Below are 56,039 nucleotides of genomic sequence, written 5' to 3' on the forward strand. Positions count from 1 at the left end.
GAAAGTTTACGGGCCGGTATCAGTGTAACCTACTGGTGTACTTCGAAGCGTGGCCGGATGCGCCGCAGGCTATAGCTCGCGAAAAAGAAATTAAAGGCTGGAGCCGTGCGAAAAAGGAGCGGCTCACTACCTCCTTTAACCCGACTTGGGCACCGATTGATTTGCAAACTTGGGACGGTAAAGCCACCACAGAAAACTAAAGCGAGGTGCTGCATGTCGCACAGAGAAGCCGCCAAAGCATTGCGCGTGCTCACGCTGACGAACTATTCCTGACATCGGAGCTGTTCAGAAAACTGTGGAACGTCATGCCGAGCGCAGCGAAGCATCTCGCGTGCTGACGTTGAGTTACTATTGCAACGTCAGCACGCGAGATGCTTCGCTGCGCTCGGCATGACGTTCGATGCTACCCCGCGTACACAACCCTCAACCGGCCTTGTTTTACCCCGGAATAGTTATTCCGCGCTATATTCCGTATCATCTCTCCGAAGCCCGGAACCGGGCTGGATTACTTTACCTCGGGAAACCTCGTAGTAATACTAGTTTCCCACTTACTCAACCCCGCCGCCTGCGAAAACGACAACCACTGGCGGCTCCTTTTCTACATGAAAGAAAAAGACGAACCCGCCGCCCCCCGCGCCTCCCGCGCGAAGGCAGCCCGTGGCGATAAAGCCACCACTACGCCCACCGAAATCAGCCAGGATGTGGTGTTCCGCATCTTCCGCGACAACCCCGGCAAGGTGCTCTCCTACCGCCAGCTCTCCCGCCGCCTGGGCGTGACCACCAAGGAGCAGCGCGACGAAATTTTTGCCCACCTGAAAAGCCTGAAGCAGAAAGGCCTGCTCACGCTGCTCCAGAACGACGAGTACCGCCTCACGGAGGCCAACGCCGCTCAGGCCGCCACGGAGCCCGCCGGTGGCCGCAAAACCCGCCGCAACGAGCGGGAGCCGTTTGCCGCCACCAACCGCCGCGCCGGCCGGCCCGTGGAAACGGAGTTTGGCCAGGACCCCGTAGTGCACCGCCGCCGCGAGGCCGGCTTCGATTTTCCCAACGCCGACGACCCCACCATGCCCCACCGCCGCAACCGGCCCGAGGGCGGGGGCGAGGTGATTACCGGCACGGTGGCCCTGGCTACCTCTTCCTACGCCTTCGTGATTTCGGAGGAGAGCGAGCAGGACGTGCGCGTGTTTACTGACCGCCTCAAGTTTGCCATGCACGGCGACACGGTGCGCCTACGCCTGCGCGGCTCCCGTGACGGCAAGCCCGTGGGCGACGTGCTGGAAGTAACCAACCGGGTGCGCCCCGAGCTGGTGGGCCGCCTCCACATGCAGGGCGTCGTGGGCTTTGTGAAGTCCGACAACCGCAAGGTGTACTTTGAGGTGATGGTGCCTGAGGAGGAGCTGCACGGGGCCCAGCACGGCGACAAAGTGCTGGTGCAGATTACCGAGTTTCCGGACGGCGACACTGGCCACGTGCCGGTTGGCACGGTGAAGCGCAGCTTCGGCCAGGCTGGCCAGAACGAGGCCGAAATCAACGCCATCATGGCTGAGTTCGGGCTGCCGTTTGAGTTCCCGGCCGAGGTGGAGGAGGAGTCGGAAAACATTTCGCTGGAAATCCCGCAGGCCGAAATTGCCCGCCGCCGCGACTTCCGCCACATCACCACCTTCACCATCGACCCCGCCGACGCCAAGGACTTCGACGATGCCCTCAGCATCCAGCAGCTCGAAAACGGGCACTGGGAAATTGGCGTGCACATTGCCGACGTGACCCACTACGTGCGCCCCGGCATGGCTCTGGAAAAGGAGGCCCGCTACCGCGCCACCTCCGTGTACCTCGTGGACCGCGTGATTCCCATGCTGCCCGAGCGCCTCAGCAACGGCCTCTGCTCCCTGCGCCCCAACGAGGATAAGCTCACCTTCTCGGCCGTGTTTGAGCTGGATGAGCGGGGCAAGCTGTACAGCTCCTGGTTCGGTAAAACCATCATCCACTCCGACCGCCGCTTCGCCTACGAAGACGCTCAGGAGCGCATCGAAGGGCTAGACTCCGACTATACCGCCGAAATTCAGCTGATGAACTCCATTGCCAAAAAGCTCTGTGCGCAGCGCTTCAAGCAGGGCGCCATTAGCTTCGAAACCCAGGAGGTGAAGTTCAAGCTGGATGCCGAGGGCAAGCCGCTGGGCGTGTATGTGAAGGAGCGCAAGGATGCCCACAAGATGATTGAGGAGTTCATGCTGCTGGCCAACCGCAAGGTGGCCGAGTTCGTGTTCAAGCTCAAGCCCCGCAAGCCTCGCCTCACCATGGTGTACCGCGTGCACGATGCCCCCGACGAGGACCGCCTCCAGAACTTCGCCCTCTTCGCCCAGAAGTTCGGCCACCAGCTGGACCTCTCCAACCCCAAGAAGCTAAGCGCCGAGCTGAACGACTTGAGCAGCGAGGTAGTGGGCCGCCCGGAGCAGAACGTCATCCAGTCGCTGGCCATCCGGACCATGGCCAAAGCCACCTATACCACCGACCCGCGCGGGCACTTTGGCTTGGCCTTTGAGCACTACTCGCACTTCACCTCGCCCATCCGCCGCTACCCCGACATGATGGCCCACCGCCTGCTGGAACACTATCTGGAGGGTGGCAAGAACATGGAAGTGGAGCCCATTGAGGAAGAGTGCAAGCACTCCTCGGAGCGCGAAAAGCTGGCCGCCAACGCCGAGCGCGCCAGTATCAAATTCAAGCAGGTGGAGTTCCTGCAGAACCGCATCGGCGACCAGTTTACGGGCGTTGTATCGGGCCTCACGGAGCGGGGCCTCTACGTGGAGATTCAGGAAAACAAGTGCGAAGGCATGGTGCGCATTGCCGACATTCCCGGCGACTACTACGAGCTGGACAAGGACAACTACCGCCTGGTGGGCAAGAACTCCAAGCGCATCATCCAGTTCGGCGACGAGCTGCAGGTGGTGGTGAAATCGGCCAACCTGCTGGACCGCACCATCGACTTTGAGCTGGTGGATAACCGCCCCGACGCGGTGAAGCGCCGGGAGCAGGAAGAACGCGCCGCCGGCCGTGAGTCGCGCCGCGGCTACCGCCCCGAGCGGAGCAGCAAAGGCGGCCGCCCCGAGGGCGGCGGCAAGTCCGGCGGTGGTAAGCCGGGCGGCGGCAGTAAGCGCCGCCGGTAGCCGCCGGCATGGCAAGGCCGAAGAACACTCCGCGCATCAGGCGGCATCCATTCGTCCTTCCCCGCGCCCCTGACTCTGACCTACAAAAAAGCCCCCGATGCACTCAGCGTCGGGGGCTTTTTGCTGCTGCCTGCCGGGCTCAGAAAATCACCGGAACCGTGAGGGCCGTGGGAACCGGCTTGCCCTCCCGGCGGCCGGGCATGAACCGAGGCAGGCGGCGTACGCACTCTACCGCCGCCGCATCGTAGGCCGGGGAGAGGCCGTGGCCGGCCGCTACCCGCACCTCGGTTACTGCGCCCGTGGCGGCTACTACCAGGTTCACCAATACGCGGCCGTGCTGCCGGGGGGCGCGGGGGCGTTGCAGGTTCTGGCGGAGGAAGTTCAGCATATTCTCCTGCCCGCCGGGGAAGGCCGGCATCACTTCCACGTAGGTGTACTTGCCGGTCGTGAGGGGCAGCGAGTCGATGACCACTGTAATAGCGGAGGCAGGAGCAATGGGAGCTGGTTTGCGGGCCGGGCGCGGTAGAGGCGTCACGGGTGCGGGCGGCCGGGCATCCCACCAGTTGTAGGAGTTCTGGGCGGTGCCGGGGTGGGCGGCCAACAGCAGGGCCAGGAAAGCGGTTGTCCGGAGTAGGGGTAGCGGCATGGATAGGGTTCTTGCTGCCCGCTACAAACGCCTGAACTCTGCTTTCCCGTATAGAAGGTGATGGCGCTGCCCGGCCGGTTTCCCCGGCTTCCCGCAACCCGCCGTACCTTGCCGGCCTCAACCTTGACCCTGCCATTCGTGGACCTTTCTTACTTCACCGATAAACTCTCGGCCAGCCTTTCCGGCCTCTCCTACGGCGAGCAGCCCACCACCCTCTACGAGCCCATCCGCTACATCATGGCCCTGGGCGGAAAGCGCATCCGGCCCGTGCTTACCCTGCTCGGGGCCCACCTCTTCACCGATGAGCTGGACGCCGTAGTGAAGCCCGCGTTGGCCACCGAAGTCTTCCATAACTTCACCCTGCTCCACGACGACCTGATGGACCAGGCCCCCCTGCGCCGGGGCCAGGCCACCGTGCACGAAAAGTGGAATCCCAACGTGGCCATTCTGAGCGGTGATGTGATGCTGGTGCGGGCCTACGAGCTGCTGCTGGACGTGCCCCCGCACCTGCTGGCCCACGTGCTGCGCCGCTTCTCCCAGACCGCCGCCGAGGTGTGCGAGGGCCAGCAGTGGGACATGAACTTCGAGACGGAAACGGAGGTCAGCATCGACCAGTACCTGGACATGATCCGGCTGAAAACGGCCGTGCTGCTGGGCTTCGCCCTGGAGCTGGGCGCTCTGCTGGCCGGCGCTTCCCGGGAGGATGCAGACCACCTGCGCCAGTTCGGGGTGGGCATCGGGTTAGCCTTCCAGCTCCGCGACGACCTGCTGGACGTGTACGGCGACGCCGCCACCTTCGGCAAGCGCGTGGGCGGCGACATCGTGAGCGACAAGAAAACCTACCTGCTGCTCACGGCCCAGGCCCAGGCCAGCGAAGCTCAGCGCGCCACCCTGGCCCGCCACATCGGCCAGCCCGTACCCGATGCCGACGCCAAGGTGCGGGCCGTGCGCGCCATCTACGATGAGCTTGAAATCCGCCCCCAGACGGAAGAACTAATCAACCGCCACTTCCTGGATGCCTTGCAGCATCTGGAGCGCGTGGCGGCCCCCGAAACGCGCAAAAAGCCCCTCCACCAGCTGGCGTTGCAGCTGCTGGAGCGCGAGCAATAATTCCCGGTTACGCCGGGCCCCTCATCTACTTTTCTTCGCTTTAGCTTCATGGAACTCTCCCCAACCCTGGTGATGGTCGTCCTGACCGTCGGCATTTCCCTTTACGCCTGGTCCAACCAGAACCTATACGACAGCTGGGTGCTGGACCCCTACCGCGTCAAGCGCGACAACGACTGGTATCGGTTCGTTACCTCGGGCTTTCTGCACGCCGATTTCGGCCACCTGCTCTTCAACATGATTGCCCTGTACTCCTTCAGCCAGACGGTGGAGTACATCTTCCTGCAACTGTTCGGGCCTACTACCGGCATCCTGTACTTCCTGCTGCTGTACCTGGGCGGCATCGTGGTGTCGGATATTCCCACCTACCTGCGCCACCGCGACGACCCCAACTACCGCAGCCTCGGGGCTTCGGGCGGTGTGTCGTCGGTTATCTTCTCGGCCATCCTGTTCAACCCCCTGGGCAAGATGCTGGTGTTCCCGCTGCCCTTTGAGATACCCAGCTTCATCTTCGGCTTCCTCTACCTGGGCTATTCCTACTACATGGGCCGCCGCCGGGGCGACAACATCAACCACGACGCCCACTTTTACGGGGCGTTGTACGGGCTGGTGCTCACGTTTATCCTGGTACCTCGGGTGGGCAGCATCTTCTGGTCCCAGATTCAGGAATTTTTGTTTTAATATGCTGGTTATCAACAACTTAATATAAAATATATATGATACACCATATCCATTTCACATACGGGCCGTACATCGGTGGGAAATCTCTCCACCTAACACACCCTACACCATGAACAAGCTACTCAAGAACATCAGCTTCCCGCCGGCTACGCTGCTCGCGCTACCTCTTATGCTGGCCCTCTCCAGCTGCAGTAAATACGACCAATACGGCAACACGCGCTTCATCTGGATTATCATTCTGGTGCTGGACGTGCTGGCCATGTTCGACGTGTTCCGTCAGCCCTGGACGATTGGCAAGAAGATTCTGTGGCTGGCCATTATCTACTTCATGCCCTTCCTGGGTCTGATTATCTACTACATGTTCTCCGGCCGCGGTAAGTCCAACACCGGCATCGTATAAGGCCGCAACTGCCTTAGCGAGTAACAAAAAGCCCCGGCGCAGTCCTTGCGCCGGGGCTTCTTGCTTTCAGTGAGCACCGTACTACTGGCCCAGCAGATGCTGCTTTTCCATGCGGGCCACGTGCCGCAGAATCTCGCCGGTATTGGTGATTTCCGTGGCCTGCCAATGGTCGCCGCGGTCCTGCATCTTCACTTCCAGCACCACCGTAGTATCGTAGCGGGGCTGTGTAAACTCCAGCCCGATGAAGGCCTGCTCGCCCTCCTCCCGGGAGTATTTCACGCCTTTGAAGCTGCTGCCCTGGCCCACTACTTTGTCGGCCAGGCCCAGGATAGATACGTTTCCCAGCCGCTTCGGAGTGGCCTCGGTAGCGGCCGTGGCCGAGCCGGTTTCCACGTAGCGTTTCACTTCCTGCCGGGCGGCCTGTGCCAGTTGGGGCTTCAGCAGACGTAGCGCACCTTTCATGGCTATGCCGCCGGGGTTCAACAGGCCCAGGGCACTGCTCTGGCCGGCCACCTGATCTACCAGGCTGCCCGTCACGCTGGTCACGTCCACGTAGCGTTCAAAAGCGGCGGCATCGTGGTCGGTTACGGCTTTGTAGGCCTGCATAAGCGAGTATTCCGGGCCGGTGCTCAGCTTGCGGTAGTACCAGTAGCCGCCCACGGCCAGGGCCGCCAGAAGCAGAATGAGAATGGTTTTTTTCATGGGGATAAGCTGCTGAAAAGTTGCTGCACTGCGTATACGGCAGGCACAATTTGCCGTGAAATCTTTCCCCGAATTTCCCCGAATCGATGGCCGTACCCGAACCTGCTTCCCCGTTTCCTCAGATCCACGGGCACCGTGGCTGCCGGGGCCTGCTGCCCGAGAATACCCTGCCGGCCTTCTGCCGGGCGGTTGAGCTGGGCGTTGATGTGCTGGAGCTGGATATAGTGGTTTCAGCTGACCACCAGCTGGTGGTTTCGCATGAGCCCTGGATGTCCGCCACCATCTGCCGCACCCCGGAGGGCCGGCCAATTGAGCCCCATGAGCAGCTCGCGCATAACCTCTACGCCCTGCCCTACGCCCGCATCCGGGAGTACGACTGCGGCAGTATACGGCACCCGCTCTTCCCGGAGCAGCGGCCCGTCGCGGCCTGCAAGCCTTTGCTCCGGGAGGTGATCGAAACCGTAGATGCCCTCACTGCCCGCCTCCGGTTGCCGCCCGTGCAGTTCAGCATAGAAGTGAAAAGCAGCCCGGCCGGCGACGGTATCTGGCACCCGGCTCCGGCCGGGTTTCTGGCCCTGCTGTTCGCCCAGCTCCATAGCTTGCGGCTGTTCCCGCGCACCACTTTACTGTGCTTCGATAAGCGCATTCTGCAGCTTGCCCGGGAGCAGGAACCCGCGCTCCGGCTTTGCCTTCTGGTGGAAGACGACCGGCCGATTCAGGACCATTTGCAGGAGCTGGGCTTTCATCCCGAAGTGCTGGGTCCCGACTTCCGGCTCCTGACCAGCGAAGTGGTTACCGGGTTGCGGCAGCTCAACATTGCCCTTGTTCCCTGGACGGTGAATACTCCCGCTGATCTGGAAAACATCCGCTCGTTCCGCCCCTTGGGCATCACCACCGACTACCCTGACCGGCTACTGGCCATGCGGGCAAAAGAGCGTACCTGAGCACTGTCCAAGCCGCTATTCTGAACGCCTCACCGCTGCAAAGCGGTGGGGCGTTTACTTTACAGGCTTCGTTACACGGCGATGTTGCAGCTGTATACGTGATATGTATTTGTTACAGTGTAAAATCGTAAATCATAGAATCTGTAACGTTAAAATGCATTGTAAATTTGTATCAATACACGTTTACCTTGCTTGTAACGATGGTTTTGTGGTTAATACAAGTGTATATTTACATATTCCCCCAACTACTACACTGTTACACATGTCACACCAAGGCGAAATCCTGCAAGAAGCCATAAAAAACAGCGGTATTTCGATTACCCGCATTGTGGACGAACTAGGTATTACACGGCCTACTATATACCGTAAGTTCAAGGAAGAGACGCTGGATTACACCTTTGTAAAGAAGGTGGGTGATATTATATCGTACGATTTTTCGCAGGATTTTACATCGTTACAGCAGTCAGCTTTACCATTTCATGTTACACCTGTTGCACCAACTGTAAACAATGCAGCTGTAAAGCCTGTAACGAAGCTGGGGTTTACACCGTCTGTAACGGACACTGATCCGTCAAAACAGTTGATGGTTTTGCAGCAGAAGTACATTGCCCTGCTGGAAGCCTATAATGAGCTGTTGCTGAAAGTGTATGGCCCCCGGTAACAAAAGTGTTCCACGTGAAACATTTTCGTTCCGATACAGTAGCCCGCCCAGCCGTGCAACGGCTAGAGCCCGGGTACGAATCAGTAACGCAAACGGCCTTCTACTCCCCATACACGCCAAGTGTACAGTGATGGACGGTGCGTTACTGCCAGCCTGAAACCAGAACAGTCGTCCTCCTTCACCTGTAATACCAGTTCCTTCCATGTTGCTCTCCGCCCAGCTGCCTGCCTATCGTCCGGTGTCCTATTCCCGGGTAACGCTTACCGAGTTGATGATACCTTCCTATGCCAACTTCGGCGGCAAGATTCACGGCGGCATTCTGCTGTCGTTGATGGACAAGGTGGCCTACGCCGCCGCCTCCAAGCACGCCGGTAATTACTGCGTGACGGTAAGCGTAGACGGGGTGAATTTCCTGCAGCCGGTAGAAGTGGGGGAGCTGGTTTCGCTGCTGGCTTCCGTGAATTACGTGGGGCGCACTTCGCTGCTGGTCGGCATCAAAGTCATTGCCGAGGACGTGCGCAGCGGCACCGTGAAACACACCAACACCTGCTACTTCACCATGGTGGCCAAGGACGATGCCGGCAAGCCCACGCCGGTGCCGGGCCTGGAGCTGGAGACGGTGGAGGACACCCGCCGGTTTGTGGAAGCCATCAAGCGGCGCGAGTTCAAGGAGCAGTACAACCGGGAGTTCGACAACGTCCGCAACGCCCTTATAGTAGAGCACCAGCACTACGACCTGACCCAGGAGCGGTGCCGGATAGCCTACCCGGAAAACCAGTAGCAGCAGCTTCCGGTGGGAGTGCCCCGGCAATAGGCACGGAGCCGCCGGCCCGCCTCAGGAGAAGGCAGGGTAGGGGAGGCAGATAGAACAGAAAGGCTACAGGAATACGACTTCCTTAATCACGTTTTCGCCAACCTCCGCGTTGAGGTTCTCCAATACCTTGGTCTTCGCCATAACCAACTCGTGCTTGAGCGGGGCCGAGGAGAGGCGTACAAACAGCTTCTGATTACTGACGTAGATCTGCTGGGTTTTCAGGGCCACGGCCTTTCCCATTACCTTCTCCCAGCTAGCTACCACCGTCACTTCGTTAAGCTTGCCCTGTAAGCGGTAGACGCGTAGTAGCGCCGTGATACCATCCTTTAGCGGGACGATATCCGATTGACGGGATGTTTCGGAAGAGTAAGGTTTTTTGAAGGCCATTGCATTATTTAACGCGCGAGAAAATTGCGCGCACTAGTTAAGCAAAGGTACCAGCAGGTATAAGCAATACCTGCGCCACACAACAAGCAAAAATCCAGCTGCTCAAAATAGGAATTAGCGGCACTACAGCGGGTCAATGGTTCCGGCCTGCACCCGATACCGCCGGATGTCTTCCGAAAGGTTAGCTAGAACCCGGTCGGTGCGCTCCAGGTGGGTATCGGTCAGGAAAATCTGGCCGAAGGTGTGGTTGGCTACCAGCTGCATCAGGCGGGTGATGCGCTTCTCGTCCAGCCGGTCGAAAATATCGTCCAGCAGTAGCAGCGGCTTCTGCTGCTTGTGCTGGGCCAGGATTTCGAACTGCGCCAGCTTGAGGGCAATAGCGTACGACTTCTGCTGACCCTGGGAGCCGTAGGCCTTCACCGCCAGCTCATCCATCAGAAACGTGAAGTCATCTTTATGTGGGCCCACCGTGGTGCGCTGTAAGGTGAGGTCCTTGCGCTCCTGCAGGCGTAGCAACTTCAGGAAATCGGCTCCCGGCAACTCACTCTTATAAGTAAGCGTTACCTGCTCCCGTCCATCAGCCAGTTGCTCATAGTGGCGCTGAAACATAGGCTCGAACTCCAGCAGGAAGGCTTGGCGGCGCTGGGCCAATTGCTCACCCACCGGGGCCAACTGCTCATCCAGGGTAAGCAGGTAGTCCCGGTCGTAGCCGGCCTGGCGGTCGGCGGCCAATTTGAGCAGGGAGTTGCGTTGCTTGAGTAAGTGAGTATACTTGATTAGCTGGGTGAGGTACTGGTGGTCGAGCTGGGAGATAAGGCTGTCGAAATACTTACGCCGCTCCTCGCTGCCCTGCCGGATCAGGTCGGTGTCATACGGGGAGATGAGCACCACCGGGTAGCGGCCGATGTGGTCCGATACCCGCTCGTAAGCTTGCTTATCGTGGGTCACTGTTTTCTTCTGTCCCAGGCGCAGGCTGCACTGAATGGTTTCCGGCTTCCCCTCAGTTCCCGAGTTGAATCGGCCCTTCACCACGAAGAACTCCTCACCTTGCTTAATGCTGGTTGTATCGGAGGCAGTAAAGGCGCTCTTGGTTAGGGAGAGGTAATGAATAGCGTCCAGCAGGTTGGTCTTGCCACTGCCGTTGTCGCCAATAAAGCAGTTGATGTGCGGGGAGAAGCGTAAATGGGCGTCTTCGTAGTTTTTGAAGAACAGCAGATGCAGGCTTTCGAGGTTCATGCGGAAGGTTCGGAATTGCAATCCTTTTACGTACTTTCGCATCCCAAACGCGAACAACCGAAAGCAAGATGGCGGAGACGAAAGTAAAGGCTGCCCCCAAGGCTTCCAATTCGACGAAAAAAACGTCGACCCCAAAAGCGGCCCCCAAGGGCAAAGCGGCTGCAACAGTAAAGCAGCCTGATCCGGTATTGCCTCCCGCAAACGAAGAGGCCAAGGCCGCTACGGGTGCCCCGAAGGCAACTACGCCGGACACGCTGGAATTCTCGAAGGAAACCTACCTCACCTGGTACGAGCAGATGCAGCTCATGCGCAAGTTCGAGGAGAAGGCCGGTCAGTTGTACGGGCAACAGAAGATTAAAGGTTTCTGCCACCTCTACATCGGGCAGGAAGCCTGCGTAGCCGGTGCTGTGTCGGCCCTCACCAAGGACGATAAGTGGATTACCGCCTACCGTGACCACGCGCACCCGCTGGCTCTGGGTACCTCGCCCAACGCCATCATGGCTGAGCTGTTTGCCAAGGCCACGGGCTGCTCTAAAGGCAAAGGCGGCTCCATGCACATTTTCGATAAGGAAGTGAACTTCGTGGGTGGCCACGGCATCGTGGGAGCCCAGGTTCCGATGGGAGCCGGTATTGGCTTTGCTGAGAAGTACAACAAAACCGGCAACCTGTGCATCGCCTACATGGGTGATGGTGCCGTGCGCCAGGGTGCTTTGCATGAAGCCTTCAACATGGCTATGCTGTGGAAGCTGCCCGTCATCTTCGTGGTGGAGAACAACGGCTACGCCATGGGTACCTCGGTGCAGCGCACCTCCAACGTGACGGAGCTGTTCCACATCGGACGGGGCTACGATATGCCCTCCGAGCCGGTGAATGCCATGAACGTGGAAGACGTGCACAACGCCGTAGCCCGCGCCGCCGAGCGTGCCCGCGCCGGCGAAGGCCCCACCTTCTTGGAGTTCAAAACCTACCGCTACAAAGGTCACTCCATGAGTGACCCCGCCAAGTACCGTACCAAAGAAGAGCTGGAGGACTACCGCTCCCGCGACTCAATTGAAGCGGTGCGCCACACCATCCTCACGCACAACCTGGCCACGGAGGAAGACCTCACTGCCATTGATGAGAAGATCAAGGCGCAGGTGCTGGAGTCGGTGGAGTTTGCTGAAAACTCTCCATATCCCACGGCCGACGAGCTGTTCAAGGACGTGTACGTTCAACAGGACTACCCTTACATCCGCGACTAGCGGAAGCTAAACCGGCCGTATTCGGCGGCCTCCTTTCTGCATAATTCTCATGTCGAAAATTCCTTTCACGGGCAAAAGCCAGCAGGCCCGCCAGCAGCAACAGCAGCGCGTGGTGTCCTCCGACCCATTGCAGCCAGCGGAAGCCTACAACCCCGAGCATCCGTTACTGGAAGACCCGGACGCGCTGGCCGTGCGCTTGGCCGAGTCGGAGGACTTCGTGCGCCGCAACAAGAACATACTGCTGGGTCTGCTGGCCGTGGTAGTACTGGCTGTGGCCGGGGGCTTTGGCTACTACATGTGGCGCGGCTCCCAGGACACTAAAGCCCAGGCCAGCCTATTTCAGGCGGTGAATTACTGGGAAGCCGACTCGCTGAATAAAGCGCTGAAAGGTGACGGCCGGAATTTGGGTCTGGAAAAGGTAGCCTCGGAATACAGTGGCACAGATGCAGCTAACCTAGCTAACTTCTACGCTGGTGCAGCTTCGCTAAAGAAAGGAGAGTTCAAGAAGGCCATCGACTATCTGGAGGACTTCAGCTCCAATGACTACTTGGTGCAGGCCCGCGCCTATGCGCTGTTGGGTGATGCCCACCTGGAACTCAACCAAGCCAAGGAAGCCGCCGACTTCTACAACAAGGCGGCCAACCACAACGCCAACGAGTTCTTCTCGCCTGGCTACCTCATGAAGGAAGCCACGGCCCGCGAAGCGGCCAAGGATTACGCCGGGGCTATTACTGCCTACGACAAAATTCTAACCGACTACGCATCGGCCGCTGAGGTAACGGAGGCCAAAGAGTACAAAGCCCGGGCCGAAGCCCTGTCCGGTAAATAAGTATAGCCTGCTGAAACAGCAGAAAGCGGCGGCCTCCGGGTTGCCGCTTTTTTTGTGCCTGGCCCGAACTGCAAACGGCCCCCTATCTTTGCCAAACCAGCTTCGCGCTATACTATCCCTTCCACGGCAACCCTTTTCCCAGCATATGGCCACTTCCCTCAAAAACCTGAGCGACTATACCTCCGACCACTTCATTGATATCAGCGACAAGCGGTTTGGGCTGGTGGTGGCCGAGTGGAATCGAGAAATAACCGATACCCTGGCCCAGGGTGCCTACGATACCCTGCTTAAGCACGGGGCCAAGCCCGAGAACATCTTCCGCAATACAGTACCCGGTAGCTTTGAATTGACGCTAGGGGCTCAGCTGCTGGCCCAGCACGAGGAAATAGACGCGGTTATCTGCCTGGGTGTGGTTATTCAGGGCGAAACCAAGCACGACGACTACATCTGCCATGCGGTGGCCAGCGGCATCACCAACGTAGGGCTGAAGTTCAACAAGCCGGTCATCTTCGGGCTAGTGACTACCAACACGCTGGAGCAGGCCTGGGACCGGGCCGGTGGCAAGCACGGTAACAAAGGAGTAGAAGGCGCAGTAGCCGCTATTCACATGCTGGGTTTCTAGGGCAGAGGAAGGAACAACTCCTGAACAGAGCAGCATTCTGATAAGGAGCTACTGACGGGTATCGTGTTGATTAGCGGACAAAACCGTAGCTTTGCGGCCGGAAAACGTCTGACCACTGGCAACCAACGACTAGCTGGTGCGCCCCGGCTACTCCGCGCTACGCCCAACAAGATAAACTTATTGGCGTGGGTGGGTGTTGGGCGTAACTACTGGCTATCGGGCGGCTATGAAGTTGGCAGTTTAGCCAGTAATCAGTTTTACTTAACATCTTCCTGCAACGACATGAGTGAAGCACCCCTACGCTATTCAAGGGAAGAACTGGCCGAGTTTGAGCAAATTATTCAGGAAAAGCTCACGGCTGCCCGCAAGGAAGTAGCGTTCATCAAAGAAACCCTGAGCCGCAAAAACGACTCGGGTACCGACAATACAGCCTCTTCCTCGAAGGTGCTGGAAGACGGTGCCGATACGGCTGAAAAGGAAAGTATGAACCAGTTGGCCTCCCGCCAGATGAAGTTCATCCAGCAGCTGGAAAACGCCCTGGTTCGCATTAAAAATGGGACGTATGGTGTTTGCATTGGCACCGGTAAGCTGATTCAGAAGGAACGCCTGCGCGCCGTACCGCACACGCAGCATTCCATTGAAGCTAAAATGGCCCGCCGCGACTAACCTACGGCTGACTATCATGTACTGCCCGGGCTGACCGGCAGGCTCTGCCTATTGTGGAGCCCGCTAGTCAGTCCGGGCACTGTTTTCGGAGGCTGGGCGTTAGCCGATTTCCTCACATCTGATTATTCACTTCCCGTAGCGATACGGTACTCACGCTTCTACCACCATGGGTAAGAAACATTTTTCCGGTGACGCTTCCGGCCGTAAAGGCCGCCCCAGCGGCGCAGGCCGTCCTTCCGGCAACGGCGGGCGTCCCTCCAGCAACTCCGGCCGCCCTTCGGGCAGCCCGGACGGATTCCGCAAGTTTGTGCAGCCGGGCCAGGAACGCGCCGAGCGGGACTCTCGCCGCGACAACGACCGTTCTGACCGGCCATCCTTTGGCCGCTCGGGTGGCAACAGTTTTGGCGGCCCCAAGAAATTCGGTAACTCGGGTGGCTTCGGTGGCCCTAGAAAATTCGGCAACTCAACGGGCAGCTCCTTTAACCGCGGAACTCGTGGTACTGGTGATGGGGAAAATACCCGCCGTTCCGATTTTAACCGGGAGGAGCGCCCCGCCCGCAACTTTACGCCCCGCGAAACCTGGGATGGTCAGCCGTACCGCCAAGAGGGCCGGCCTACAGTACCACGGGGTACGCCCGGCGAGCGGAACCGGAAGTTCATCAAGCAGAACCCTAACCCAGCCGATGAACCCCGTGCGGAACGCCCGGAACGCGCAGAGGGCTACCGGCCGCGCCCCACAGAGGAGCGCCCTAGCCGCGGTGAATTTGGTGCTGACCGGGAAATACGGTCGGCTCGCCCATTTGACTTCCGCGGCCGCCCCACTGACTTAGATACGGAGCGTACGCCACGCCCGGAGCGCCCCGAACGTTTTGAGCGGACGGAACGCTCGGAGCGGCCCGTCCGCCGCTCGGAGGATACTGGTGCTGAGCGCCGCGACTTCGGCAGCCGCAAGCCCCAGGGTTTCGGTGCAGGTGCCTCGGGGGAGAAGCGTACCAGCCGCCCCGGCTCGTTTGGTGACAAGCGCGAGGGTCGTTCCTTTGACCGGGAAGACCGCAAGCCCTTTGGGGAAAAACGCAGCTTCGGAACGGACCGCCGTGCGGGCCGCCCCGCCGAGGAGCGCCCCCGTCGGGCCCACGATGAGTTTACCGGTAAAGGCGCCCAAACCCCTAGCTCTAACCAGGCAGGTAAGCGCAAATATGGGGAGGTAGTTGGGGAAGCTCCTGATTACAAAAACCTGAAGTTTTACGACGAGGATAAGTCCCGGGGCAACAAGCGTCGCCGCGAGGATGAGGAACTGGGTGCCGAGGAGGTACGCCTGAACCGTTACATTGCCAACGCCGGCATCTGCTCCCGCCGCGAAGCCGACACGCTGATTGCCTCCGGCGAAATCAAAGTGAACGGGGAGGTGGTGACTGAAATGGGCTACAAAGTGCAGCCCTCCGATACGGTGCAGTACGGTAAAACCAACCTCAACCGCGAGAAGCTGGTGTACGTGTTGCTCAACAAGCCCAAGGATTACCTCACCACCACCGAAGACCCCGAAGGCCGCCGCACCGTGATGGAGCTGATCAAGGGTGCCTCCAAGGAGCGCGTGTTCCCGGTAGGCCGCCTCGACCGGAATACCACCGGCTTGCTGCTGTTTACCAACGATGGGGAAGTAGCCCAGAAACTTTCGCACCCCTCGCACCGCAACAAGAAAATTTACCAGGTGGAGCTGGACAAGCCGCTGGAGCCCCAGCACCTGGCCCAGATTGCCGACGGCCTGACCCTGGAAGATGGCAAAGCCGAGGTGGATGACGTGGCCGTGGTGGCGGGCAACCCGCACTTTGTGGGCGTAGAGATTCACATTGGTCGTAACCGCATCGTACGCCGCATCTTTGAGCACCTGGGCTACGATGTAGTAACTCTGGACCGGGTGCAGTACGCCGGCCTCACCAAAAAGGACCTGCCCCGGGGCAAGTGGCGCTTCCTCTCCGAGAAAGAGGTTATCCGCCTGAAGTATTTCATGTAAGCACGCAACCGCTCACCCGCTGGGCGGCTCCTGATGGTGAAGTTGTGAAATGCGGATGTTGGGAGTGGTTGGTCTGTCTCAGATCCTACCCGCCCAACCTCTCCGGTTCCACGGCTTCACCATTTTTGCGCCCTTGCAAGTCAGTGCCCCAACACCTGGTTTCCTCACTTCCTTCTTTCCTAATTTCTCCACTTGCGTACGCTGGCTCTCGATATTGGCAATACGGCCGTGAAGTATGGCTACTTTGAAGCTGATGCGCTGGTAGAGTTGGCGGCGGGCCAGACGGCGGAGCAGGTGCGGGCGGCAGTGCAGCGGCTCCGACCAGACCACGCCGTGCTGGCTTCCGTGGCGGAGCCGACTACTGCTTGGGCTACGGAGTTGAAAGAGCTGGTGGCAGGGGAAGTGCTGGAATTCGTGCCAGCTACCACGCCGTTGCCCCTCGGCAATACCTACGCCACGCCCCATACCCTGGGGGCCGACCGGCTGGCGGCCGCCGTGGGTGCTGCTTGGTTGCTGCCCCAACGCCCGGTGGTGATTGTGGATGCAGGCACGGCTATCAAGTGCGACCTAGTGGCAGAGGGGGCATTTAAAGGCGGTAGTATTTCGCCGGGTTTGGCTATGCGGTTTCGGGCGCTGCACGCGTTTACCGGCCGGCTGCCGCTGGTAGAGAAACCGGCCGACGAATCAGCCGAAATACCCCTCACCGGTACCGATACGCAGGCCGCTTTAAGGAGTGGGGTGTTGAACGGAGCCGTGGCCGAAGTGCGCGGAATGCTGACCGAATATGAGGCCCGGTTTCCGGGCCTGGCCGTGGTACTGGCGGGCGGCGACGCGCCATTCTTCCGCACCCGGCTGAAACGACCTATCTTTGTTGTTCCGGAGCTCGTGCTACTTGGGCTCCACCGAATTTTAGTACACCATGTCTCAACCTAACTTCGCCGGCTTGGCCGGTGGTCTTTCGCTGCTGGGGTTGCTGGCAGCTTCGCCAGCCGTACTAGGCCAGGGCCTGGGCAACTCGCCGTATTCGCGCCTGGGGCTGGGCGATGCCAGCCTAAACGCGGGTGGCGTCCGGCAGATGGGCATGGGAGGCATTGGGGTAGCGGCGCCCAACAGCGTAAACGTGAACGAGCTGAACCCGGCGCTGCTGTACTACACCAACCGCACCACCTTTGAGGCGGGCTTTACGGGGCAGTTCAAAACCCTGCGTAACTCGGTAAGCAGCCAGCGCACGGGCTCCGGTAACCTGGGTTACCTGGCGTTGGCGGTGCCCATCAACCGCCGCTGGGCCGGGGCCATCGGCCTGAAGCCCTACAGCACGGTAGACTACGAGACGAGGACGCTGGATAACACCGTTCAGGGTGACCCCACCTCCCAGATAGAGAAGCGCTATGTGGGCTCAGGTGGGCTGGCTGAGGCGTACATGAGCCACGCCGTACGCTTGGCTAAGGGCCTGACCGTTGGGGCATCCGTTGGGTACGTATTCGGCAACATTCAGCAGGAGGCCAGCACCCGTATCAGCACTAGCACCCTGCCGCTGGCTCTCTCGAACCGGGATATCTATCAGGAGCAGGTGCACTACTCCGATTTTGCCTTTCGCATGGGGCTGCACTACCGGGGAGAAATTACCGATAAGCTGAACTACAACATCGGCGGCACGCACAGCTTCCGCTCCAACCTCAACGGGGAGCGGAACGTGGCCTTGGTTCGTCAGGACCCCAATGAAATTCAGATTGGCTCGACGATGCAGGAAGTAGAGGCCCCCGGCAGAGCCCAGGTGCCCTCCCTTACCCAAATCGGCTTCAGCCTGGATAATAACCGCAGCTGGAGCCTGAGCCTGGAAGGAGCCCGCCAGGAATGGTCGCAGTTTCGGGCCTTTGGCGAGCAGGGCGGCTCCTCCGGGATTCTACTCAGTGACACCTACCGGTTTGGGGCTGGTGGAGAAATAACCCCGGATGCTACCTCAGTAGAAAATTACTTTAAGCGGGTAACCTACCGGGCGGGCCTCAATGTGGCGCAACTGCCCTACCGCCCCGGCGGCAACGCCCTCTACGACCGGTCGGTGAGCTGGGGCTTTGGCTTTCCGCTGCCCACGGCTACAGCCCTGGATGCTACCACTATCAGTTTGGGCTTCACCTACGGGCAGCGCGGTAATACCGATGTGCTGCGCCTGACCGATGGCACCACCGAGCGGCTTGAGCGCAACGTGAAGGAAGATTACGTGCGCATGCAGTTGGGCGTGACCCTGAACAACCGGTGGTTTATTAAGCGCCGTATTGAGTAGCATGAAAGCCTGGCTGGTAGGTACGGTGCCCCTGGGGGCGTTGCTGATGGCCACCCTGCTGGTAAACTGCCAGAAAGCGGCCGACGAGGTACCGGTGAAGCAGGTGCTCTACAAAGGGCCCACCGTGGAAACCGAAAATGTGCTGATGCTCGTCAGTGACTCGGCCCGGCTGCGCATCCGCTTGACGGCCCCGCTGGAGCAGCAGTTCGAATCAGGGGACATGATCTACCCTAAGGGCGTGAAGCTGACGTTTCTGGATGACGAGGGCGTTACGGTGGTAAACACCATTACCGGCCGCTACGGCAAATTCGATAAGGCCAAAAACCTGTATACTATGCGCGGCGACGTGCGCGTGACCAACGTGCCCAAGCAGCAGCGCATGAATACGGAGGAGGCTTTCTACGACAAAACCAAGGCCTCCATCTACACCCAGGAGCAAACCGAAATCAGGGTAACCACGCCCACGGAGGTGCTCACCGGCCGCGGCCTTACGGCCAACCAGGATTTCTCCCTCTACCGCATCCTCAATCCCACCGGCGTGTTCACGCTCCAGAACGCGCCCACCGCGGCTCCCGCCACACCTACCCGTTAAGTATTTCTGTCAATGAAGCGTTTCTGGGACCCGGGCATTAGCCGTACCATCCTGTTTGTACTGGGGGTTTTCACCTTCGTAGTAGCCTGTTACCGCACGCTAGCTACCGGCAAAATGGATGGCCTCTATAACAATTACTGGCTGTTCATGCTGTCCTTCGGGCTGGTGATAGGGCTGCGTTACCTGCGCCAGCAGGACAAGATAAAAGCTGCCGAGGCTGAAGCCGCCCGTAAGGCAGCGCTGCCGGCTGCCGCCAAAAAACCGAAGAAGAAAAGGTAGGGGCAAGGGCCTGTACGGAAACCGATTACCAGTTTCGTGCTTAGCCCGAGTATGCGCTTTTCTGGTCCTGAGCCCCTGCCGCCACTATGGGCGGCAGGGGCTCATCATATTCAAGGGGTTCTGCCTTGGGCAGAGCCAATTACTGCGGCTTCGTCGTTCCCGGGCAGCTACTGAGCTAGGTATTACCTAATGACCATCTTTTTTGGTTATTTTGCGCCTCATTCACCTTTTCTTACTGCGCTTTTTTTCAAGTAAATGGCATTAATCAACACGATTCGAGAAAAATCGGGCTGGGCGGTCGGGGCCATCATCATCGGCCTGCTCCTCTTCATGCTCGGCGGTGACTTCCTGTACGGTCGGAGCAGCATCTTCGGCAAGAACGACACGTCGGTAGGCGAAGTAGCCGGCGAAAAGGTGGAATACGCAGATTTTGAAAACACGCTGGAGCAAGCCAAGCAGGCGTTCATTCAGCAGCAGCAGCGCCAGCCCGACGACCAAGCCCTGGCCTACATCCGGGAGCAGGCCTGGAACCAGACACTCTACCGCATTGCCTTCCAGAAGGAGTTCGACAAGCTGGGTCTGAAAGTGTCCGACGAGGAGCTAACCGACATGGTGCAGGGCGTGAACGTGCACCCCAGCATCCGCCAGGCCTTCACTGACCCTAAGACGGGCCAGTTTGACGTGATGAAGGTAAAAGAGTACCTGCGCAACCTCGACAAGATGGACCCGCAGGCCCAGGCCGCGTTTGCCAACTTTGAGGCCAACCTGCGCCCCGAGCGTTTGGGCAGCAAGTACAGCAACCTGCTCAAAATGAGCACCTACGTAACCTCGGCCGAAGCCAAGCGCTACAACGAGGCTCAGGCAGCTCAGGTAAATATGCGTTACCTGTTCGTGCCTTACTTCACGGTGTCGGACTCGAGCGTGAAAGTGAGCAACGAGCAGCTGCAGGCTTACATCGACAAAAACAAAGCCCGCTATAAGGTAGAGGACGGCCGCAGCGTGGAGTACGTGAGCATTCCAGTAACCGCCTCCGTAGAAGACAGCACCACTATCCGCAAGAACGTGGACGAGCTGGCCACCCGCTTTGCCTCGGCCCCCGTCGATTCGTCCTTCGTGCAGCTGAACTCTGATGCCCCAACTCGTCCCGCCTTCCTCTCGCCGGCCGATATGCCCGAGAAGCTGCGCGCCCAGTTGCCCCTGCAGGTAGGCAAAGTGTACGGCCCCTACGCCGAAAACGGCACTTACTCGCTCTACAAAGTAACCAGCGAAAAAGCCGGAGCCCAGCCCGCCGCCCGCGCCAGCCACATCCTCATTAAAGCCGACGGCACCACGCCGGAGGCCGATGCCGCTGCTAAAGCCAAGGCCACCGAAGTACTGAACAAAGCCAAAGCCGGCGCCAACTTCGCCGACCTGGCCCGCCAGTACGGCACCGACGGCACTACTGCCACCGGCGGCGACCTGGGCTGGTTCCAGCAGGGGCGCATGGTGCCCGAGTTTGAGAAGGCCGTATTCGGGGCTACTGCCACCGGCCTGCTGCCGAATCTGGTAAAAACTTCCTTCGGCTACCACATCGTTAAAATTACCGCTCCCAAAACCAGCCAGACCTATCAGGTAGCTACCGTGCAGAAGAGCATTCAGCCCACCGATGCTACCCGGGACGCCGCCTACAACAAAGCCCAGCAGCTGAAGGGTGAAGCTACCGACCTGGCCTCGTTCCGGGCCGCCGTGGCCAAGGATAAGAGCCTGCAGAAAGCAGAAGCCAAAGGCCTTGGCCGCGGCGACCAGGCCGTGAACAACCTGCAGGGTGCTCGTCGCCTGGTACGCTGGGCCTACGGCTCCGATAACGAAGCCCCCAACGCCAAAATCGGGGATGTGTCGCCGGTAATTGAAGTGGGTGACCAGTACGTAATTGCCGTGCTGACCGGGGAGCGGGAAAAAGGCACCGCCGACGTGGCCAGCGTGAAGCCTGAAGTAACTGCCTTGGTGCGCAATGAGCTGAAAGCCGAGCAAATCATCAGCAAGCTGAAGGCTGCGAAAGGCAGCACACTGGAGCAGCTTGCCCAAGCCTACGGCAGCAGCGCCCAGGTAAAAACCGCCGATAACGTAGTGCTGGGCCAGGGTCAGATTCCGGGCCTGGGTGCCGAGCCGGTGGCCGTGGGTAAAGCCTTCGGCCTGAAGCCCGGCCAGAAGTCGAAAGCCTTTGCCGGGGAGCAGGGTGTGTTGGTAGTGGAAGCCGTAAGCGCCACGCCGGCTCCCGCTACTGCCGACGTGAAAGCTGCCAAACAGCAGCTCACCGCCCAGCGCACCGCCCGCGCCGATGAGCTCATTTACAACGCCATCAAGCAGCAGGCCAATGTGAAGGACAACCGCACGAAGTTCTTCTAAGCTGCTTCAAACACAAAACTGCAAAAGGGCCGTACCTTAGGGTGCGGCCCTTTTTTTGTTTGGGAGGGTGTGAGGGTAGGAAGGTGTAAGTTGGTTATGCTGTCGGCATAGCGCTGCGCACGCCCCACGTTAACTCCTGCCCACTTACCCGCTTACCTTCCTAAACCATAACCGGGCACTCCGGGCCCGTCCTTTTCGTTATGCACGTATGAAAAAGTCGTTACGAGTGGTTTGGTTGGCGGGCGGGTTGGCCGGGACGTTGTGGAGTGTCCAGCCCACCTTGGCCCAGGGCAGTGAGGACAGTCAGGTGCAATTGGCCCGCGAGTATGAGCGCAAGGGGGAGCATGACAAAGCCGCTTTCCTGTTCAGCCGCCTGCGCAACGACGAACAAACGGCCCCCAACATCCTGCCCGATTACCTGGCGGCTTTGCAGGGCCTGAAGCAATACAAGGAAGCCGAGAAACTACTGAAGCGGGCCATCAAGCAGCGCCCCCGGGAGGTGGCGCTGGGCGTCACGCTGGGCCAGGTGTACGTTCAATCTGTTGATGAGCTGGCCGCACGAAAGCAGTGGGATAAGGTGCTCAGCCAACTTACGCTGGAGCAGGTACCGGCCGTGGCCGCAGAGTTTCAGCACCTGAACCTACCTGATTGGGCCACGCGTACCTACTTGCGCGGCCGGGAGCTGGCCCGCTCCGAAACTGAGTTCGGCCCCCAGCTTATCCAGCTCTACACCCAGCAGGGCCAGACGGATAAGCTGATGGTGGAAACCCTGCGGCTGGTGCAGGACGACGAGCGGCAGCTGCCCTTCGTGCGCAACATGCTCCAGAACAGCCTGCAGGAAGACAAGGACTTTGCGGCCCTGGAAAAGGAACTGCTGGGCCTGGTGCAGAAAAACCCCGAGCGGCCCGTGTACAGTGAGCTGCTGCTGTGGCTGCAGGTGCAGCGCCGCGACTTTACCGGCGCGCTGGTGCAAGCCAAAGCCCTCGACCGGCGCGGCCGTACCGAGGGCCAACGGGTGCTGGAAGTAGCTGAAATTGCCCGCCGCAACAAAGATTACGAAAGCGCCATTCAGGGCTATGACTATCTGATGCGGGAGTATCGCAGCAGCCCCTACTATGCCCTGGTGCGGCAGCGGCTGGTGCAAACCCGGGAGGAGCAGGTGCGCAATACCTACCCCGTAAACGTGGCCCAGCTCCGCAGCCTGCTGCAGGAGTACGAGCAGGTGCTGAAAGACCTGGGCCGCACCCCCGAAACCGCCCCGGTACTGCGCAGCATGGCTGCCCTGCTGGCTTTCCAGCTCGATGAGAAAGAGCCGGCCATCAAGCTCCTGAATGAGGTAATCAGCATGCCCCGCGCTGGCCTGGAGGTAGTAGATCAGGCCAAGATTGACCTGGCCGATATTTATGTGCTGCGGGCCGAGCCCTGGGAAGCTACGCTGCTCTACTCGCAGGTGGAGAAGTCGCACAAGGATACGCCCCTGGGCTATGATGCCAAGCTGCGCAACGCCCGCCTGAGCTACTTCGCCGGCGACTTCAAGCTGGCTCAGTCGCACCTGGATATTCTGAAGCAAGCCACCAGCCGCGAAATTGCCAACGACGCCATGCAGCTCAGCCTACTCATCACCGACAACACGGCCATGGACACCGCCGGCGTGGCCCTGCGCGACTACGCGGCCGTGGAGCAGCAGGTGTTTCAGAACAAGATTCCGGAAGCCATGCGCGGCCTGGATGCCTTGCTGACCAAATACCCCGGCCACGCCCTGCAGGATGAAGCCTGGTTTCTGAAAGCCCAGCTGCTGCGCCGCACCGGCGACTACCCCGGGGCCCTCACCACCCTGGAGCGCATCACGGCCAACCCCAAGTACGACGTGCTCAGCGACGACGCCCTGTTTCTGGCGGCCAGCATTCTGGAGGAAAACGTGCAGGATCGGGACAAAGCCCAGCAGCTCTACAACCAGGTTATCACCAAATATCCCGGCAGCATTTACGGGGCCGAAGCCCGCAAACGGTTCCGCAAGCTGCGTGGCGACGTGGTGAACTAAACGGTGGTTGTAGCCGGGCGTAACAGCTTGCAGGGCTACATGGTAAGTGAGAAAATAATGCGGCACCGGGCCGGAGCAGCAGGTGCCGCGGCCGTTGTCGGGAGCTTAGCCGGAGGCAGGCCGCGCTGTTCAATAGAAAACAGAGTAAATTTCTTCCCGGCTCAACCTGAGCCGGCTGTACCATAAGTGGCTTATGGAGTGCTGGCCTGCCTAACCGCTAAGCGGAAAACGACTCTATTCCGCACCCGGACTCACCAACAAAGCCGGCTCAATCCGTGCGTTTCTTTTCGTACTTTTGAAGATACCGCCCCGGTACTATCTGGCAGAAATATGGAAAAACGATGGATTCGCAAGCCCGCGCCCGACGCTGAGAAAGTCCGGCACCTGGCCGACGCGTTGCGCGTCAACGAGGCCATTGTCAGCCTGCTCTGCCAGCGCAACGTGTGCACTTTTGAAGAGGCCCGCGCCTACTTTCGCCCCGACCTCAGCCAGCTGCCCGACCCCCTGCTCATGCGCGACATGGACCTGGCCGTGGACCGCCTGCTCCGGGCCCTGCACCTGGGTGAGCGGGTGCTGGTATTTGGCGACTACGACGTAGACGGCACTACCTCCGTGGCGCTGGTGTACAGCTACCTGCGGCAGTTCTTCGGGGCGGAGCGCATTGATTACTACATTCCGGACCGCTACAAGGAAGGCTACGGCATCTCGGAAGCGGGTATCGACTTCGCCCACGACTTCGGCTATCAGCTCATCATTGCCCTCGACTGCGGGGTAAAGGCCGTGGAGAAAATTGCCTACGCCAACGAGCGGGGCGTGGATTTCATCATCTGTGACCACCACCTACCCGGTGTGGAGCTGCCCGCCGCTGTGGCCGTACTCGACCCCAAGCGCAAAGACTGCCCGTACCCGTTCAAGGAGCTGTCGGGCTGCGGCGTGGGCTTTAAGCTGATGCAGGCCTTCACCCAGCAACAGGGCCTGGCCGAGGAGGAGTTATATGAGCTGCTGGACCTGGTGGCCGTGAGCATTGCGGCCGATATCGTGCCCATCTACGGCGAAAACCGCACCCTGGCCTACCACGGCCTGCGCCTCATCAACGACCGGACCCGGCCCCAGCGCCCCGGCCTGGAGGCGCTGCGGGAGTTGGCCGGCCTGCAAACTGCCGAGCTGAACATCAGCAGCCTAGTGTTCGGGTTTGCGCCGCGCATCAATGCCGCCGGCCGCATGGGCGACGCCAAACGCTCGGTGGCCATGCTGCTGGCCGGCAGTACTGCCGAGGCCGTGGCCACCGCCGGCGTAGTGGATAAAACCAACCAGGAGCGCCGCGGCTTCGACACCAGCATTACCAAGGAGGCGCTGGAAATGATTGAGCAGAGCGACCTGCTGCGCGCTGCCCGCACCACCGTGCTGTTCAAGGAAGACTGGCACAAGGGCGTGGTGGGCATTGTGGCCTCGCGCTGCCTCGATAAATACTACCGGCCCACCATCATCCTCACCGAAAGCAACGGCAAGGCTACCGGCTCGGCCCGCTCGGTGGTAGGCTTTGATGTGCACCAGGCCATTGAGGAGTGCGCCGAGCTGCTGGACCAGTACGGCGGCCACATGTACGCCGCCGGCCTCACGCTGCCCGTCGAAAACGTGCCCGCCTTCCAGGAGAAGTTCGAGCGGATTGTGGCCGGCCGCATCCTGCCCGAGCAGCTGATTCCCCCCGTCGAAATTGACTGCACATTGCAGCTCAGCGACATTACGCCCTCCTTCTACCGCTTGCTGAGCCAGATGGAGCCCTTCGGCCCCGGCAACCCCAACCCGGTATTCGCTTCTGAGCGGGTGTACGCCGCCCCTGATTCGGCGCGCATTGTGGGTAACTCCCACCTCAAAATTGCCCTCACTCAGGACGGCCACCACAGCGTCGATGCCATTGGCTTCGGTCTGGGCGAGTACTACGAGCAAATTCGTCAGGGTCAGCCTTTTAGCGTGTGCTATACCGTAGAAATCAATGAGTACCGGGGCGTGAAAAACCTGCAGCTCCGCCTCAAAGATATCCGCTGGGAGTAAAAGCATATAGCAAGGGCCCTGCTACGGCATGTAGCAGGGCCCTTGCTGTTCTATACAAAGTTAGCTACCGGGTGAAGGCGGCAAGTGAAAGAGTTGGCAGCAGATACTGGCGGCCATTCCAATGCAGGTAGCCGCTACGCAGGTACAAGGCTTCGGAGGTGCTGACCGCCGAGCCGGAAGATTTGCCCGGGGCTGTGCGCACCCACAAATACTGAATGATGCCGTTGGTGCGCCGTTCCTGCAAAATTTTGTTGCCCTCCTGGTACACCGTGAATACCTCCATTATCGTGTTGTTGCGACGCGTAGTCATTTTTTTGCGCCACACGCTGTTACCTGAATAGCTGGCATCAAATCCCTTCGTCCGCTGATTACGTCTGCCCAAATGAGGAGCATTCGTTTCAACTTTATAAGATCTTGCCAATGCCTGTTGCCGGACAACATTGGCGGCTTGCATCAAAGAGTCGAGGGCGGCGCCAGTACGGGTGGCATCAGTAACTGTTTGGGCTTGAGCGCCGAGGGTAGCTAAAGCCAGAAGGGGTAGGAGAAGTAGAGCACGCTGCATAAAACTGGAAAGGATATACGAGTAGCCATCGGCCTGATGGGCGCAGGGCAGGTAGCAAAAACAGCGCCGTTTCAGCCCCCGCGGGCATTATGGCTTCGCAGTAGGGCGGGTGTGCTGCCAGGCCCAGGCAATAAGCACCAGCTGCAAGGGCAGCCGCAGCCAGAGCGCCCACAGCGGCACCGGCAGGCCCGCGCCGTGGCTTTGCAGCATGTAGAGGTTGGCCGGAAACACGGCCACCAGCAGCAAAACCAGCCCCCAGGCGGCCCAGCGCCGGGTGGCCGGCAGCAACAGGCCCAGGCCGCCGGCCACCTCGGCCGCCCCGCTCAGGTACACCAGCAGCAGCGGCTCCGGCAGGTAGGGCGGCACAATGCGCACGAAGGGCTGGGGCCGCAGGAAATGCGCCGCGCCGGCTACTAAGAATAACAAGGCCAGAGCCAGCCGGCTAACACGTTTGGTTGACATACACCTTGAGTAAGAGAACTTGCCTGCTATACGGTGGGGGAGGCCAGCCAGCCTGGCAGACGGTTGCCGGGCTGCCGAAAACCTGCCGGAGCTGCGTACCTTGGTCTAAGCGTTAGCGCCTTTATCCGCTTTTTATCCCGGTAGTTTCCCCATGAAGTTTTTCCCGTTGGCTCTTGCCCTGAGCCTCGCCACGGCCACCGCTAGCCTGGCCCAGCAGCCCGCCGGCTACCGCATCAACCTCAACTTGCAGCAAGTGGCCGCCGACCGGCTGAAGATAGTCGTCAACACGCCCATGCCCCGCGAAAATCAGGTTACCTACGTGATGCCCTCGGTTATTCCGGGCTCTTACTCCAAGAAGAATTACGGCCGGTTCGTGTCGGATTTCAAAGCCTTCGACCAGCAGGGCAAGCGCCTGAAAGTAAAGAACGATGGCCCCAATCTGTTTGTAATCGACGGAGCCCGGAAGCTGGCCCGCCTGGAATACCTAGTGGATGATACCTGGGACGTGAAGCAGGACGACGCGTTCATCTTCCAGCCCGGCGGCACCAACTTCGACGCGGGCCGCAACTTCACCCTCAACCACTACGGCCTCTACGGCTACCTGGAGGGCTACAAAATGCTGCCCTACGAGGTGCAGGTAACCAAGCCCGCCGACCTCTATGGCGCTACCGCCCTAGACGTGCGCCGCGCCTCGCCCACCCAGGACGTATTCACGGCCCCCAGCTACGTAACCCTGGCCGACGGCCCCATCCTCTACGCCCGCCCCGATACCACCAGCTTCAGCACCGGCGGGGCGCGCATTTCGGTGGCGGTACTGTCGGAGAGCGGGGTGGTGAAGGCCGCCGAGGTCAGCCAGATGCTGCGGCCCATGTCGGAGGCCCTGACCAAGTATTTCGGGCAGATGCCGGTGCCGCGCTACCAGTTTCTGTTCTACTTCCCGGCCAGCGGCTCCCCCCTCAGCAGCAAGGACGGGCGCTACGGGGCCATGGAGCACAGCTACTCCTCGGTGTACTTCCTACCCGAAATCAGTGACCCGGAGCGGCTGAAAAGCATGGTGGTGGAGGTAAGCTCCCACGAGTTTCTGCACATGCTGGCCCCGCTCAACATTCACTCCCGCGAAATCGGGGAGTTCGACTTCCGCAACCCGCAGATGTCGCAGCACCTGTGGCTGTACGAGGGCGTAACGGAGTACGTGGCCCAACTGGTGCAGCTGCAGGGTGGGCTGACCACCGAGGAGCAGTTCCGCCAGACCATGCGCGAGAAAATCCGGGATGCCGAAAAGTTTCCGGCCGGCGTATCCTTTACCGAAATGAGCCGCCGCATTCTGGAAAAGCCCTACGACGACATGTATGAAAACGTGTACAAGAAGGGTGCCCTCATCGGCCTGCTGCTCGATATCCGCATTCAGGAGCTGACCCAGGGCCGCCAGACCCTGCGCGACGTGCTGCTGGCGCTGCGCGCCAAGTATGGCCCCACCCGCTCCTTCGAGGACAAAGACCTGATTCCGGAAGTGGTGGCCCTCACGCACCCGCAAATCCAGCAGTTCTTCGACCAGTATGTGATTGGCCGGGAGCCGCTGCCGCTGGCCGAGTACCTGGGCAAAATCGGCTGGGACTACACCGACAAGGCCCGCGTGAAAATCCGGGCGTTTGGGCAGCTGGGTTTCCGTTACGATGAAAGCAAGCAGGAATTCCGCACCGCCGACGTGCAGGCCCAGACCAACGTGTTCGGTCTGCGCAACGACGACGTGATTCTGGCCGTGAATGGGCAGCCCCTCACCATGGCCAACGCCGAAAAGCTGCTCCGCCCGCTGGTAGATACTGAAACGGCCACGTCCGCGCCCGTAGAGCTTACCGTTCGGCGGGGCTCTGCCACCAGCACCGTAAAGGGCACTGCCCAGGAGTACGAGGTGGAAGCCAGCAACCTGCTCAAGCCCAGCCCCAGCGCCTCGCCCGCCCAAACTGCCCTGCGCCGCCAGGTACTTACGGCCCGGGGCTAGGCGTTAGGTGGCGGGGCCTGGGTTTCGGTAACCGCATCCGCCGCCAGGCCTCGCGCCAACCTTACGGCCAACCCCTACCTTTGCAGCAAGATGATACTACGAGCCGAACATCTGGTCAAGAAATACAAGTCGCGCACGGTGGTGAACGACATGAGCCTGCAAGTGGAGCAGGGCGAAATCGTGGGCTTGCTGGGCCCGAACGGAGCCGGCAAAACCACCTCGTTCTACATGACGGTGGGCATGGTGAAGCCCGATGCCGGCCGCGTGTTTCTGGATGAGCGGGAAATCACCAAGATGCCCATTTACCAGCGCGCCCGCCTGGGCGTGGGCTATCTGGCCCAGGAGGCCAGCGTATTCCGCGACCTGAGCGTGGAGGAGAATATTCTGGCCGTGCTGGAAATGACCGATATGCCCAAGCAGGCCCAGCGCGACAAAGTGGAGGAGCTGCTCAACGAGTTCAGTCTGACCCACGTGCGCAAAAACCTGGGCCGGGTGCTGAGCGGGGGGGAGCGGCGGCGTACCGAAATTGCCCGGGCCCTGGCCGTCGACCCCAAATTCGTGCTCCTGGATGAGCCCTTCGCCGGCGTCGACCCCATTGCCACCGAGGAAATTCAGAGCATCGTGGCCCGGCTCAAGCACAAAAACATCGGCATCCTCATCACCGACCACGACGTGAACTCCACCCTGGCCATTGTGGACCGGGCCTACCTGCTGTTCGAGGGCAAGCTGCTGAAAGCCGGCACCGCCGAGGAGCTAGCCGCCGACGAAATGGTGCGCCGCGTGTACTTGGGCAAGAACTTCGAACTGAAACGCAAGGTATAATCACAGATTCAGCAGATTACACGGATTGCACAGACAATAGCGCGCAGACCTGCCGGTAAGGAGTAGCTACGCTTTGCAGAATCAGGGTAGCCTGTTCGGGTAATTTTTATGTATGAAATAAGTATAATTTGCTGAATAGGTGATTGTTGTGGAATATAAGCACAAAGAACTAACGCACGCGGTTATTGGGTGTGCTATGCAGGTGCATCGAACGTTGGGGGCTGGATTTCCGGAGGTAGTGTACCAGCGTAGTCTGGCCCTTGAGTTGGAAGCAGCCGGTATTGCGTTTCAGCGCGAAATAGTCATGCCGCTGTTTTATCGGGAGCGGGAGGTGGGTTCCCGGCGCGCTGACTTTATGATAGAAGGCTGTGTGCTGGTAGAGTTAAAGGCAGTAAGCGAAATTACCCCGTTGCATCAGCAACAGATAATCAACTATCTGAAAGCCTACCAACTGGAGATTGGACTACTCCTGAATTTTGGAGAGGCCAGCTTGCAGTTCCGCCGTTTTATCCGGACGTCTGGCAATGCCTGAGACCCTGCTGTATAAGCTGGGTTTTAGTTTTGAGTGCTTGGTGCGTACTTACTGTGCGCGTGTTTCCGCTCTGACTACCTGAATCTGTGAAATTCATTCAATCTGCTCAATCTGCGATTCTCACCTGGGCCGTGCAGCGCCGCTTAGCCAGCATTGAGCACATTCGCCGCTACCCGCAGGACGCCCAGGCCCAGGTACTCACCAGCCTGCTGCACGCGGCCCGGCGCACGGAGTGGGGCCGCCGTTACGGTTTTGCCGATGCGCCTTCGGCTCGGGAGTTTGCCCGGCGCGTGCCTATCAGCAGCTACGAAGAGTTGTATCCGGAAATTGAGCGGGTGCTGCGGGGCGAAACGGACGTGCTCTGGCCCGGCAAGCCCGCGTGGTTTGCCAAGAGCAGCGGCACCACCAACGCCCGCAGCAAGTACATTCCCATCACCCGCGAATCTTTGCACGAGGGCCACTACCGCGCCGGCCGCGACATGACGGCCCTGGCTACGCTGTATTACCCCGAGGTTGATATTCTGGGCGGTAAAACCCTGTCACTGGGTGGCACCCACGGCCCCAACCCCTTCCGCCCCGATGATGCTGCCTCCCGCGTCGGTGACGTATCGGCGGTGATTATGCAGAATCTGCCCGCCTGGGCCGAGTTTGTGCGCACCCCGCCCCTGGAGCTGGCCCTGCTGGATGAGTGGGAAGAAAAGATTGAGCGCATTGCCCGCCACGTCCTCCAAGCCGATGTGCGCGTGCTGGCCGGCGTGCCTACCTGGATGATTGTGCTGCTGCGCCGAGTAGTAGAACTGGCCGGTGCGGAATCCATTGTGGACGTATGGCCTAATCTGGGGCTGTTTCTGCACGGAGCCGTGGCGTTCGGGCCGTATCGGGAGCTGTTCCGTCAGCTCATTCCCAGCCCCCACATGCACTACCTAGAGGTGTACAATGCCTCCGAGGGCTACCTGGCCCTCCAGGATGAGCCCGACTCCGAGGACCTGCTGCTGCTGCTGGACCACGGCATCTACTACGAGTTTCTGCCCCCCGACCAGTGGGAAGCCGCCCAGCCCCAGGCTATCGGGCTGGAGCAGGTGGAGCTGGGCAAGCAGTACGCCCTCATCATCAGCACCAACGCCGGCTTATGGCGCTACAAAATCGGGGATACGGTGCGCTTCACTTCCCTGGCGCCCTACCGCATCCGCATTTCGGGCCGCACCAAGCACTTTCTCAATGCATTTGGGGAAGAAGTGGTGGTGGAAAATGCCGATGCCGCCCTGGCCGCTGCCTGCCAGGCTACCGGCACCACTGTGCGCGACTACACTGCCGCCCCCATCTACTTCGCGGCCCACGACGGAGCCTCCCGGGGCGGCCACCAGTGGCTGATAGAATTCACCCACCCCGGGGTTGACTTGGCCCACTTCACCACCGTGCTGGACACCACGCTCCGCCAGCTCAACTCCGACTACGACGCCAAACGCCACCGCGACATTGCCCTAACACCGCCGGTGGTGACGGCCGTGCCCGCCGGCACCTTTGAGCAGTGGCTGGCCCGGCGGGGCAAGCTCGGTGGGCAGCATAAAGTACCGCGCCTGAGCAACTCCCGGGAAATACTGGACGAGTTACTTGAGCAACTAAATAATTAGTTGTAACTATCGAAAACAGTCGTATTCCTCGTTTTCGATGCGCTATTCTCATCACTCTACCTTGCTGGCTGCCTTGCTCGGGTTACTGGCCTCCTGCACCACTATCCGCCAGCACGGCCCCATCGGGTTCTGGTCGCGCAACCGGTTTCACCCTACTGATGACAAGCGGCACGGTCCCTGGCGGGAGTATTTTGACGCCGCCGGGCAGCACCGGGCCAATGCTGGGCGCTACTCGCATGGTCTGCCAGCGGGGCGGTGGCAGTATTTTGCCCCCTCCGGCGAGCTAGAGCGAGAAGAACGGTTTTCTCAGCGCCAGCCGGGGCTAGTAGCCATCCGCTACTATCACCCCAGCGGCACCGTCGCCAAGCAGGGACAAGCCCGCTACAACATATCCGATACCAACGTGCGCTTTTTCTGGTTTGGGGAGTGGAAGTGCTATGATACTGCAGGTCAGCCGTTACCCTCTGAGTTTTACCGGAACGGCCAAAAAACGGCCACCTTGGTTACCAACGCAGCCGGGGATTCTATTGCCTGGCCTACTCGCTAGGTGTGTATTGCACTGTGTAGGTATAGCTCTGGGCTGATTCTTCCTCTGAAAAAAACTGGCAACCAGAGTATATGTGCTGATTGGTGGGTAGTTAGTTCTACCGGGTAGAGATATGCGTTGGTCGAAGCCAACTATCAGAAAATAGGTTTTATTTGGGATGCTGCCTACATTTCTGGTATTGTTCAACTGCCTATATCCCACCTATGGCCGTTTCTACTTCCATTTCTACTTCTGGCTCTCGTCGCCGCCACCGCCGTCTTAAATCAGAGAAAACACCCATTGTCCGCAACCGCAAACTCGTGGTCGGTGTATTGGGCCTGCTGCTGTTTGCTCTGCTTGCCAGTTTGGGCGTAATAGCGGCCAACTTGAGCTAACAGCCAACTACCGCCCTTACCTAGTATAGCACCCACACAAAGGCCCGACTTGCCAATACAGGAAGGTCGGGCCTTTGCGCGGGTGCTTGGCATCGTTGTTATTCGTCCAGAATACCGCCTACCATTTTGCCCAGAATACTGCCGCTTTCCTTTTGGGCATTACCGCCATTCGGGGCCAGGGCCTGAATCAGCTTTTTCACGGGCATAGATTGGAGCCATACCCGGCCGGTACCGCGCAGCGTAGCCAGCAGCAGCCCTTCGCCCCCGAAAATCATTGACTTCAGCCCGCCAGCGCGCGTAATGCTGAAATCAATGCCCGGTTCAAAGGCCACTACGCACCCCGTATCTACCCGCAGCAGCTCGTTGTTCAGGTGCTTCTCAATGATAGTCCCGCCAGCGTGGACAAAGGCTCTGCCGTCGCCGGTAATTTTCTGCAAAATAAAGCCCTCTCCTCCAAAAAAGCCTGCGCCCAGCTTTTGGTTAAGGTGCAGGCTGATTTTGGTGCCTTTGGCGGCTGCCAAAAATCCGTCCTTTTGCACAATCAAGCCCTGGGGCAATTCCCGTAAGTTGAGCGGGATGATGGTGCCAGGATACGGAGCCGAAAACGCCACATGAGCTTTGCCGTAGCCGCCGCGGTGGGTAAAGTGCGTCATAAACAGCGACTCGCCGGTAATCAGGCGGGTGCCGGCCGAGAACAGCTTGCCCATAATGCTCTGGTTTGGCTCTGAGCCGTCGCCCATTTTCGTTTCAAAGGCAATGGCCTCGCTCATATACACCATGGCGCCGGCCTCGGCAACAACGGTTTCATTGGGGTCCAACTCTACTTCGAGTACCTGGATGTCATTACCCAGAATTTTGTAATCAACGTCGTGGGACTGCATACGCGCTAAGGAATGGGTGAATAATGCCCCAAGTATAGCGAAATGGCAATTTACGCGACCCTTCAAACCATTTGGTGTATATGAAAAACGGCTTACAAACGCCGCCAACGCCAGTTGAGTAGCGTTGGCGGCGTTTGTAAGCCGTGGTGCGGGCACTGATAACGTTATTCGTTGTCGGCTGCGGAGGACTCCGGGTCGTCTTCAGCGCTGGCTTTAGGGCCTTTCTTCTTGGCCTCCCGGCTGGTGCGGCGCATAAAATCCTCGTCCGACTCCTCGGGTTCCTGTACGCCGTCTTCCAGCAAGAAATCCTCTTCCTCCTTCTCGCCAAATTGCCCGTCGCGGTTCACCAGCTTTTTGTCGCGTACGTGGCGGTTCAAAAACAGGTTAATATCCTCAATGGAGTAGTTGGAGGTGATTTCACCCAGTGGGTTTACCTTGATTTCGAAGCCTTCCAACTCCTTATGCACCCGGGCTTTTTTCTCGGGGTCGGCGGCTTTTTTCTTTGGGTTAACGGGTTTTTTGGCCATGATACAAACGGCTAAAGAGTCAGTAGGAAAGCGGACCAGTAGGCCCCTTGCCCTTACGTACGCAAGCCCCCCGCCGAAAGATGTGCCGCCCAGTACCGGCCCAACAAGTGGCCCGAAAACCAACCGGCCCACCCAACGAGTGTTGGGCAGGCCGGTTGCAAGTCAATATATAGCAACTATAACCTAAGCAGGCAGCGCGGCTACGGCCGCCTGAATACGGGCAGCGGTTTCCTGAGGCCCCAGAATACTCATGATATGCATCAGATCGGGGCCGGCGGCGTTACCGGTTACGGCTACGCGCAGGGCTTGCAGCACCTGCCCAATTTTCAGGCCCTGAGCTTCCAGCACCTGCGTGAGCAACGCTTTGATGCCATCAGCCGAGGCATCGGCGGTAGCAGGCAACTGGGCAGCAAATCCGGCCAGCGCGGCGGATACCTGCGGGTTCCACTTCTTGCTGATCACCTGCTCGTCGTAGCTGGCGGGGCGCTGGAAGAACAGCTGCGCTTCCTTGGCCAGGTCGGCCGGGAAAGTTGCCCGCTCTTTTACCAAAGCGGCAATTTGTTCAGCCTGGTCGGCAGGTACTTCAACTCCTTGTTTGCTTAGCTCCTCGGTGAGGTACTGGGCTAGCTCGGCATCGGGTTTGGCGCGCAGGTACTGCTCATTGTACCAGCGCACTTTGTTTTGGTCGAAGCGGGCCGGCGACTTGCTCACGCGCTCAATCGAGAAGTTCTCAATCAGCTCGTCCATCGTAAATAGCTCCTGCTGGGTGCCGGGGTTCCAGCCCAGGAAGGCCAGGAAGTTGATGAACGCCTCGGGCAAATAGCCTGATTCCCGGTAGCCGCTGCTCACGGTGGGCTCACCGGTTTCGGCGTCCTTGCCGTGGAATTCCAGTGGGAACACCGGGAAGCCCAGCTTGTCACCGTCGCGCTTCGAGAGTTTGCCGGTGCCATCGGGCTTGAGTAGCAGGGGCAGGTGAGCAAACTGGGGCATAGTGCTTTCCCAACCTAAATAGCGGTACAGCAGCACGTGCAGGGGGGCCGAGGGCAGCCACTCTTCGCCCCGGATAACGTGAGTAATTTCCATCAGGTGGTCGTCCACGATATTGGCCAGATGGTAGGTCGGCATGCCGTCCGACTTCATCAGCACTTTATCGTCGATGCTGCTGGAGTGCACCACTACCCAGCCCCGGATGAGGTCGTTGAAGCGGATTTCCTCCTTGCGCGGCACCTTCAGGCGAATTACGTAGGGCGTGTTGTTGGCCAGCAGCTGCTCCACTTCCTCGGCCGGCAGGGTGAGGGAGTTGCGCATCTGAGCGCGGGTGATGCTGTTGTACTGGGGGTTGGGCACCTTGGCGGCCGTGAGGCGCGCACGCATGGCGTCCAGCTCCTCGGGCGTATCGAAGGCGTAGTAGGCGTGGCCGTCCCGGATGAGCTGGTCGGCGTACTGGCGGTACATGGGCTTCCGCTCACTCTGGCGATACGGCGCGTGGGGGCCACCTTGCTCAATTCCCTCATCAATTTCGATGCCGCACCAGCGCAGGGAGTCCATAATGTACTGCTCAGCGCCGGGCACGAAGCGGTTCTGGTCGGTGTCTTCGATGCGCAGCAGCATTTTGCCGCCCAGTTTGCGGGCCAGCAGGTAGTTATACAGCGCCGTGCGCACGCCGCCGATGTGCAGCGGCCCCGTGGGGCTGGGCGCAAAGCGCACCCGTACTTCTCTTTCCATAAGTCAGTCAGTTCACGGCGTTTTCGGGTGGGAAAACGCGCCGCAAAGGTACGAAAGGGGAAGTAGTGAAGAGGTGAAATTGTAAGCTGATGCGGGTGGCGTTCTGTCTGCATCATTAGGCCGGGCAAAACACTCCGCTTATCAGCCCATAATTTCACTATTCATTCCACTACCAACCCATATTTGCCCAGCAGGCCCGCCAAGCCCTGAACGGAAAAACGGGCCTGTTTTACCTCGTTCTGCTCCGGGTCAAGCACCACGTTCTGGGCCGTGCGGAAGTCGGCTCCAAATAGGCGGGTTTGGGCGAAAATGGCTCCGCGCAACTGGCACTCCTCGAACACCGCGTTGGTGAGGTCGGCGCGGGTAAAGTCGGTTTCCAGCAAAGAGCAGCTTGCAAATCGGGTGTTCGGCATCACCTTGCCCCAGAAAGACGCATAATCCAGCTGGCACCGGTCAAAATGCACATCAAACAGCATGTCGCGGCAGGAGGTAAACTGCAGCCCCAGCAGCTTACAGCCTTCGAAGGCCACATTTTGCAGACCGGTGTTAGCCAGGGTGGCTCCCGTCAGGTTGCAATTCTCGAACAGACACTCGCTGAAACGCCTGCCCGCCAAATTCGCCTGGCTTAAATCGAAACCGATGAAATGATACTGCTCGAATTCCTGCTGCCCTACCAGCTCTGGGGGGAGAATGCGCGTGAGCACGTTTTCGGGTGGAAAATAGGCCGGCTTTGCCAGGGCCTTGGCTGGTTTGCGGGAAGCCGGTCGGCGCATTACGTACGGTTTCTAGAGCCGAGCCACAGCACCAGACCCAGCAAAGTGATGCCCCCTTTAATGGCCCAGGCGACTGTTGCACCCCAGTTATTCATCCAATCCAGGAGTGGAAACCGAAAATTGGCGGGTAGCAGAAATGGGGCCAGCATGGCAATAAGGCCTGCGAAGAATAAGAAAATACCAAACTCGCGCATAAAGGTGAAATGGTGAAGTGGTGATTTAGTGAGTTTGACTTTCAGAAGAACCTAACGGCACAATCTGCACAATTCGCGCAAGCAGCGCAAACCGAACGTCAAACTCACCACTTTACCACTTCACCGCTACTGCACCGCTACGCAGGATATTTCAACCAGCACATCCTTTGGCAGACGGCTTACTTCCACCGTTTCGCGGGCGGGAGCATAATCCGCCTCAAAATAGTTGCCGTAGATTTCGTTAATAAGGCCGAAGTTGCCCAGATCCTTTACGAAAATGCTGCATTTCACTACGTCGCGCAGCGTAAGATTAGCCGCTGCCAGCACGGCCTGCAGGTTGCGCATTACCTGATGAGTTTGCTGGGCTACGTCGCCTTCACCTACCAACTGGCCAGTAGAATCAAGCGCAATTTGCCCGGAAACGTACACAGTATTGCCTGCCTGAATAGCCTGGCTATATGGCCCGATGGGAGCAGGAGCCTGGGGCGAAAAAATGATGGTGTGAGCCATGAGTACCGAAAGTGAGAAGGTGGGGTAGGGAAAATAGGCAGATGCCAAAGTACCAGAAAAATTGGGCTTCAGCAGGTTGTAAATGCTGACCGCCGCCCCGGATAACTCCAAGGCGGCGGTAGCTTGCTCTAACGAGTAATAACGGGCTTACTCTACCGTTACCGATTTGGCTAGGTTACGGGGCTGGTCGACGTTGCAGCCGCGCAGTACGGCAATGTGGTAGCTCAGCAGCTGTAGCGGCACCACCGAAACCAGAGGCATCAGTACTTCACTGGTAGCGGGCACTTCAATAGTGAATTCAGCCATAGCCGGAATTACGTCGTCGCCTTCCGTTACTACGGCAATGATGCGGCCTTTGCGGGCCTTCACTTCCTGAATGTTGCTAACCACTTTCTCGTATGAGCTGTCCTTGGTGGCAATTACCACCACGGGCATGTTCTCATCGATGAGGGCAATGGGGCCATGCTTCATTTCGGCGGCGGGGTAACCCTCGGCGTGGATGTAGCTGATTTCTTTCAGCTTCAATGCGCCTTCCAGGGCCACGGGGAAGTTGTAGCCCCGACCCAGGTACAGGAAGTTCGGCACGTCCTTGAACGTCTCGGCAATCTTTTCAATCTGGTCGTTGAGCTGCAACGCCTTCTCTACTTTCGCGGGAATGTTGTTCAACTCCACCATCAGCTCGCGCAGGCGGGTGTCGGTGAGGGTACCACGCTTGTGGCCCACAATCATGGCCAGCAGCGTGAGCACCGTTACCTGGGCCGTGAAGGCTTTGGTAGAAGCCACCCCGATTTCGGGGCCGGCGTGGGTGTACGCGCCAGCATCAGTAGCGCGGGCAATGCTGCTGCCTACCACGTTGCAGATACCGAAAATGGTAGCGCCGCGGCTTTTGGCCAGCTCAAGGGCCGCCAGCGTATCGGCCGTTTCGCCCGACTGTGAAATGGCAATTACAATGTCACGCTCCGTAATAACGGGGTTGCGGTAACGGAACTCCGAGGCGTATTCTACCTCTACCGGAATACGGGCCAAGTCTTCCAGCAGATACTCGGCTACGAGGCCGGCATGCCAGCTGGTGCCGCAGGCCACAATCAGGATGCGGTCGGCATTTACGAACTTCCGCTCGTACGCGCGCACGCCACCCATGTTCAGGTGACCGGCTTCCAACTCCAAACGGCCGCGCATGGAGTCGAGAATCGAGCGGGGCTGCTCAAAAATCTCCTTCAGCATGAAGTGCTCGTAACCGCCTTTCTCGATGCGGTCCAACTCTAGCTCTAGTGTCTGGATGTAGGGCGTCTGCACCACGTCTTCGCGGGAGCGGATTTCGAGCTTGCCATCTTTGATAACAGCCAGCTCATAGTCATTCACATACACCACTTCATTGGTGTACTCGATGATAGGCGTAGCATCAGAAGCCAAGAAAAACTCACCTTCACCCACGCCGATAACCAGCGGAGAGCCTTTGCGGGCTGCAATCAGTTGGCCGGGGTTGTCTTTGCTAAGTACTACAATGGCATAAGCACCCACTACCTCATGCAGGGCCAGGCGCACGGCTTCCTCCAGCGTGCAGCTATTTTGCTTCTGAATCTCCTCAATAAGGTTTACGAAAACTTCCGTATCCGTATCGGAATGGAATACGTGACCCTGCTGCTGCAAGTGCTGCTTCAGGGCCGCGTAGTTTTCAATAATACCGTTGTGGATGATGGCAATACGCTCCGAAGTAGAATAGTGCGGGTGCGCATTCACATCGTTCGGCTCGCCGTGGGTAGCCCAGCGGGTGTGGCCCATGCCGATGTGGGCGTGGGTGTCCTGCTCACCAATGTAGGCTTCGAGGTCAGCTACTTTGCCTTTCTTTTTGTAAACGGTGAGCTGCCCGTTTAGCAGAGCAACGCCGGCTGAATCGTAGCCCCGGTATTCCAGGCGACGCAGACCTTTGATGATGATAGGGCAAGCCTCACGGTGCCCAATGTAAGCTACAATTCCGCACATAGCAGTTGATTTATGACAGAGCAGATGGTTCTGAGAAAGAGAAAAAATCGGGCGGCAACGGCAAAAGCCGTGCCGCCCTTACTAACAGGTTTCCCTGGCAGAGTTGAACCTACCGTAACTTAGAGTAGTATACGCGCAGCTTAATATTGTTTGCGTCTAGTTGAGCCCGGTTCAGGTTTAGTACGGAACTGGAGCGCAACGTAGGTGACAGAACGAGGCCACTGGGCAATTCACCTTCCAGACGATTCTGCAGGTAGGCCTGCAGATATTCAGTCAAAGGTACCGAATACTGCTGCACCGGATCTTGGCCGGCAGGAACTGTAGCTACGGCTGGTGCAACTCCTGGCCCCGCCGAGGATGGGGTAAGACGAGCACCGCTAAGTGAATTAGTGCCTTCCGCCGGTACCAGTCGCTCGTAGGTGGTAGCGCCAACAGTCCGGGTCAGGACGGCGTTAGCGTTATTTACCTCATACAGGTACAAGCCGTTAGGGTAAGGAAACAGGGCGTTGCTGTTTTGCTTGATAGGCACTATCAACTCGGCCCGGTTGATGGCAATATCGGTACTGTTACGTAGGTTGTCTAAACCCTGAAACTCAATGCGAGTTCCCAGGCCAATACCGCCCTGGGCGTACGTGAAGCCGTTGGAGGCTACCGCCGGAACCTGGCTTTGTGCTGTGGTAAGTCCTGCCAGCGGAGTACCACTCAAGTCAGTGGCAATTTGTGTAAAATACTTGCCCGGCAAACCCGACAGACCGTTGGCCAGCAGAAGACGGTAGAGCCTTGACCGTACTTTGGTAACCGTACCCACCGTAGCGGTAGCGGTGTAATAGAAAGAAACGCTGGCGCCGGTATTTGAGGAGAATCCAACAATATTGCCCGAGTGATTGGCTGATGCCTCCAAGGCAATGCCCTTCCACACGGCATCCAACTTAGCCTGCGTCGGGGTACCGTCCTTCAGCGCGGTGAATACCGAGTTTGCCAGTGTAGCGGTATTGGCGTAGCGTAGCAGCCGTACCCGTACTACTTGGTCGGGCTCCGTGGTGGTGATGACCGTGGTGGTCGTGTCGGAGGACACACCGGAACCCACCCGTCGCTTTACAGTTCGCGTGCGGTTCAGTGGTGCTGATAAGCCAGCCAGCAGCGTGTTGCTAGTGGCCACCGAGGATGTAGAATTGTACACTGCCCGTTCATCCAGCGGCTGCGCTAACGCCTGCAAATCAAACCGCAAAGGCTGCGCGGCCGAGCCATAGACTTGGTTGAATGGGAGCGTAACCACCACTGAATCGAGTCGGTGAGCCGTGAAAGTCGACGGAATAGTGTCGCTGGTCACTACCTGCAAATTCAGGTAGCCCTTAGCCGTGGTAGTACCCACGAAGGAATCACGGAGACGTCCCACCAGCAGCTGATCCGCCTGTATAGTTTCAACCGGCTGCTGGCGTACCGTGTAGGCTGTCACCGGAAGGTCGAGGTAATTTGCCGTGATAGGAGAGGTGCCGGGCAATTCCAGGCCGAGGTCATTGGCTTCTTCACAGCCAGTAGTCAGGCCCAGTAAGGCAACTGCAACAAGGGAAACCGAAGCAAGTCGGCTGGCGCTAGTTGGCCAATTCATTATATAGTGCGTAGTAAGAAGTCAACAGGTTGTCGTCGGCGGCTACCTGCTCAATTTGTTTGTTGCCTGAGTACTCCGTGAATAGGGTATTCAAGTTTTCGCTGAAGTCTTCATCCGACTTCACTACGGCATCCGCGTACTCCATGCCTACTTTAATGAAACCGCCGAAGTCGGCCGTTTTCAGTGAAGCCAGCATTTCGTCTTCAATGTCGAGCATCTTGGCCTTCTCTACAATATCACCCTCAAACTTAAAGTCGAATTCGTTATTGTAGATGGTAAACACCGATTTGGCATCCTTAAAAATCGGGTCCTTTTTGTAGGTCGTTTTTAGGTACATCGGAATCAAGCCGGTCATCCAGTCATTGCAGTGTACAATGTCCGGTGACCAACCCAACTTTTTCACTGTTTCCAGTACACCTTTGCAGAAGAAAATGGCCCGCTCGTCATTATCAGAGTGGAACTTGTCATTCTTATCTACGAGTACCGACTTACGATGAAAGTAATCTTCGTTGTCGATGAAATAAACTTGCAACTTCGCATTCGGGATGGACGCCACTTTAATAATGAGCGGCTTTTCATCTTCGCCCACGGCAATATTAATTCCCGACAAACGCACTACTTCATGCAGGCGGTTTTTACGCTCGTTAATAATGCCGAATCGGGGTACAAAAATGCGGATTTCCATCCCCATTTCCTGCATTCCCTGCGGCAAACGCCGCAAAAACTCTGCTACCTTGGTGGTCTGCAAAAACGGGTTGATTTCCGTGGCAGCATAGAGTATTCTCAACTTAGACATAGAGAGTCAGTTGGGGTGATTGAGGAAGGGCAACACTTTGGGATGCACAAAATTAAACATTTTTGAGGGAAATTTCAATCATAGCCAGCCGGCGGCTCGCCGGGAGGCCTGTTTTACTCTATGGAGATACTGAATACTGCCGCTACGTTGCAAGCCTACACGGAAAAGGCGCGGCGTAATGGTCAGCGCGTTGGGCTGGTGCCCACTATGGGCGCGCTACACGAGGGGCACCTACAGTTGGTGCGGGCCGCCGCTCAGGAATGTGAGGTGGTGATTGTCAGCATTTTTGTGAACCCCACCCAGTTCAATAACCCCGACGACTTTCGCCTCTACCCCCGCCTGCCCGAGGCCGACGCGGCTTTGCTGGCTCCGGCCGGCTGCACAGCGTTGTTCCTGCCCTCGGTGGAGGAAATGTACCCCCAGCCAACAGTACTGCGCTTTGATTTTGGGGCCTTGGAAAGGGTAATGGAAGGGGAGCACCGGCCTGGGCATTTCAACGGAGTAGCTACGGTAGTGAGTAAGCTGTTTCATCTGAGCCGGCCACACCGGGCCTATTTTGGGCAGAAGGACCTGCAGCAAGTAGCCATCGTGCGCCAACTAATAGCCGATTTGTCGTTTGATCTGAACCTGATAGCCTTTCCCACCGTGCGCGAAGCGGATGGCCTGGCTATGTCGTCCCGTAACCGGCGCCTGCCGGCCGAGGCCCGCGCTGTAGCCCCACAGCTGTACCGGGCGTTGCAACTAGCTGAGCAGTTGGTGCAGGCCCGTCAGCAGAGCCCACTTGAAGTTCAGGCGGCGGTTGAAGATTATTTGCGGGCTGAGGCGGCTATTACACTGGAGTACTTTACGGTAGTAAACGCCCACACCCTGCAGCCACTGACACAATGGCCGCCCGACCAGCCGGTGGCTCTGTGCCTTGCTGCCCACCTTGGCGGAGTACGGCTGATTGATAATATAGTAGTGCAGTAGCGTAGCGAATTGGTGGTTAGGCTGGGCATTTGGTTGGTGCAAATAGCCAATACCGAACTGGCAACTCGCTACATCACCTTTCGTATCTTTGCGGGCCAAAAACCACCCGCTTTTCCTGGCCATGCATATTGAGGTTCTTAAGTCGAAAATTCACCGCGTAAAAGTCACGCAGGCGGAGCTGCACTACGTGGGTAGTATCACCATTGATGAGGACCTGCTGGATGCGGCCAATATGGTGGAAAATGAGAAGGTAACCATCGTGAATATTAACAATGGGGAGCGGTTCGAAACCTATACTATCAAGGGTGAGCGGGGCTCAGGAATGATTTGCCTGAATGGGCCGGCCGCGCGCCGCGTAGCCGTCGGCGACATTGTTATTATCATTTCTTACGCCCTCATCGACTTTGCCGAGGCCAAAGCCCACAAGCCCACGGTGATTTTCCCGGATCAACACAACCGCGTAGCCTAGCCCCTAGTGGAGGCTCTTACGGAAGGAAGGCTGGCTATTCTACCTCCAGAATAGCCAGCCTTTTTGCTGCAGGAAATACACAGACTTGTACCATCATATTTCTACATGAAACAACTGCTCAATATTATCAAGTATGTCCTGCTACTGGCCGTATCGGTGCTGCTGATGCGCTACGCCTTGCAGGGCCAAGACCTGAGCCGCGTGGGGCAGTACGTGCGCGAGGCCAACTATTCTTGGCTGCTCATTACCACGGTCCTATCGGCGCTGGGCTATTTCAGCCGGGCCTACCGCTGGAAGATGCAGATTGACCCCACCGGCCACAAGCCCCGCTACTGGGACGTGTACCACGCCATGATGGTGGGCTACCTGGCCAATATGGTGCTGCCGCGCATGGGAGAGGTTATCCGGTGCTCGGTGCTGCGGCGTACCAGCGGCGTGCCGGTGCAGGTGGCGCTGGGAACCGTGGTAACCGAGCGGGTAATTGATGTGCTGGTGCTGCTGGGCCTGCTGGGGGCCACGCTGCTGCTGGACTTCAACACCTTCTGGACGTTCGTGACCGATAACCTGCTGGCCGGCCGCTACGATGCCCTGGCCCGCAACCGCACGCCGCTGCTGCTGGCGCTGGGTATTGCCACGCTGCTGCTGCTCACGCTGGCTTACGCCGTGTTCCGTAACCTGGAGCGCCTGCGCCAGAACGCATTGTTCAACAAAGCCATGACCTTTGTGAAGGGCCTGCTGGCCGGGGTGTTCAGCGTGCTGAAGATGGAGCGCAAGGGCACTTTCCTGCTCCATACCCTTTTCACCTGGTTGGTGTACTTCCTCATGGATTACCTGGCCTTCTTCGCCTTCCCGGCTACCTACGACCTGGGTATGCGCGCCGGCTTGGCCGTTCTTACGTTCGGGGCTTTCGGTATGGCCGCTCCAGTGGCCGGTGGAGTAGGGCCATTTCACATTATGGTACAGGGTATTCTGCTGGTGTACGGCGTCAGCAAGGAGGCCGGTATTGCCTATGCGCTGGTGGTGCACGGCTCCCAGACCCTGCTGGTGGTGCTGATGGGTGGCGTCAGCTTCCTGATCAGCATGATGAAATCGGGCAAAAAAGCCGTGCTGTCCGAGGTGGCGGCCTAAGCCGGCAGCTTTACTGTAGTTTAGCCGCCTGGTTGCCCTGCAGCCGGGCTGCCCTTTTTTACGACCAATTTCCCTCTGTTCGACACGTTATGCAGTGGACTAAAGAAAAAATCATGAGCCGCGAGGCGTTGCTGCCGGTAGTAGCCGGGTGGCAGGCTACTGGTGAGAAAGTGGTGTTCACTAACGGGTGCTTTGATTTGCTGCACCTGGGCCACGTCGATTACTTGGAGCAGGCCCGCCACCTGGGCCAGCGGCTGGTAGTGGGCCTGAACACAGACGCCTCCGTGAGCTGCCTCAAGCCTGGTCGGCCTTTGCAGGACGAAGTGTCACGGGCGCGGGTGTTGGCCTCGCTTTTGTTTGTGGATGCAGTAGTGCTTTTCGATGAGCAAACTCCTTTGGCCCTGATTGAAGCTCTGCGCCCCAACATCCTGGTGAAGGGCGACGATTACCAGATCAGCGGAATTGTGGGCCATGAAGTAGTGTTACAGAACGGTGGCCAGGTACTTACCGTACCGCTGGTAGCCGGCTACAGCACCACGCGCATCGTTGAGCGGATTCTGCGCGGCGCTTAGTCACGGGAGCTTTCCAGGGAGGGAAGCCCCAGACGGTGCCGGGCGCCTTTTTCACGTAAACCCTCTTTCCCATGTACCACATTAGTCCGGCCTACATCATCGTGCTGCTCACCATGCTGGCCTCCTGGCTTATCCAGATGCGCCTGCGCAGCAAGTTTGAGAAGTACTCGCAGGTAGGCCTGCGCAACGGCCTCTCCGGCCGCCAGATTGCCGAGCTGATGCTTGCCGACCACGGCATCACCGATGTGCGCATCATCAGCACCGAAGGCCAACTCACCGACCACTACAACCCCACCGACAAAACGGTCAACCTCAGCGAGTCGGTGTACAACGACCGGAGCGCCGCCGCTGCGGCCGTGGCCGCTCACGAGTGTGGCCATGCTGTGCAGCATGCCACTGCTTACAGCGCCCTGCAGTTCCGCTCGGCTATGGTGCCGGCGCTGGGTGCGGTTTCCAAGTTCATGCCCATTTTGCTGTTCTTGGGCGTCATCATGCTACGTACTACGCCGTTGCCGCTTACCATCGGGGTAGTCTTCTTTGCGCTTACTACTCTTTTCAGCTTCGTTACCCTGCCTGTGGAGTTTGATGCCTCCAAACGGGCCCTGGCCTGGATGGACAAGCGCAACATCGTAACCGCTGAGGAGCATGTGATGGCCAAAGATGCTCTGTGGTGGGCCGCCATGACCTACGTGGTAGCTGCCCTGGGCTCCCTGGCTACGCTGTTCTATTACGCCACGCTGCTAATGGGCCGCCGCCGCTAATATTCTATCTGCTTACCGCACCAAAGCGGCTACTCCGGGCAACTGGGGTAGCCGCTTTACGTTGGGCAGTTGCCCTCATTATCGGAATCCTACAAACGCATCCGTATACCCAGTATAAAGGCAACGCGGCACCATTAGAGCGTGCAAGATGTTGTAGCAGCTATAAAACAAAATCCGGCTTCCGGTCTTATTTGGCAGGCGCACCGATAAAAAACTGTGGCTTCTGCTTAATCTGCAAAAACAACGGGTTAATTTTGACCTGCCAGCGAATTTACGCTTGTCCTTGATTAGCCCATTTTCCCACCCCACCCTTTTCTTTACCGATGGATTTTCAGCTCACCGAAGAACAACTAGCCGTACAGGCCGCCGCCCGCGACTTTGCCCAGAGTGAACTATGGGCCGGCGTAATTGAGCGTGATGAACACCAGAAGTTCCCCGCCGAGCAAATCAAGAAAATGGGTGAGCTGGGTTTTCTGGGCATGATGGTAAGCCCCGAATACGGCGGCGGCGGTATGGACACGGTGAGCTACGTGCTGGCCATGGAGGAAATCAGCAAGGTAGATGCCTCCTGCTCCGTTATCATGTCGGTGAACAACTCACTGGTGTGCTGGGGCCTGGAGAAATATGGCACCGAGGAGCAGAAGCAGAAGTACCTGACTAAGCTGACCACCGGCGAAATCATCGGCGCCTTTGCCCTGTCGGAGCCCGAAGCCGGTTCGGATGCTACCAGCCAAAGCACCACCGCCGAAGATAAGGGTGATCATTACCTGCTCAACGGTACCAAAAACTGGATTACCAACGGTTCTTCGGCCTCCGTGTACCTGGTTATTGCCCAAACTGACCCCGAGAAAAAGCACCGCGGTATCAACGCCCTTATTGTGGAGAAGGATATGCCCGGCTTTGTAGTAGGGCCCAAGGAAAACAAGCTGGGTATTCGTGGCTCCGATACGCACTCCCTCATGTTTACGGATGTGAAAGTGCCCAAGGAAAACCGTATTGGCGAGGATGGCTTTGGCTTCAAATTTGCCATGCAGGTACTAGCCGGCGGCCGTATTGGCATTGCCGCTCAAGCCTTGGGTATTGCCTCGGGCGCATACGAGCTGTCGTTAAAGTACTCCAAAGAGCGCAAAGCCTTTGGCGTGCCGATTTCCCAGCACCAGGCCATTCAGTTTAAATTGGCCGATATGGCTACCAACATTGACGCCGCCCGCCTGTTGTGCCTGCAGGCTGCCCACGATAAGGATGCTCACCAGGACTACGCCAAATCGGGGGCCATGGCCAAGCTGTTCGCCTCTAAAACGGCCATGGACACGGCTGTGGAAGCAGTGCAAGTCCACGGCGGCTATGGTTTCGTGAAGGAGTTCCACGTAGAGCGCCTGATGCGCGACGCTAAAATCACACAGATATATGAAGGAACCTCCGAGATTCAGAAAATTGTAATCTCGCGGGAAATTCTCAAGTAGCTTCTGAATTGCCTTAAAGTCAGGCTTATTGCACAAAACCCAGCTAAATATTAGCTGGGTTTTGTGTTTTTGTGAATTTTTATATGTTATTTTGCATTAGATAAGTCCGGGGTGCTATTTCCTGCCCATCCCGAGTCTCACCCAACCGCTCGATAAAGATGGAAGATTATAATAAAGTGATAGAGTCGCTGGGGGTTCGCTACATCAAGGCGAAAAACCTCGTACTGCAACAGCCCTTTACCGTCAAAAACTCCTACGATGTAGGCAATAACCTGATTCTGTTACACAAGGGCCGTCTTTCCTTCGGGGATGAGGAGCAGGTAGTGGAAGAAGGGGAGATGCTGTTCATTCCGGGTGGCCGCGCTACTAAGGTTACCTACGGTGAGACCTCAAGTAAGAGCATCACCAACGATGACCTCATCACGAACAAAGACAAATTCTTTCACTCCAACTCCGACCTCGACCTGATTGGGGACGCTGAGGAAAGCCACTCTTTCGTGAGCTTTGAGGCGAAGGTGTTTGACTCGGTGAACTTCTTTGCTTCCCTGGACGTGCCGGCCTTCCTGATTAGCGGCAACTCCAAGCTGGCCAACCTGGTCATCAAAGTAGTAGAGGAAAGCCTGCAGGAACTGCCGGGCCGGGAGCGGCTTATCACAATCTACACCGAGAATATTGTGGTGGAGATAGTGCGCTACATCCTGAAAAACAAGATGTTCGTGGAGCAGTTGGCCACCAACAGCACCTACTTTAAGGATCCCCGCCTCATCGACCTGTTCAACTATATCAAGGAGAACATCGGTGGCGACCTGTCGAACAAGGTATTGTCGGGCGTAGCCAACGTATCGGAAGATTACGTGGGGCAGTACTTCAAGATGCTCACCGGCATCAATCCCCAGGATTACATTGAGTACCAGCGCATGGAGCGGGCCGTATTCCTGCTACGCACCACCAAAAAGAGCATACGGGATATTGGCAAGGAAGTAGGCTACAAGGACACCGCCTATTTCTGCCGCCGCTTCAAGATGATGTTCGGTATTCCGGCTGGCAAAATGCGCCGCCGCGAGTCCGCCATGAACATCTAAGACCACTGATTTCACAGATTTTTCGACGGATTTCACGGATTTTGTAGACCAGCCAACTGCATTAACTCTGAGTTCCAACAAAAAAGGCCTGCTACACAGCAGGCCTTTTTTGTTGTGTGTACCGACAATTGCTGGCACCCACCGGCGTGTGTGCCGCCAGATAATCGGCTACAAAATCCGCGTAATCCGCGAAAAATCCGTGGAATCAGTGGGCTGGTTGAAATGGCGGATAGTGTGCGACATTTCGGCCAGAAAGCTAGGATCTTTCTCAATATGATTCCCAACCACGATAACGTCGGCACCGGCTTCTAAAGCAGCTTGGGCTTTTTCCTGGGTATTGATACCGCCTCCCACAATAAGCGGGGTATCAACGGCCTGCCGTACTGCCCGGATCATGGCCGGCGACACGGGGTACATGGCGCCGCTGCCACCATCTAGGTACATCAGCCGCAGGCCGAGCTGCTCGCCAGCCATGGCCGTGCAGGCCGCAATACTGGGCTTGTCGTAAGGCAGGGGCGTGGTGCCGCTAATATAACTGGCAGTAGTCTGGCGGCCAGTGTCAACCAGCATGTAGCCGGTGGGCAAAATTTGCAGGTTGCTGGCGCGCAATAGAGGAGCTGCTATAACGTGTTGCCCAATCAAAAAATCGGGGTTGCGGCCCGAAATCAAGGACAGCAGCAGAATGCCGTCGGCTTGAGCATCCAGATGCAAACTGTTGCTGGGGAACAGTAAAACCGGCACCGCTGAGCGGCTCTTGATAAAACGAATGAGGGCAGCCTGGTGTACACTGGTCACCAGACTGCCGCCCATAAAAAAGTAATCAACTGTGTGCTGCTCACTAAGCTCCAGGATGCGCTGGCAGCTTTCCTCGTCCAGGTTATCTGGGTCGAGCAAAACGGCCAATGACTTTTGGCCCTGCATCCGGCGTTTGCTCAGGGCATCATACAGGCTGGTGAGGCGCATCCGCGTCGTCGTGGTGATAAGTAAAATCGATATCCTTGGTTTCGGGCTCAGCATGAACCGAGCCGGAAGCTGCAAGGTCGGGATTTTTAAGCATTGGCAAATATTCCCCGGCTTTCTTTGCCACGTAGGCCATCAGCACTGCCGAAGCCTGAGCGACCAGCACTTTACCAGTATCTGACTGCAGAAATGATTTAATGGCCGAAGCAAAAATGGAAGACGCCTCTTGCTGATGGGGCGGGGGAGTGGCTGCCTGGTAGGCAGTAATTGGGTAGCGTACGGAAGTATTTACCGGCTGAAAAGGGTCGGCATCGGTGTGGTACACATCAGGCGCAATATCGGCACGCTTAGAGGCCGGGGTTGGCTGCGTACGGATTTTGGCGGGCTGATGATGGCCTGAGCCAAACCCTAGGTCATCGGTAACAGCAGTATCGGCAGTAGTGGAGGTTGGTACCCGGCGCGGACGAGGAGCACTTGGTTTCAGGTGGCGGTTGTACTCGTCTTGGTGGGGGCCTTTCAGCTTTTTGGGCGACTTGCGGCCCCCAAGGGCTTTGCTTAGCAGCCAGGCGCCGCCCAAAATGCCCGCACCAATGGCTACGTACTTGCCAACCTCCTGGGTTTTGGCTTTAATTTCCTCTACGTCGCCCAAAAGGGCACGCTCGTATTCCAGCTTCTGATGCTCCAGAAACTCCTTCTCGTCCTCGAACAGTGGGTTGTGCAGATCGGCCATTGGTGAATTAGGCTTGGCGTTTGTCGGATTTGTAAATAGTGTTGTTTAGCAGCTTATCGGCCAAGCCTTGGAACAGCTTTTTGTCGATGCCTACTACAAAAATGATGAGCAGCAGCAGATAGAAGCCCGCTACAATACCGAAGCCCCAGTACGGGCTGTCTAGCACATCATTGAGAAGCAAGGCCACAAACAGATTCAGGAATACAAAAAACAGCAAACCGATGAGCCCTAGCGTAACGCCGTGTACGGTGCCAACAAAAGCAGTTTTAACTTTTTCCTGCGCTTCAAGGCGTACCAAATCAATGCGCGTATCGAGGTAGCCCATCAGGTTGCCCATCAGGTTATCGGTGCGGGGCGTTTTGGAAGTGTCGTCTTCGGTGGAGAATAAGGCCATGGGGAGAAATTTTGCAGAAAACGATGTTACAGAGTAGCCGGCTGGAAAGCCGGATGCGTACCAGTTTCACAGTAGCAACCTCTTACGGAAAAGGCCACATCGTGTCTGAAAATTGCCGTACTTTTAGCGGTCTACCCAGTTGCCGTTGAGTCAGAATCATTACCAAGTATTAGGCGTATCGTCCTCCGCATCAGCGCCCGACATTAAGCGGGCCTACAAGCGGCTGGCAGTGCAGTACCACCCCGACAAGCACGGCGGCAGCACACTATACGAGGAGTTATTTAAGGCAGTGGCCACCGCTTACCATGTGCTCGGTGACCCTGGGCGGCGGGCCCAGTATGATTATCAGTTGCAAGTGGCCGCGCGCCGGGCCGAGGAAGCGCGGCGGCAGCAACAGTATCAGCAGCATAGTCAGCGGGTGTACGGTGTGCCCATGCCGCCCCCAGCCCCGTTGCGCACCCGCCCCCCGGCGGGTGCGCAGGAGCGGCACTACCGGCCAATTCCGCGGCAGAAAGTACAGTTTACTCGTCGTGACTATTGGGTAACGGCGCTGGCGGCCCTGGGCTTTCTGCTGTTCATTCTCTCGGTGAAAGTCACGATGGACCACGTATCGGGGGTACGTAATTACGAACGGGGCGTGGCCGCCTACGCCCAAGCCAACTTTGAAGGCGCCCACAGCTACTTCACCGATGCCCTGCACTTCAAGCCGGGGTATGAGCCTGCGCTACGCCGCCGGGGTGAGGTGGAGCAGCTGGCTCACCGCAACTACGCAGCGGCCCTGCGCGACTACCGAGCGGCCTTACCCGACGCTGAAGCGCCGTACCGCGCTAAACTCTGGCTCCGGATGGGGCAGTGCTGGGCCATTTTGCAGCAGCCTGATTCGGCCCAGTTTGCCTACCAGCAGGCCCTGCAGCTGGATAGTACTGTGGCCAGGGCCGGTTTGCTGCGGGGGGAGTTTCTGTTATTTGAGCGGCAGCAGTTTGCCCCCGCAGCCAAGCTGTTCAGCCAGGCCCTACGCCACGCTCCGGCCCAGTCGCGGCTGCAAGCCCGCTTGCTCACGTTTCGGGGTCTGGCTCAGTTCAAGCTTCGGCAGTTTGATGCCGCCCAGAGCGACTACTGGGATGTACTGACGATTACACCGCGCAGTGGGCAGGTATATTTCCTGCTGGGCCGGGTGGCGCAGCAGCAGCGCCGCTCAGAGCAGGCCTGCGACTATTTTCAGAAAGCCATCCTGCAGGGCTATGGCTTCGCCCGCGCCGCCCGCGACACTACCTGCGCACGCACTGGGCAGCCCGTGGGGCAGGTAGTGAAGGCGGAGCGCTAGGGGTTAGAAGTGCCAGCGTACAAAGGCCTCAATACCCTCGTACTCAGGTAGGCCCAGTTGGTCATAGAGGCGGGCGGTAGTGCGGTTTCGTTCTTCGGCTCGTTGCCAGAATTCGCGCTGGTCGGCCCCCGGAAACAGCGGCCGGTCTTTCTGGCTCTGGTGTTTGAAGATGGCCCGGCGCTTGCGCGTGAGCTCCTGGGGGGAGAGTGGCACCGCCATTTCAATCTGATCCACGTCCCACTCCTGCCAGGCCCCCCGGTACAGCCACACCCGGCACTCCGACAGCCACGCGGCCCCCGCTGCTTTCAGGCGGTGCATGGCTTCAAAAATAGCGGCCAAGCACACGCGGTGCGTGCCGTGCGGGTCTGATAGGTCGCCGGCGGCGTACACCTGCTGCGGTTGTATGTGGCTGAGCAGTTCCATGGTCAGCCGGATGTCCTCTTCCCCAATTGGCTTTTTGCGCACCCGGCCGGTTTCGTAAAAAGGTAGGTCCTGGAAGTGAATGTGCTCATCCGGAATTCCGGCGTAGCGGCAGGCACTCTTGGCTTCACCCCGCCGAATCAAGCCCTTGATCTGCTGTACTTCCTCGGAGTCGACCTGCCCGGGCTGCTTGTTGCGCAGAAACTCCGCCACGCGGTGGTAAAGGGTTTCGGCCGGCTGCTCATCTAGGCGGAACATGCTGTCGTACTCCGCTACAAATTCCGCAAACCGGATGGCCTCGTCATCAAACACGGCAATATTGCCCGATGTCTGGTAGGCTACATGCACCTCGTGGCCCTGGTCAACCAGCCGCAACAGTGTGCCACCCATGCTAATCACGTCGTCGTCGGGGTGGGGCGAGAAAATGAGCACTCGTTTGGGGAAGGGAGCGGCACGCTCGGGCCGGTCAGTATCATCGGCGTGGGGCTTGCCCCCGGGCCAGCCGGTAATAGTGCGCTGCAGTTGCCGAAACACCCGGATATTGATGTCATAAGCCAGCCCCGACTCGGCTAGCAGTTCTGAGAGGCCATTTTCATTGTAGTCTTCATCAGTGAGCTTGAGAATAGGCTTTTGCAGGGTGCGCGCCAGCCATGTCACCGCTTTGCGCACGGTGGGAGCGTGCTGCCAGTTGAGGTGGCGGCCTACCAGCCAAGGGGTTTTCAGGCGGGTGAGTTCTGCCCCGGCCGCTTCATCTAGCACCACTTGTACGCTAGGATGCTGCTGCAGGTAGGTGGCCGGCACCGAATCGGTCATTTCCCCCTCCACCATGCGCTTCACCACGGCCGCCTTGCCCTCGCCCCAGGCCAGCAGTACAATGTGTTGGGCCTCCAATATGGTGCCTACGCCCATGGTTATGGCCCGGCGCGGTACGTTTTCCTCCCCGTAAAAGTCAGATGCGGCGTCGGTGCGGGTAATATGGTCGAGGGTAATCAGGCGGGTGCGGGAGGCGGACCCGGAGCCCGGCTCATTAAAGCCAATATGGCCCGTGCGGCCAATACCCAACACCTGCAAATCAACCCCACCGGCTTCTCTGATCTGCTCCTCATAACGCCGGCAAAACTCGGCCACCTGCTCTTGGGGCAGGGTTCCGTCGGGAATGTGTACGTTCTCGGGCCGGATATCAATGTGCTCGAACAGGTATTCCTGCATAAAGCGCACATAACTCTGCAGAGAGCCGGGTGCCATAGGGAAGTACTCGTCCAGGTTAAACGTCACTACATTCTGAAAACTCAGGCCTTCCTCGCGGTGCAGGCGCACCAGTTCCTCATACAGCCGGGTAGGAGTAGAGCCCGTGGCGAGCCCCAGCACGCAGGGGCGGTGCTCAGCGGCGCGTTGCCGGATCAGGTTGGCAATTTGCTGAGCCACCGCCACAGAAGCCAGCTCTGAATCGGGATACACGGTGGTGGGCAGGCGCTCAGCGCGCAACTCGGGCGTGGTTTGCATAGGAGGCAGAAGTAAGTGCAACGGGTACGAACGACGAGGGAAGTACACGTTTCTGCACGAGAAACTCCAGAGATACCCAAATCTTTTTGGCCAACCAGCTGGCGTATGTCTTGGCACTACCTCAGCCCACTTTTCAAAGGAAGCGGCATGTCACAGGGGCCCAATACTTCAGCGGATAATATCATCCCAGGTTTAGGCAGGCGGGCCTGTAGCTGGCATTTACAGCTTATCTGCCTTCCTGCAACCAACATTAGGATGCATTCTGGCATGTCACAAGTGGGGCGTACCCTTCCTTTTCACTACCCGCTTCGTCGTGCACCTTGCAGAGTAGCGCACCTGACCTCTTCACTCTCTCCGCCCTAGCCCATGCTTTCTGCCACCAACAAAGATGCCGCCTTGCTGAAGCTGGGATTTACCCGGATTTCCCTGTATCGTTCCTGGGACTATCCCATTGGCACTGCGGAAGAAACCATTATTCCGGCCTCCGATGTGCGGTATCTGCACCAAACTGTCGCTACCGACGGCACCCGGCTGTATGCCTACTCTTGGGTAGAGGAACCGGGCCTGCTACTTACCACCGAGCGGCATGTTTCGGCCTTGCAGCAGGTCGTAGCCGAGTTGGAAACCAATGATTTGTCGCTGCTTGAATATCTGGTTGACACGTTCTTTCAGCAGCATGGTGGCCGTGGCTCGCACATCATATCCGCTCTGCATCGTTCGCACTCCGTGGCTTCGTAACCGTCAACCCAACGCCAATCCTAAGTGATAGAAAACAAAAAACCCTCTTAGCGAACTGCTAAGAGGGTTTCTGTGGTAATGATTGGAATCGAACCAACGACACCAGCATTTTCAGTGCTGTGCTCTACCAACTGAGCTACATTACCAGCTCGTTGTTCCCCGGGGCGTTGTAGCCATTAGGGAGCACAAAAGTAGTAAAGGATTTGCAACCTGCAAGAGTAACCACAACTTTTTTTCGTGCAGATAAACTAACAGCTGGAAAAGCTGTAATTTGTTATGCATAACGAGTATATTTCGGCCTAAACCCCAAACCTACCCAAATTCCCGTGCACTTCTCCATCCAAAACCTCCTCTTCCTGCTGGTGGCGGTAGCGGGCTTCGGCCTGTTTGCCTGGCAAGCGCGGAAGATTCGGGCCAATATCCTCGTCGGGCGCGACCGGGATATGAGCGGCCACGTTACTGAGCGCCTCTGGAATACGCTGCTGGTAGCCTTCGGGCAGCAGAAGATGTTTAAGCGCCTTACGCCAGCCATCCTGCACCTTATCGTCTACATCGGCTTCATTGTCATCAACATTGAGGTCATTGAAATCATGGTGGATGGCCTGTTCGGCACGCACCGGTTTCTGCAGTTTCTCGGTCCGCTGTACTCGGCTCTCACTGGTACCAACGAGGTACTGGGCGCGCTGGTGGTACTGGCCGTAGTAGCTTTCTGGTGGCGCCGCAACGTGGGCGTGGTGCGTCGTTTCACGGGCCCCGAGCTACGAGCCTGGCCCAAACTTGACGCTAATGTGATTCTGTATGTGGAGGTGATTCTGATGGTGGCGCTGTTCACCATGAACGCCGCCGACCTGAAGCTGCACCAGCTAGAGGGCAAGGATTTGCCTGGCGCATTCCCAGTTAGCAGTCTGCTCACCGGTTTATTCCCGGACAACCTCACTGCTCTTGTCGTACTGGAGCGCGTGGGCTGGTGGGCGCACATTGTGGGCATTCTACTGTTCCTGAACTACTTGCCCAGCAGCAAGCACTTCCACATCATCATGGCCTTCCCCAATGTGTTCTACTCCCGGCTGGTGCCGCAGGGGCAGTTCTCGAACGTGGAGAGCATCACCCACGAGGTGAAAGCCATGATGGACCCCAGCTACCAGGTACCCGCCCCAGCCACCAATCCCGATGGCTCGGCCGCCGCGCCCACTCCCTTCGGCGCCAAAGACGTGGACGATTTGGCTTGGACCAACTTGCTCAACGCCTACTCCTGCACCGAGTGTGGCCGCTGCACTTCGGTGTGCCCGGCCAACCTCACCGGCAAGCTTCTCTCGCCCCGCAAAATCATTATGGACACCCGGGATAGGGTGGAGGAGAAATACAACTCGCCGTTGATTTTTCACCCCAGCCTGTACGGGGCGGAGGCCAAGCATAACCCCCAAGAGCAGCTCGACAAGGAAAATCATACCCTGCTGCGCGGCTACGTAACGCCCGAAGAGCTATGGGCCTGCACCACCTGCAACGCCTGCGTGGAAGCCTGCCCCGTGAACATCAACCCCCTGGAAAGCATTATCGAGATGCGCCGCTTCCTGGTGCTAGAGGAGTCGGCTGCCCCCAACTCCCTGAACGTGATGTTCAGCAACATCGAAAATAACGGTGCCCCCTGGGCTTTCTCGCCTTCCGACCGTTTCAACTGGGCCGACGACTTGTTCGTGACGGAAAAATAAGGGAGTTGTCAGTTGCTGGTTGTCTGTTGTCAGAAAATGGACGACGACAAGCCCAACTGACGGCCCTGCCTGACAACTACTAACTGACAACTGTCAACCAACTATAATGGCTGAGCAAACTGCCAAACGCCCCGTATCTGTTCCGCTGA

57 protein-coding genes and 1 tRNA gene (2 of these 58 cut by a window edge) are annotated in these 56,039 nt (G+C 58.3%); 37 read left to right on the top strand and 21 right to left on the bottom strand.

Annotated features, from left to right (window positions below):
- Together ROI90_RS17360 and rnr are read left to right on the top strand one after the other, a co-directional pair.
- Positions 1–200, top strand: the 3' portion of a protein-coding gene (locus ROI90_RS17360) for a GIY-YIG nuclease family protein (protein ID WP_315999626.1). Its footprint begins 109 nt before the window's first position; 200 of the gene's 309 nt are visible here — the last part of the coding sequence; the start codon falls outside the window, past its left edge; it ends in the stop codon at positions 198–200.
- Positions 201–602: 402 nt separating this feature from the next.
- Positions 603–3,164 carry a ribonuclease R gene (gene rnr, locus ROI90_RS17365; protein WP_315999627.1) on the top strand — a complete coding sequence of 854 codons (2,562 nt, stop codon included), beginning with the start codon at positions 603–605 and terminating at the stop codon, positions 3,162–3,164.
- Between the two features lie 139 nt (positions 3,165–3,303).
- On the opposite strand, the gene ROI90_RS17370 is transcribed toward rnr, so the two are convergent.
- Positions 3,304–3,810 carry an energy transducer TonB gene (locus tag ROI90_RS17370; protein WP_315999628.1) on the bottom strand — a complete coding sequence of 169 codons (507 nt, stop codon included), beginning with the start codon at positions 3,808–3,810 and terminating at the stop codon, positions 3,304–3,306.
- Positions 3,811–3,948: 138 nt separating this feature from the next.
- Between ROI90_RS17370 and ROI90_RS17375 the strand changes: the two genes are divergently transcribed.
- The 3 genes from ROI90_RS17375 (at position 3,949) to ROI90_RS17385 (ending at position 5,998) form a co-directional block, all read left to right on the top strand.
- Positions 3,949–4,920, top strand: a complete 972-nt coding sequence (locus ROI90_RS17375; RefSeq protein WP_315999629.1) for a polyprenyl synthetase family protein — start codon at positions 3,949–3,951, stop codon at positions 4,918–4,920.
- A 48-nt stretch (positions 4,921–4,968) separates the two neighbouring features.
- Entirely contained in the window at positions 4,969–5,598 is a 630-nt protein-coding gene (locus ROI90_RS17380; RefSeq protein ID WP_315999630.1) for a rhomboid family intramembrane serine protease, read from the top strand.
- Between the two features lie 109 nt (positions 5,599–5,707).
- Entirely contained in the window at positions 5,708–5,998 is a 291-nt protein-coding gene (locus ROI90_RS17385; protein WP_315999631.1) for a PLD nuclease N-terminal domain-containing protein, read from the top strand.
- Positions 5,999–6,079: 81 nt separating this feature from the next.
- Here ROI90_RS17385 and ROI90_RS17390 read toward each other — a convergent pair whose 3' ends face one another.
- Entirely contained in the window at positions 6,080–6,700 is a 621-nt protein-coding gene (locus ROI90_RS17390; protein WP_315999632.1) for a hypothetical protein, read from the bottom strand.
- 86 nt (positions 6,701–6,786) lie between these two features.
- Here ROI90_RS17390 and ROI90_RS17395 point away from each other — a divergent pair, with 86 nt between their 5' ends.
- The 3 genes from ROI90_RS17395 (at position 6,787) to ROI90_RS17405 (ending at position 9,086) form a co-directional block, all read left to right on the top strand.
- The gene (locus ROI90_RS17395) at positions 6,787–7,644 is read left to right on the top strand and encodes a glycerophosphodiester phosphodiesterase family protein (RefSeq protein ID WP_315999633.1); all 858 of its coding nucleotides are present in this window, start codon (positions 6,787–6,789) and stop codon (positions 7,642–7,644) included.
- Positions 7,645–7,906: 262 nt separating this feature from the next.
- On the top strand, positions 7,907–8,305 hold the full coding sequence (locus ROI90_RS17400; RefSeq protein WP_315999634.1) for a helix-turn-helix domain-containing protein: 399 nt from the start codon (positions 7,907–7,909) through the stop codon (positions 8,303–8,305).
- A gap of 202 nt (positions 8,306–8,507) precedes the next feature.
- Entirely contained in the window at positions 8,508–9,086 is a 579-nt protein-coding gene (locus tag ROI90_RS17405) for an acyl-CoA thioesterase (protein WP_315999635.1), read from the top strand.
- A gap of 96 nt (positions 9,087–9,182) precedes the next feature.
- On the opposite strand, the gene ROI90_RS17410 is transcribed toward ROI90_RS17405, so the two are convergent.
- Entirely contained in the window at positions 9,183–9,506 is a 324-nt protein-coding gene (locus tag ROI90_RS17410) for a DUF721 domain-containing protein (protein WP_315999636.1), read from the bottom strand.
- A gap of 123 nt (positions 9,507–9,629) precedes the next feature.
- A complete protein-coding gene (recF, locus tag ROI90_RS17415; protein WP_315999637.1) occupies positions 9,630–10,742 on the bottom strand; it encodes a DNA replication/repair protein RecF in 1,113 nt (370 codons plus the stop codon).
- 68 nt (positions 10,743–10,810) lie between these two features.
- On the opposite strand from recF, the gene pdhA reads away from it, so the two are divergent.
- Positions 10,811–11,983: a pyruvate dehydrogenase (acetyl-transferring) E1 component subunit alpha gene (gene pdhA, locus ROI90_RS17420; protein WP_315999638.1), complete on the top strand. Its 1,173-nt coding sequence runs from the start codon at positions 10,811–10,813 to the stop codon at positions 11,981–11,983.
- Here pdhA and ROI90_RS21200 read toward each other — a convergent pair.
- The gene (locus tag ROI90_RS21200) at positions 11,937–12,083 is read right to left on the bottom strand and encodes a hypothetical protein (RefSeq protein WP_380230181.1); all 147 of its coding nucleotides are present in this window, start codon (positions 12,081–12,083) and stop codon (positions 11,937–11,939) included. The genes pdhA and ROI90_RS21200 overlap by 47 nt on opposite strands.
- Between ROI90_RS21200 and ROI90_RS17425 the strand changes: the two genes are divergently transcribed.
- The 11 genes from ROI90_RS17425 to recJ all read left to right on the top strand — a co-directional run bounded on the left by ROI90_RS17425 (position 12,033) and on the right by recJ (position 25,741).
- Positions 12,033–12,812 carry a tetratricopeptide repeat protein gene (locus tag ROI90_RS17425; protein ID WP_315999639.1) on the top strand — a complete coding sequence of 260 codons (780 nt, stop codon included), beginning with the start codon at positions 12,033–12,035 and terminating at the stop codon, positions 12,810–12,812. The genes ROI90_RS21200 and ROI90_RS17425 overlap by 51 nt on opposite strands.
- Positions 12,813–12,957: 145 nt before the next feature.
- Positions 12,958–13,434, top strand: a complete 477-nt coding sequence (gene ribH / locus ROI90_RS17430; protein WP_315999640.1) for a 6,7-dimethyl-8-ribityllumazine synthase — start codon at positions 12,958–12,960, stop codon at positions 13,432–13,434.
- A gap of 282 nt (positions 13,435–13,716) precedes the next feature.
- Entirely contained in the window at positions 13,717–14,100 is a 384-nt protein-coding gene (locus ROI90_RS17435; RefSeq protein ID WP_315999641.1) for a TraR/DksA family transcriptional regulator, read from the top strand.
- A 166-nt stretch (positions 14,101–14,266) separates the two neighbouring features.
- A complete protein-coding gene (locus ROI90_RS17440) occupies positions 14,267–16,111 on the top strand; it encodes a pseudouridine synthase (RefSeq protein WP_315999642.1) in 1,845 nt (614 codons plus the stop codon).
- A 192-nt stretch (positions 16,112–16,303) separates the two neighbouring features.
- Positions 16,304–17,044 carry a type III pantothenate kinase gene (locus ROI90_RS17445; RefSeq protein ID WP_315999643.1) on the top strand — a complete coding sequence of 247 codons (741 nt, stop codon included), beginning with the start codon at positions 16,304–16,306 and terminating at the stop codon, positions 17,042–17,044.
- On the top strand, positions 17,031–18,392 hold the full coding sequence (locus ROI90_RS17450) for a hypothetical protein (protein WP_315999644.1): 1,362 nt from the start codon (positions 17,031–17,033) through the stop codon (positions 18,390–18,392). The genes ROI90_RS17445 and ROI90_RS17450 overlap by 14 nt, the downstream gene beginning before the upstream one ends.
- A gap of 1 nt (position 18,393) precedes the next feature.
- The gene (gene lptC, locus ROI90_RS17455) at positions 18,394–18,984 is read left to right on the top strand and encodes an LPS export ABC transporter periplasmic protein LptC (protein WP_315999645.1); all 591 of its coding nucleotides are present in this window, start codon (positions 18,394–18,396) and stop codon (positions 18,982–18,984) included.
- Between the two features lie 12 nt (positions 18,985–18,996).
- Entirely contained in the window at positions 18,997–19,263 is a 267-nt protein-coding gene (locus ROI90_RS17460; protein ID WP_315999646.1) for a hypothetical protein, read from the top strand.
- Positions 19,264–19,518: 255 nt separating this feature from the next.
- Positions 19,519–21,648, top strand: a complete 2,130-nt coding sequence (locus tag ROI90_RS17465) for a peptidylprolyl isomerase (protein WP_315999647.1) — start codon at positions 19,519–19,521, stop codon at positions 21,646–21,648.
- A 208-nt stretch (positions 21,649–21,856) separates the two neighbouring features.
- Entirely contained in the window at positions 21,857–23,689 is a 1,833-nt protein-coding gene (locus ROI90_RS17470) for a tetratricopeptide repeat protein (protein ID WP_315999648.1), read from the top strand.
- A 330-nt stretch (positions 23,690–24,019) separates the two neighbouring features.
- On the top strand, positions 24,020–25,741 hold the full coding sequence (gene recJ / locus ROI90_RS17475) for a single-stranded-DNA-specific exonuclease RecJ (RefSeq protein ID WP_315999649.1): 1,722 nt from the start codon (positions 24,020–24,022) through the stop codon (positions 25,739–25,741).
- A gap of 64 nt (positions 25,742–25,805) precedes the next feature.
- Here recJ and ROI90_RS17480 read toward each other — a convergent pair whose 3' ends face one another.
- Together ROI90_RS17480 and ROI90_RS17485 are read right to left on the bottom strand one after the other, a co-directional pair.
- Positions 25,806–26,303 carry a hypothetical protein gene (locus ROI90_RS17480; RefSeq protein ID WP_315999650.1) on the bottom strand — a complete coding sequence of 166 codons (498 nt, stop codon included), beginning with the start codon at positions 26,301–26,303 and terminating at the stop codon, positions 25,806–25,808.
- Between the two features lie 87 nt (positions 26,304–26,390).
- A complete protein-coding gene (locus ROI90_RS17485) occupies positions 26,391–26,765 on the bottom strand; it encodes a DoxX family protein (RefSeq protein WP_315999651.1) in 375 nt (124 codons plus the stop codon).
- A gap of 151 nt (positions 26,766–26,916) precedes the next feature.
- Here ROI90_RS17485 and ROI90_RS17490 point away from each other — a divergent pair, with 151 nt between their 5' ends.
- From ROI90_RS17490 to ROI90_RS17515, 6 genes are all read left to right on the top strand, one after another.
- Entirely contained in the window at positions 26,917–28,764 is a 1,848-nt protein-coding gene (locus tag ROI90_RS17490; protein WP_315999652.1) for a M61 family metallopeptidase, read from the top strand.
- A 90-nt stretch (positions 28,765–28,854) separates the two neighbouring features.
- The gene (gene lptB, locus ROI90_RS17495; protein WP_315999653.1) at positions 28,855–29,586 is read left to right on the top strand and encodes an LPS export ABC transporter ATP-binding protein; all 732 of its coding nucleotides are present in this window, start codon (positions 28,855–28,857) and stop codon (positions 29,584–29,586) included.
- A 148-nt stretch (positions 29,587–29,734) separates the two neighbouring features.
- Positions 29,735–30,118: a GxxExxY protein gene (locus ROI90_RS17500; RefSeq protein WP_315999684.1), complete on the top strand. Its 384-nt coding sequence runs from the start codon at positions 29,735–29,737 to the stop codon at positions 30,116–30,118.
- A gap of 86 nt (positions 30,119–30,204) precedes the next feature.
- Positions 30,205–31,749, top strand: coding sequence for a GH3 auxin-responsive promoter family protein (locus ROI90_RS17505; protein WP_315999654.1), 1,545 nt, complete (start codon positions 30,205–30,207; stop codon positions 31,747–31,749).
- Between the two features lie 37 nt (positions 31,750–31,786).
- The gene (locus ROI90_RS17510) at positions 31,787–32,296 is read left to right on the top strand and encodes a toxin-antitoxin system YwqK family antitoxin (RefSeq protein WP_315999655.1); all 510 of its coding nucleotides are present in this window, start codon (positions 31,787–31,789) and stop codon (positions 32,294–32,296) included.
- Between the two features lie 203 nt (positions 32,297–32,499).
- Positions 32,500–32,670, top strand: a complete 171-nt coding sequence (locus ROI90_RS17515) for a hypothetical protein (RefSeq protein ID WP_315999656.1) — start codon at positions 32,500–32,502, stop codon at positions 32,668–32,670.
- Between the two features lie 98 nt (positions 32,671–32,768).
- Here ROI90_RS17515 and ROI90_RS17520 read toward each other — a convergent pair whose 3' ends face one another.
- From ROI90_RS17520 to ROI90_RS17560, 9 genes are all read right to left on the bottom strand, one after another.
- Positions 32,769–33,551 carry a TIGR00266 family protein gene (locus ROI90_RS17520; RefSeq protein ID WP_315999657.1) on the bottom strand — a complete coding sequence of 261 codons (783 nt, stop codon included), beginning with the start codon at positions 33,549–33,551 and terminating at the stop codon, positions 32,769–32,771.
- A 164-nt stretch (positions 33,552–33,715) separates the two neighbouring features.
- On the bottom strand, positions 33,716–34,078 hold the full coding sequence (locus ROI90_RS17525; protein ID WP_315999658.1) for a hypothetical protein: 363 nt from the start codon (positions 34,076–34,078) through the stop codon (positions 33,716–33,718).
- 183 nt (positions 34,079–34,261) lie between these two features.
- Positions 34,262–35,803: a glutamate--tRNA ligase gene (gltX, locus tag ROI90_RS17530; protein WP_315999659.1), complete on the bottom strand. Its 1,542-nt coding sequence runs from the start codon at positions 35,801–35,803 to the stop codon at positions 34,262–34,264.
- A gap of 161 nt (positions 35,804–35,964) precedes the next feature.
- Positions 35,965–36,576, bottom strand: a complete 612-nt coding sequence (locus tag ROI90_RS17535; RefSeq protein WP_315999660.1) for a pentapeptide repeat-containing protein — start codon at positions 36,574–36,576, stop codon at positions 35,965–35,967.
- Complete coding sequence (locus tag ROI90_RS17540; RefSeq protein WP_315999661.1) at positions 36,576–36,770, bottom strand: hypothetical protein; 195 nt, start codon at positions 36,768–36,770, stop codon at positions 36,576–36,578. The genes ROI90_RS17535 and ROI90_RS17540 overlap by 1 nt, the downstream gene beginning before the upstream one ends.
- Before the next feature lie 126 nt (positions 36,771–36,896).
- Positions 36,897–37,280, bottom strand: coding sequence for a RidA family protein (locus tag ROI90_RS17545; RefSeq protein ID WP_315999662.1), 384 nt, complete (start codon positions 37,278–37,280; stop codon positions 36,897–36,899).
- A 147-nt stretch (positions 37,281–37,427) separates the two neighbouring features.
- Positions 37,428–39,263 carry a glutamine--fructose-6-phosphate transaminase (isomerizing) gene (glmS, locus tag ROI90_RS17550; RefSeq protein ID WP_315999663.1) on the bottom strand — a complete coding sequence of 612 codons (1,836 nt, stop codon included), beginning with the start codon at positions 39,261–39,263 and terminating at the stop codon, positions 37,428–37,430.
- Between the two features lie 109 nt (positions 39,264–39,372).
- Entirely contained in the window at positions 39,373–40,872 is a 1,500-nt protein-coding gene (locus ROI90_RS17555) for a DUF4270 family protein (RefSeq protein ID WP_315999664.1), read from the bottom strand.
- The gene (locus tag ROI90_RS17560) at positions 40,856–41,668 is read right to left on the bottom strand and encodes a glycogen/starch synthase (RefSeq protein WP_315999665.1); all 813 of its coding nucleotides are present in this window, start codon (positions 41,666–41,668) and stop codon (positions 40,856–40,858) included. Before ROI90_RS17560 ends, ROI90_RS17555 begins: the two co-directional genes overlap by 17 nt.
- Before the next feature lie 120 nt (positions 41,669–41,788).
- On the opposite strand from ROI90_RS17560, the gene panC reads away from it, so the two are divergent.
- From panC to ROI90_RS17595, 7 genes are all read left to right on the top strand, one after another.
- Positions 41,789–42,637: a pantoate--beta-alanine ligase gene (gene panC / locus ROI90_RS17565; RefSeq protein WP_315999666.1), complete on the top strand. Its 849-nt coding sequence runs from the start codon at positions 41,789–41,791 to the stop codon at positions 42,635–42,637.
- Between the two features lie 121 nt (positions 42,638–42,758).
- Complete coding sequence (panD, locus tag ROI90_RS17570) at positions 42,759–43,106, top strand: aspartate 1-decarboxylase (protein WP_315999667.1); 348 nt, start codon at positions 42,759–42,761, stop codon at positions 43,104–43,106.
- A gap of 105 nt (positions 43,107–43,211) precedes the next feature.
- A complete protein-coding gene (locus ROI90_RS17575) occupies positions 43,212–44,234 on the top strand; it encodes a lysylphosphatidylglycerol synthase transmembrane domain-containing protein (RefSeq protein WP_315999668.1) in 1,023 nt (340 codons plus the stop codon).
- A gap of 89 nt (positions 44,235–44,323) precedes the next feature.
- On the top strand, positions 44,324–44,806 hold the full coding sequence (gene rfaE2, locus ROI90_RS17580; RefSeq protein ID WP_315999669.1) for a D-glycero-beta-D-manno-heptose 1-phosphate adenylyltransferase: 483 nt from the start codon (positions 44,324–44,326) through the stop codon (positions 44,804–44,806).
- A 71-nt stretch (positions 44,807–44,877) separates the two neighbouring features.
- Entirely contained in the window at positions 44,878–45,567 is a 690-nt protein-coding gene (locus ROI90_RS17585) for a zinc metallopeptidase (RefSeq protein ID WP_315999670.1), read from the top strand.
- A gap of 323 nt (positions 45,568–45,890) precedes the next feature.
- The gene (locus ROI90_RS17590) at positions 45,891–47,030 is read left to right on the top strand and encodes an acyl-CoA dehydrogenase (RefSeq protein WP_315999671.1); all 1,140 of its coding nucleotides are present in this window, start codon (positions 45,891–45,893) and stop codon (positions 47,028–47,030) included.
- Positions 47,031–47,188: 158 nt separating this feature from the next.
- The gene (locus ROI90_RS17595; protein ID WP_315999672.1) at positions 47,189–48,112 is read left to right on the top strand and encodes a helix-turn-helix domain-containing protein; all 924 of its coding nucleotides are present in this window, start codon (positions 47,189–47,191) and stop codon (positions 48,110–48,112) included.
- A gap of 168 nt (positions 48,113–48,280) precedes the next feature.
- Here the strand turns inward: ROI90_RS17595 and ROI90_RS17600 are convergent, their stop codons facing one another.
- The 3 genes from ROI90_RS17600 to ROI90_RS17610 are packed head-to-tail and all read right to left on the bottom strand — an operon-like array spanning position 48,281 to position 50,196.
- Positions 48,281–49,075, bottom strand: coding sequence for a phosphoglycerol geranylgeranyltransferase (locus tag ROI90_RS17600; protein WP_315999673.1), 795 nt, complete (start codon positions 49,073–49,075; stop codon positions 48,281–48,283).
- On the bottom strand, positions 49,053–49,802 hold the full coding sequence (locus ROI90_RS17605) for a hypothetical protein (RefSeq protein WP_315999674.1): 750 nt from the start codon (positions 49,800–49,802) through the stop codon (positions 49,053–49,055). Before ROI90_RS17605 ends, ROI90_RS17600 begins: the two co-directional genes overlap by 23 nt.
- Positions 49,803–49,809: 7 nt before the next feature.
- Complete coding sequence (locus ROI90_RS17610) at positions 49,810–50,196, bottom strand: phage holin family protein (protein WP_315999675.1); 387 nt, start codon at positions 50,194–50,196, stop codon at positions 49,810–49,812.
- Between the two features lie 145 nt (positions 50,197–50,341).
- On the opposite strand from ROI90_RS17610, the gene ROI90_RS17615 reads away from it, so the two are divergent.
- A complete protein-coding gene (locus ROI90_RS17615; RefSeq protein WP_315999676.1) occupies positions 50,342–51,520 on the top strand; it encodes a DnaJ domain-containing protein in 1,179 nt (392 codons plus the stop codon).
- A gap of 3 nt (positions 51,521–51,523) precedes the next feature.
- Here the strand turns inward: ROI90_RS17615 and nagB are convergent, their stop codons facing one another.
- Positions 51,524–53,443, bottom strand: a complete 1,920-nt coding sequence (gene nagB, locus ROI90_RS17620) for a glucosamine-6-phosphate deaminase (protein WP_315999677.1) — start codon at positions 53,441–53,443, stop codon at positions 51,524–51,526.
- Between the two features lie 366 nt (positions 53,444–53,809).
- On the opposite strand from nagB, the gene ROI90_RS17625 reads away from it, so the two are divergent.
- Positions 53,810–54,181 carry a hypothetical protein gene (locus ROI90_RS17625; protein WP_315999678.1) on the top strand — a complete coding sequence of 124 codons (372 nt, stop codon included), beginning with the start codon at positions 53,810–53,812 and terminating at the stop codon, positions 54,179–54,181.
- Between the two features lie 73 nt (positions 54,182–54,254).
- Here the strand turns inward: ROI90_RS17625 and ROI90_RS17630 are convergent.
- Positions 54,255–54,327 (bottom strand) — tRNA-Phe (locus ROI90_RS17630).
- Positions 54,328–54,507: 180 nt separating this feature from the next.
- Between ROI90_RS17630 and ROI90_RS17635 the strand changes: the two genes are divergently transcribed.
- Positions 54,508–55,890 carry a 4Fe-4S dicluster domain-containing protein gene (locus ROI90_RS17635; protein ID WP_315999679.1) on the top strand — a complete coding sequence of 461 codons (1,383 nt, stop codon included), beginning with the start codon at positions 54,508–54,510 and terminating at the stop codon, positions 55,888–55,890.
- A gap of 106 nt (positions 55,891–55,996) precedes the next feature.
- On the top strand, positions 55,997–56,039 hold the 5' end (the start) of the coding sequence (locus ROI90_RS17640) for a (Fe-S)-binding protein (protein WP_315999680.1). 854 nt of this gene lie beyond the right edge of the window; 43 of the gene's 897 nt are visible here — the first part of the coding sequence; the start codon lies at positions 55,997–55,999; its stop codon lies off the right edge, out of view.

The organism is Hymenobacter endophyticus, assembly GCF_032464715.1.
GTDB lineage: Bacteria > Bacteroidota > Bacteroidia > Cytophagales > Hymenobacteraceae > Hymenobacter > Hymenobacter endophyticus.

Bases quoted from the DNA above. Each gene is read 5' to 3' on its own strand.
- gltX (WP_315999659.1), bottom strand. From the start codon at position 35,803: ATGGAAAGAGAAGTACGGGTGCGCTTTGCGCCCAGCCCCACGGGGCCG.
- ROI90_RS17440 (WP_315999642.1), top strand. From the start codon at position 14,267: ATGGGTAAGAAACATTTTTCCGGTGACGCTTCCGGCCGTAAAGGCCGC.
- ROI90_RS17385 (WP_315999631.1), top strand. From the start codon at position 5,708: ATGAACAAGCTACTCAAGAACATCAGCTTCCCGCCGGCTACGCTGCTC.
- ROI90_RS17395 (WP_315999633.1), top strand. From the start codon at position 6,787: ATGGCCGTACCCGAACCTGCTTCCCCGTTTCCTCAGATCCACGGGCAC.
- ROI90_RS17585 (WP_315999670.1), top strand. From the start codon at position 44,878: ATGTACCACATTAGTCCGGCCTACATCATCGTGCTGCTCACCATGCTG.
- ROI90_RS17605 (WP_315999674.1), bottom strand. From the start codon at position 49,802: ATGGCCGATCTGCACAACCCACTGTTCGAGGACGAGAAGGAGTTTCTG.
- ROI90_RS17590 (WP_315999671.1), top strand. From the start codon at position 45,891: ATGGATTTTCAGCTCACCGAAGAACAACTAGCCGTACAGGCCGCCGCC.
- ROI90_RS17535 (WP_315999660.1), bottom strand. From the start codon at position 36,576: ATGCGCCGACCGGCTTCCCGCAAACCAGCCAAGGCCCTGGCAAAGCCG.
- rnr (WP_315999627.1), top strand. From the start codon at position 603: ATGAAAGAAAAAGACGAACCCGCCGCCCCCCGCGCCTCCCGCGCGAAG.
- ROI90_RS17625 (WP_315999678.1), top strand. From the start codon at position 53,810: ATGCTTTCTGCCACCAACAAAGATGCCGCCTTGCTGAAGCTGGGATTT.
- lptB (WP_315999653.1), top strand. From the start codon at position 28,855: ATGATACTACGAGCCGAACATCTGGTCAAGAAATACAAGTCGCGCACG.
- ROI90_RS17560 (WP_315999665.1), bottom strand. From the start codon at position 41,668: ATGTCTAAGTTGAGAATACTCTATGCTGCCACGGAAATCAACCCGTTT.
- ROI90_RS17600 (WP_315999673.1), bottom strand. From the start codon at position 49,075: ATGCGCCTCACCAGCCTGTATGATGCCCTGAGCAAACGCCGGATGCAG.
- ROI90_RS17450 (WP_315999644.1), top strand. From the start codon at position 17,031: ATGTCTCAACCTAACTTCGCCGGCTTGGCCGGTGGTCTTTCGCTGCTG.
- ROI90_RS17525 (WP_315999658.1), bottom strand. From the start codon at position 34,078: ATGGCCAAAAAACCCGTTAACCCAAAGAAAAAAGCCGCCGACCCCGAG.
- ribH (WP_315999640.1), top strand. From the start codon at position 12,958: ATGGCCACTTCCCTCAAAAACCTGAGCGACTATACCTCCGACCACTTC.
- ROI90_RS17575 (WP_315999668.1), top strand. From the start codon at position 43,212: ATGAAACAACTGCTCAATATTATCAAGTATGTCCTGCTACTGGCCGTA.
- ROI90_RS17520 (WP_315999657.1), bottom strand. From the start codon at position 33,551: ATGCAGTCCCACGACGTTGATTACAAAATTCTGGGTAATGACATCCAG.
- ROI90_RS17555 (WP_315999664.1), bottom strand. From the start codon at position 40,872: ATGAATTGGCCAACTAGCGCCAGCCGACTTGCTTCGGTTTCCCTTGTT.
- panC (WP_315999666.1), top strand. From the start codon at position 41,789: ATGGAGATACTGAATACTGCCGCTACGTTGCAAGCCTACACGGAAAAG.
- ROI90_RS17610 (WP_315999675.1), bottom strand. From the start codon at position 50,196: ATGGCCTTATTCTCCACCGAAGACGACACTTCCAAAACGCCCCGCACC.
- ROI90_RS17540 (WP_315999661.1), bottom strand. From the start codon at position 36,770: ATGCGCGAGTTTGGTATTTTCTTATTCTTCGCAGGCCTTATTGCCATG.
- ROI90_RS17470 (WP_315999648.1), top strand. From the start codon at position 21,857: ATGAAAAAGTCGTTACGAGTGGTTTGGTTGGCGGGCGGGTTGGCCGGG.
- ROI90_RS17480 (WP_315999650.1), bottom strand. From the start codon at position 26,303: ATGCAGCGTGCTCTACTTCTCCTACCCCTTCTGGCTTTAGCTACCCTC.
- recJ (WP_315999649.1), top strand. From the start codon at position 24,020: ATGGAAAAACGATGGATTCGCAAGCCCGCGCCCGACGCTGAGAAAGTC.
- panD (WP_315999667.1), top strand. From the start codon at position 42,759: ATGCATATTGAGGTTCTTAAGTCGAAAATTCACCGCGTAAAAGTCACG.
- recF (WP_315999637.1), bottom strand. From the start codon at position 10,742: ATGAACCTCGAAAGCCTGCATCTGCTGTTCTTCAAAAACTACGAAGAC.
- ROI90_RS17595 (WP_315999672.1), top strand. From the start codon at position 47,189: ATGGAAGATTATAATAAAGTGATAGAGTCGCTGGGGGTTCGCTACATC.
- glmS (WP_315999663.1), bottom strand. From the start codon at position 39,263: ATGTGCGGAATTGTAGCTTACATTGGGCACCGTGAGGCTTGCCCTATC.
- ROI90_RS17510 (WP_315999655.1), top strand. From the start codon at position 31,787: ATGCGCTATTCTCATCACTCTACCTTGCTGGCTGCCTTGCTCGGGTTA.
- ROI90_RS17410 (WP_315999636.1), bottom strand. From the start codon at position 9,506: ATGGCCTTCAAAAAACCTTACTCTTCCGAAACATCCCGTCAATCGGAT.
- rfaE2 (WP_315999669.1), top strand. From the start codon at position 44,324: ATGCAGTGGACTAAAGAAAAAATCATGAGCCGCGAGGCGTTGCTGCCG.
- ROI90_RS17435 (WP_315999641.1), top strand. From the start codon at position 13,717: ATGAGTGAAGCACCCCTACGCTATTCAAGGGAAGAACTGGCCGAGTTT.
- ROI90_RS17490 (WP_315999652.1), top strand. From the start codon at position 26,917: ATGAAGTTTTTCCCGTTGGCTCTTGCCCTGAGCCTCGCCACGGCCACC.
- ROI90_RS17485 (WP_315999651.1), bottom strand. From the start codon at position 26,765: ATGTCAACCAAACGTGTTAGCCGGCTGGCTCTGGCCTTGTTATTCTTA.
- ROI90_RS17425 (WP_315999639.1), top strand. From the start codon at position 12,033: ATGTCGAAAATTCCTTTCACGGGCAAAAGCCAGCAGGCCCGCCAGCAG.
- ROI90_RS17405 (WP_315999635.1), top strand. From the start codon at position 8,508: ATGTTGCTCTCCGCCCAGCTGCCTGCCTATCGTCCGGTGTCCTATTCC.
- ROI90_RS17460 (WP_315999646.1), top strand. From the start codon at position 18,997: ATGAAGCGTTTCTGGGACCCGGGCATTAGCCGTACCATCCTGTTTGTA.
- ROI90_RS17465 (WP_315999647.1), top strand. From the start codon at position 19,519: ATGGCATTAATCAACACGATTCGAGAAAAATCGGGCTGGGCGGTCGGG.
- ROI90_RS17370 (WP_315999628.1), bottom strand. From the start codon at position 3,810: ATGCCGCTACCCCTACTCCGGACAACCGCTTTCCTGGCCCTGCTGTTG.
- lptC (WP_315999645.1), top strand. From the start codon at position 18,394: ATGAAAGCCTGGCTGGTAGGTACGGTGCCCCTGGGGGCGTTGCTGATG.
- ROI90_RS17515 (WP_315999656.1), top strand. From the start codon at position 32,500: ATGGCCGTTTCTACTTCCATTTCTACTTCTGGCTCTCGTCGCCGCCAC.
- ROI90_RS17380 (WP_315999630.1), top strand. From the start codon at position 4,969: ATGGAACTCTCCCCAACCCTGGTGATGGTCGTCCTGACCGTCGGCATT.
- ROI90_RS17400 (WP_315999634.1), top strand. From the start codon at position 7,907: ATGTCACACCAAGGCGAAATCCTGCAAGAAGCCATAAAAAACAGCGGT.
- ROI90_RS17390 (WP_315999632.1), bottom strand. From the start codon at position 6,700: ATGAAAAAAACCATTCTCATTCTGCTTCTGGCGGCCCTGGCCGTGGGC.
- nagB (WP_315999677.1), bottom strand. From the start codon at position 53,443: ATGCAAACCACGCCCGAGTTGCGCGCTGAGCGCCTGCCCACCACCGTG.
- pdhA (WP_315999638.1), top strand. From the start codon at position 10,811: ATGGCGGAGACGAAAGTAAAGGCTGCCCCCAAGGCTTCCAATTCGACG.
- ROI90_RS17545 (WP_315999662.1), bottom strand. From the start codon at position 37,280: ATGGCTCACACCATCATTTTTTCGCCCCAGGCTCCTGCTCCCATCGGG.